Here is a 57671-nt window from a genome sequence, read left to right on the forward strand (position 1 = left end):
GCTAAAGCCGGTGACTTCCACGTTGGGTAAATGCGCGGTGGTCTGCTGCGCCAGCGCAACGCGTTCTTCCAGGCTGAACAGCGGTTTTTTGCCTGGGCTGGCGGCGATAGCCAGAATAATATGGTCAAACATCAGCGCTGCGCGGCTCAGAATATCCAGATGACCGAGGGTGAAAGGATCAAAGGTGCCGGGATAGATAGCTCTGGTACTCATTTTTTGTCTCCGCTACTCGACTGACCCAGCGCCCACAGCGCCGCGTACTTATTAAAAGTGTATTGCGCATTCACGACCGCCAGCAGCCAGCCCTGACTGCCGTCAAGGAAACCGGCGCGCAGCAGCAGCGTTTTGCAGAAAGCGCCCAGCGTATGGCTGAAAACAGAGAAAACGCCGCAGCGCTTACCCTGCCGGTGACGCTGCTGCGCCCAGGCTTCCGCATAGGCGAGCTGTTTACGCTGAAAGGCACAAAAATCGCGGCAGGTCAGATGTTGTAAATGTCCGGCCAGCGGCACAATCTGCGCCTGTCCCGTCTCCAGCGATTCATGCACCTGATGATTGTTATAACTATAGGCGCGCGGATAAAGACGCACCACGCGATCGGGATACCAGCCGCTATGACGCATAAAGCGCCCTAAAAATAGGTTCAGCCGTCCAAGACTGTAGACCTTATCCGGCTGCGGCGGCGTCTGAAGCACCTGTTCAATGGCGGCGCGCAGTTCCGGCGTGACACGCTCGTCCGCATCGATCATCAAAATCATTTCACCGCTGGCCCAGGTCTGCGCCAGCTGGCGCTGTCGACCATAGCCAGGCCATTGCCGGGAGTGAAAAACCTTCGCGCCATACTGTTGGGCCACAGCAAGCGTGGCGTCCTGGCTGCCGGAATCCAGCAGGATAATTTCATCGGCCCAGCTCACTGAAGCCAGGCAATCCGGCAACAGCGCCGCTTCGTTTTTAACGATCATTACCACTGACAGGCGTTGGCGTGCGGTCATTTAATGATTCCGTGGCGGCAGATAGGGTTCAAGCAGCTGGAGCAGACGCTGTAGCGCGCCCTGGTTCTGATGCAAGACCTCAACGGCGTGGCGGCCATGATAACGTCGATAGTCATCATCAATCAGCAGGTTGCCCACTTCATGCACCAGCGTGGCGGTATCGGTTACCGTAATCAGACCATCAGCCTGCTTCAGTTTGCCGCAAATATCTTTAAAATTAAAAGTATGCGGGCCCATCAGCACTGGAATGGCATGCGCCGCCGGCTCCAGCGGATTGTGGCCGCCGCGCTCTACCAGGCTGCCGCCCACAAAGGCCAGATCGGCAATGCCGTACAGCAGCATCAGCTCGCCCATCGTATCGCCGATAACCACCTGAGTGCTGCTGGAGGGAATTTCGCCGCTGCTGCGCAGCGTGTAGCTGAAGCCGCTTTTCTGCGTCATTTCCCGTGCGGTATCGAAGCGTTCAGGATGGCGCGGCACCAGAATCAATAACAGATCGGGGAAGTGCGCCAGCAGGCGACGGTGCGCGTCCAGTACGATAGCCTCTTCACCTTCATGGGTGCTGGTGGCGATCCACACCGGACGGCGCGGCGCCCATTGACGGCGTAGCGTAACCGCGCGCGCCGCCAGTTCGGGCGTAACGGAAATATCAAATTTCAGGCTACCGGTAATCGCCAGCTGAGACCGCTTCAGGCCCAGCTCGACAAAACGCGCGCCGTCTTCTTCATTTTGCGCCGCAATCAGCGTAATACGCTGCAGCAGCTGGCGCATAAATTTCCCCAGCTTTTTATAGCCCTTCGCTGAACGGGCCGACAGGCGCGCATTAGCGATAACCAGCGGCACCTGACGCTCATGCAGCGCTTTAATAAAGTTGGGCCACAGTTCGGTCTCCATAATGATGACCAGCCTGGGATCGACGGTATTAAGAAAGCGGTGGATCGCATCGGGCAAATCGTAAGGCAGGTAGACGTGATGCACATCTTTACCAAAAGCGGACTGAGCGCGCTCCGATCCGGTGGGCGTCATGGTGGTAACGGTGATGGGCAGCGTTGGATAACGATGACGCAGCGCCCGCACCAGCGGTACGGCAGCCAGCGTTTCACCGACCGAGACCGAATGCAGCAGAATGCCGCCGGGGCTCACTTTGCCTTCACAAAAGCCGTAGCGCTCCGCCCAGCGTTTACGATAGGCAGGCGCTTTGCGACCGCGCAGCCAAAGGCGCAGCCAGATCAGAGGCTGTATGAGGTAAAGCAGGGCGGTGTAAATCGTTGTCATACCGATCTTTACGACACTGATGCGTCAAACTTAAGCAAAATATGCGGAATGCGGCATGTTAGCAGATAACTTGCCGCTACTCATCTATCTTCGCCGCGCCGGAGAGTAGCTGCAGGTAAAGAGAATGCAATTCTGTGCCCAGCCGCTGCGGCGTATAAGGTTCTATTCTGGCGCGTGCCGCGTCGCCCATCGCTGGATCCTGCGTTTTTGCAGGAATGGCCTGTACGGCTTCATGTAATGCCTTGATATTCAGCGCATCGCAAACAAATCCCTGCTGGCCCTGAATAATAAATTCCGCGCCGCCGCAGCCGGTGCTGGTGATTACCGGCAGGCCACAGGCCATCGCTTCCAGAATAACGTTCGGGAAAGGATCGTACAGCGTCGGCAGAATTAAGCCGTCAGCAGCATGATAAAACGGCTGTACATCCTGCTGCACGCCGACAAAACGTAGACGATCCAGGCAGTTTAGCTGATTCGCCAGCTGTTGATAACGTGACTGGTGTTTATCCTGACCGACGACGATCAGATAGCGATCGCTATTAGCGATCGCCTGAATAGCCGCCTTCAGGCCTTTACGTTCAAAACCGGAGCCCACATAGATCAGCGCGACGGCCTGCTGTGGTATCGCCAGCTGCTGTCGGGTAGCGTAACGCGTGGCTTCGGTCGCCGGTTGAAAACGCTGTGAGTCGATGGCGTTATAAATAACGGTAATCCGATCTTCGGGCAGGTTAAAACAGCGGATAATATCTTGCTTCACCATCTCGGAATTGCAGATAACCTTCTTCAGCGCGGCGGAGTGGAACATCTCTTCTTCCGCCCGCAGCACGTAGCGATGATAAGGGCTAAGCGATGCGCTCAGCCGCTGCAGCGGTGAAACAATACGCGCGCGCTGCTCCAGCCAGACGCGATGTACGCCGTCGCCGGCACGGAAAATATCACAGCCGGCAATGCGTTCATGGCTCTGAACAATATCAAACTTCTCGCGCTGCCAGCAGGCACGCGCCGCCGATGCAAAGCCTCGCTCTCTGGATATGCGTCCCAGTTTGGGCGGATTACAAATATGCAGATGCCAGTCAGGTTTGGGCGTGCCTTGCCAGCTGCGGGTAATAATATTCAGATCGAGCTGCTTGCTATTTAACGCTTCCAGCGCCCGCGCGATAAAGCGTTCGGCACCGCCGTCGGGCCGGTATTTTTGGCGCACGATCGCCAGCCGTATTTTACGCATCCAGATAGCTCCTCGCCGCAGCAACCACATCTTCAACCGGAATGGCGCTTAAATAGCGCTGCTCGGTTTTCGTATCAATCGAGTCCGGCGTTGGCAGCGAACCGTAATCACCCGCCCAGATAACCCGATTGTTAGCGCCCCACGGTCGCCACTGCTGCAGCTTGGTTGGGCCGAATAAGGCGACGCAGGGCGTTTGCAGCGCCGCCGCCATATGCATAGGAGCGGAATCGACGCCGATAAACAGCCGGGCGTGATCGATAAGCGCTGCCAGCTGGGTCAGGCTGAGCTGTCCGGCAATCGTCGTCACCTGTGGATTCTGGCACAGGGAAAGAATATGCGCGATCATCGCCATTTCTTTCCGGTCGGGTGCCGCGGTTAATACAATATGCAGGCCGGGCTGATTTAACTGGTCAATTAACGCCGCGACCTTCTCATCTTCCCAGCATTTAAACGTCCAGCGCGAGGTCGGCTGGATGACGATGTAAGGGCCGTTAACGCCTTGCTCATGCAGCTGCCGCTGCGCCGCCAGCCACTCTTCATCAGCATAGTACATAGAGACGGGAACGCCGTCCGTTGCTATATCCAGCGGCGATAGCGCCAGCAGGTTTTGTTCTACCGTGTGCAGCTGGCTGAAGTTTTGCGTTGATACCAAATGATTATGGCAATAGTGCCAAAAGCGGTTATTACGCTTGTTGTAAGCAAAGCCAATGCGAACCGGTGCGCCAGAAAGACGCGTAATTAACGCGCTGCGCCATTGATCGGCCAGATTGATCACCACATCGTAATGGCTGTCCCGAATCGCGTTTACCAGCTTCAGCTCTTGTTTAGCCTGGTGCCAGACGCCCTGTTTCTTCCAGTTACGATCTATCAAATGCAGCTTACGGATTGCCGGATGCGCCTGCAGCATCGGGCGCGTTTCCTGATAAAGCAGCACATCGATCGCGGCGTTGGGATAACGCTGACGCAGCGCATTGATAACCGGGGTGGTCAGAAGCATATCGCCATGATGACGTAGCTTAATCACCAGAATATTGCGGGGAATAAAAGATGCAGGGATCTGACTTGCCATACAAAACCTGTCTCAGAATGAAGTGAGCCGATCTTAGGGCAAAGTCGCCGGGGGAGAAAGCGCAGCCTGCAGCATTCTCCCCGACGTTGCCCGCTTAGTGTTTACGCCAGCGGTAAATGCGGCTCAGCCAGAGCAGTAGCTGATACCACTGTTTCAGACCACGTGCATTACGCAACATTCTTCGGTGGGTTTGGGTTGAAAATATATCCGCAATAATGGCCTGACGCGCATCGGCGTCCGGCTCCCGGCGTACTGAATGACAGACGCTAAGCGCTTCATGGGTTATCTGATAATGAAACTGCGGATAGATTTTTACCTTGCCACGATAGCGCTGATTGATCTCTTCCAGCATACGCGCAATCTTCAGATAGTGACGCTGATACTCCACGTTACGCTGCCCGGTACGCTTGCGGTTGCTGATCGACCGATCGTGTACATAATAGCGATACAGAGCGGTATCGGTATAACGTACCCGGCGGGCATTGAGCATAAATTCCGTGGTCCAGGGAATATCCTGATGATGTAGCCCTGGCTCAAATAGCAGCCCATGCGATTTAATCAGCGATAAGCGATAGATCCCCATCCAGACGACATGCAGATAGCGCCGGGTCGCCAGCGCTTTATTCAACCAGGCTGCGCCGTCCAGTACGCCGGTTGAGGTTAATCGATCGAGCGGGATTAGCGTTCTGACGCGCTGGCTGCCGGAATAAAAGCATTCTGCGTTGCACTGGGCGACATCCAGATCGTCCTGTTCGGCCATCTCAACCAGCGTCTGATACATCGTTGGCGACAGGGTGTCATCGGCATCCGGAAAGGTAACATATTTACCGCGCGCCACCGCCAGGCCGGCGTTGCGCGCGCGTGAAACCCCGCCGTTTTCCTGGTTAATCACGCTGATATATTCATAACGAGCCGCATAGTCCGCAGCCCGCTCGGCGCTGCCGTCCGTCGAGCCGTCATTCACAATAATGACTTCGAGGTCGGTAAAGGTTTGCGCCAGCAGTGACGCCATAAAGGTGTCAAACATGTCGCCGGCGTTATACATCGGAATAATAACGCTCAGTAAAGGAGAGGCGGTTTTAGATTGTTGAGTCATGTTTAATGAGGCTTGGTTTGGCACAGCCGCTTCGGCTGGCGGGCAGCAATAAATGCGTAAATATCGTCAAGTTTGCGGCTATCGAGCGCGTAAAGCTGCTCTGCCGGATGATGGAACTGATACAGAGCGGCAAAAACAAACGAAGAAGGCGCAATATGATCGGGTCCAATTAGCAGGACATCGCCCAGGGGCCGCTGCTCTTCCACACAGCAGGGGCCATAAATCAATATTACCGGCACGCCGACGGCGTCAGCGATATAGACATTGCCGGAATCAGAAGCGATATAAAAATCCATCATGCTGATGGCATGCGGCAAACCTTCAAGCGGAATAGCGCCAATCAGGCTAATGATATTCTCGCGCTCGCCCACCACTTTATACAGCTCCTGCAGCCGATGCATTTCCGACGGCGCGCCAAAAACATAAAACAGGCAGGGCAGGTCAGCCAGCCGATCAAACAGGCGTTTCCATACCGAAGGAGGGATAGTTTTCGCCTGATTACCCGCAGAGATACTCAAACCGATTCTAATGCCGTCCTGACGCTGGAGCGTCGCGGGCACCGGGGCGAGAGGATAGAGCGGTTGCGTGGCGTGCTTTGAATAATGTTCTTTGGTCAGGGTGGGATCGGCCAGCTTAAGATAGTTTTCCAGCGTAAGCGTATTTTTCTCATGCTGCACCACGCTGTCAGCCGTCCAGTAGAACAGGCCCTGATACCATTTGCGGCGATAGTGCGATAAAAAACGTTTATTCGCCGCGTTACAGCAGGCCGCATAGAACAAATTAAGATTGTTGGGATGCAGCAGATAGACATTGTCGTATCGGTTCATTAACTGCAAAGCCAGACGAATTTTAGCCAACAGACCGCTTTTATGGTCTTCGATATACCAAATTTGCTGCAGCGTATCATCGTGCTGCGCCAGCGGCGCAACGGTACGGCTTAGCAGCGCGTCGCTATGTTGCAGGTGCGTCAGTAACGGCGTGATATTAACAAAGTCGCCAATTTTTGCCGTCTGGATCACCAGATTACGCCCTTCCTTTTTATGGAAAAGCTTCCTGATCCATTTAAGCGGCAGCAGTAAAATAAAAACGAGAATATAATTCACACCGTTTCCTCAGCGAGACTGGCAACGGGGCAACGCATAACCATCCCCTGCTAAAAATATTATTCCATTATTGCGCATCATAGTCAGTGCTCAATCAGCGCAAGATAGCGCAGGCAGATAGTCTCGATATGATAGGCCGAAAGATCGAGCTGCTGCAGATTAAACGGCCGATAATAAATATCCTTAATTCTTTCTGCCAGTGATTCGCTGGTCATTTCCGCCAGGCCACGTGCCAGTTCGCCTTGCAGGATGGACTCCGGGCCGCCAGGGCAACGGGTACTGACCACCGGGGTTTGACAAAGCAGCGCTTCAACCAGCACGTTGCCGAACCCTTCGCTATCAGAGCTGACGATCAGCATACGTGCATGATTTATCCATGCATAGGGATTATGGGTAAAGCCTTTGAAAATGACACGATCGGCAATGTCCAGCTGCTCCGCCAGCTGCTTTAGCTCGGCAATGCGTGCGGTATCACCCTGACCAATCAGTACCAGCGGCGCCTGCAAACCGCTATGCGCATAGGCCTGTAACAGGCGATCGTGGCGTTTTGTTGGATGAAAGCGCCCAACGTGCAGTAAATAATCCTGGCCTGCCAGCTCGCACGTTTCCTGCGCCTGCTGCAAGATCTGGTCGACATCGAAAGGGTTATAGATAACGGCTTCTTTCGCCGGCGTAATGCCGTAATGCTGCTTCAGGTCATCTATAACAAACTGAGAAACGCCGATAACGTTGCGATTTTGATAGACCCGGCGGGTTTTTTGAATTTTAAGCCAGCGGGAAAAGCCTTTACGTCGCGTCAGATAAGAGGCGGAGAATACGCCGTGCAGGCAATACCAGGTCTTAGCGGGATCGAGATGACGGCAGCGACTAACGATGCGGTCAGTTTTGTGTAAATGAGAAATCACTAAATCAAAGGCGCCGTTTTGCTGCTCTGCCTTTACGATCGCCCGATCCAACAGGCGAGCCCGCCGTCGCAGTTCAGTAATTTTACGCCATGGCTTACGGCAGCGATCCTGGATCACCTGATAGTCCAGCCCGGCCGGTAAGGGATAATCACATACGCTGCGTAAAGAAAAGAGCGAAACGTGATGTCCCAGTGACAGCAGGCCCTTAGCCAGAGTCAGCACAACTTTTTCTGCGCCGCCCCCCGGTAAGCCATCGATGACCATCAAAATACGCCTGGACAATTTTAGAAATCCTTATGTGTGCAGCAAAGACACTGGCAAAAGTGTAAGAGTTATTTTGTTATTAGTTAAGTTTCTGAACCCACAAGCTGGGCAATACATTGGTTAAAGCTTAATAAAACGCAGTCAACGCTTAATTAAGCGAAGCTTAGCCTGCCATCAGCGGCAAAAGAAGAAGAATTATCGTAATGAAATAATTTTGCTCTGGCTAATGGGGCTGCGTAACATGGCGGCTCAACCAGTGGAGCGTTGGAAGTAAGATGAATAAACCGGCTTTTCTTATCACAATTGATACTGAAGGCGACAATCTTTGGCGCAATCGACAGACCATAACCACCCGTAATACGCTTTTTTTACCGCGTTTTCAGGCGCTCTGTGAAAAATATGGCTTTAAGCCGACCTGGCTGACGAACTATGAGATGGCGAGCGATCCGGCCTATGTCGAATTTGCCAGCGATGTGATTCTGCGCGGTCACGGCGAGGTGGGGATGCATCTGCACGCCTGGAACAGTCCGCCGGAAACGCCGCTAACCGATGATGACTGGCGCTGGCAGCCCTACCTGATTGAATATCCGGATGATCTGCTGCGTGACAAAGTAAAGTTCATGACCGACCTGCTGGAAGACAAATTTCAAACCAAAATGCTCAGCCATCGCGCCGGACGTTGGGCGTTTGATAAGCGTTATGCCGCAGTTCTGCGCGAGCTGGGCTATCAGGTTGACTGCTCGGTCACGCCACGCGTTAGCTGGCGCAATTCGCCTGGCGCGCCGCAGGGGCAGGGCGGCACGGACTATAGTCATTTTCCGCAGCACGCTTATTTCCTGGATCCGCAGGATATTTCACGCAGCGGCAATTCAACGCTGCTGGAAGTGCCGATGAGCATTCAGTATAAGCATCCGGCGTTAATGAATAAGCTGAAGCAGGGTTACGATCGGCTACGCGGTAAAAAACGCGGCCCGTCGGTTAACTGGCTGCGTCCTTGCGGCGGGAATCTGACGGCAATGAAGCGAGTCGCGGAACTAAGCCTGGCGCAGGGCAATGATTACGTAGAGTTTATGCTGCACTCTTCAGAATTTATGCCGGACGGCAGCCCGACGTTTAAAACTGAAGCAGATATTGAGCGGCTGTATGAAGATTTGGACGCGCTGTTTAGCTGGCTACAGCAGCGTACGCAGGGCATGACGCTGGCAGAATATTATCAATACTTTCAGGCAAGGTTAAAATGATTCGGGAAATGACATATACCGGTGGAACGAGCCGCTCGCTGACAAAAAAACACTGGCGTGATGCCCTCTATTTTTTTGCGGTATCGGCCGTTTTATTAGCCGTCATGTTTACTTTCATTAGCGAAAAAACGGCAAAGGTTTCTTTTTACTGGGCCTTTTATTTTTCCCTGATTGGAATTATTGCCAATGGCCGTCAGATTAGTCGGCAACATTTGTGGTTTACGGGTTTATTGGCTTTGCTGGGATGCAGTAAAGTGGCCTGGTTTTACTGGCACTACCTTGGCCAGGCGGACTATAACCCCTTTAATGATTATCTGAACGCTGGTAAACGTTTGCTGATCGCAGCAGTGATTAGTTATTATCTGTTTAGTCAGCTTGCCCGGCAGCAGCAGCTCACCCGGCGTATGATTGAGTGGGGGCTGATCGTCGCCTTTACTGGCGCGACGGCGTATGGGCTTTATCAATACTTTAGTACTACACGTCGGGTAGAGTTTGCGCTCGATCGCGCTACGATCTCTGCTTATGGCTATGCTATGTTGGCGGCGGCCGTGCTATTTATGCTGGCGGCAAAAAAACATGCGAAGGGGCAGCTACTGCTCTGTCTGGGCATATTTATTGTTGCCTGGTTTGTTATTATCCAGACCGGCACACGTAATATGATCGCGGCGTTTCCGTTCATTATCTTTTTTGTTGGGCTATTTCAGTTCCGCCATTTAGGCTGGAAGGGCGCGGCGGGTATTATCATCGCTATCGCCGTGCTGGCTGCAGTCTGTTACAAACCGATGATCAAACCCAGAGCAGACATCGCGATTGCTGAATTTAACCATTATGGCAACGATCGCGGAAATGATAACGGCTCCCTTACCAGCCGGCTGGCCATGTGGAATATTGGTACGGCCTGCTTCGCCGCTAATCCGCTGGGCATGAATATGGAACAACGGACGGCGTGGTTTAAGGAATATGTTAAAGCAAAGCACCGCGATGCCAGCGCGTTAAACTTTGTATCCATTCATCTACATAATGAACTGATTGATAGCGCTACGTTACAGGGTATCCAGGGCGCGATCGTAATGGTGCTGTTTTATCTGGCGATGATTGTGTACGCGCTGCGAAAAAATAATGCACTGCTGCTTTCTGTGATGCTGGCCGTGGTCATCAGTGGCTTAACGGATGTCGTTTTTATTAGCCGCGAGCTAACGGTCTGCGTTTCGCTTTTACTGACTCTTAGCCTGCTGTGGCAGAGCATCAACGCTGCGCCCCGGAAGCCGCGTTAATTCTTACACGGGCGGCTAGCTTAGCCGCCTGACTTTAAGCATTTTTCTCTTATAGCTCATTCTGATTTTGCCATTAACTAAGAAGCTGCCCAGGTTCTGCTGACAGATGCGTTTTTTCACTTTATCCCATTCCCCCTGCTGTTTTAATACAGCGGCGTGCCGATTAATCACATCAATCCAGTGGCAGGTAATAAGCGGCTTAAAATTATCAGGCAGCACTTCATCCATATGGGCGGTAGCAGCCAATAAACAGGCAATTTTTTCCGGATTCATTACGGTTGAAAGGCTGGAAGCATGTTTCCGGTAAAGATAAAAACCCGCCTCAGAAAACAGGATTTTTTTACTCCGGGTCAGCAACTGCGGAAAAAGCCAGGCATCTTCGTAACAGATAAAAGACGGGAAGGGATTTTCCACTAACAGACCGCGACGGAAATACTGACCAATAAAATGGGCCTGAAAATCCCGATGGATCAGAAATCGCGTTATAGCATCGTCAATGGTTAAACGAACTGGCGTACGAAAATGCCACTCTGGTAGCTTGCTGGCGCTACCGCTACGTTGTTCAATAATTTTGCTGAGATAAATATCAGGGGCTTGTTTATCCAGTATCTGTAAATGATCGGCAATCGCGCGCGGAAGTAACCGGTCATCCCCGTCGAGCATCAAAATATAATCGCCCCTGGCTAACGAAACAGCATGATTCCTAACCTTACCAATATTACGCAGCTGGGTTTGCTGGTGGCGAACATGAGGGTAAGTAGCGGCAAAGCGTTCAATAATGGCTTGCGAGTCATCTGATGAGGCATCATTAATGATAACGATCTCACAGCGTGAACCGGCATCGGCCAGGGAGGCGATAACGCTTTCCAGCGTTTCCTCAAGCCAGAGCGCGCAGTTATGCGCGGTGATAATAACGCTCAGGCGGTACGGCGTAGTCATAGCGGACTTGCGCTCAGCAGAGGCTGCAGCGCAGCGTTGACGCTGTCAGGCGTTATGGCCGCCATCTCATTGCCTTCAGGCGCACGCAGAGCCTGTTGGTTCAGCCCATAGCCGCCAATCAGGCCGGGATCCGTCGGGCCGTACAGCGTAATATTAGGGCGATCGAGCGCGGCGGTGAGATGGCTCAGGCCGGTATCCACCGAAACGATGGCTTTTGCGCCCGCCAGCGTTTGCGCCACCTGCTCCAGCGTCAGCTTCGGCAGGACTTCAACGTGGCCAAAACCGGCGGCCAGACGCTGCGCCCGTTGATGCTCGTGCTCCGCGCCCCAGGGCAGTTTAATATGCAAACCGGTCGGCTCAATTAAGGCAATCAGCTCACGCCAGTGGCTTTCCGGCCAGTGTTTATTATCACGCGTGGTGGCATGCAGAAATACTAGGTAGCGCCCCGCGTCTGCAGGCGGGTGGGCAAGAAAATGGGAGGCAATGGCGTAATCGCCCTGCGTTTGCGGTTTCTTATAGCCAAGACTTTTGGCAAACAGTTCACGGGTGCGTTCTACGGCATGTTGACGCTTATCTATTTCGTGGCGTTTGTCATACCACCAGCTGGCGAAAGGCTCACGCGCGCTGCGGCTGTCCTGGCCATGCCTGACGCCTTTCGCCAGCCGGGTAACCAGCGCCGCACTTTTAATCAGACCCTGAGCATCAATAACCACATCATATTCGCGCGCCTGCAGCGCCCGTTTAAACGCGACGCGCTCTTCTCGCTGCTGGCTGCCGAACCAGTGTTTGCGCCAGCGGCGAATCGCTACCGGTAGCACGCGGTCCACCGCCGGGTGCCAGCCAGGAATTTGGGCAAAGTTTTCTTCAACCACCCAGTCAAAGCGAATATCAGGTATTTCCCGCATGGCATCGGTCAGCGCCGGTAGCGTATGGAGTACGTCCCCCATTGAAGAAGTTTTAACAATCAGTACTTTCATGCACGCTCCTGCTGGCTTAATAAAGCCATGAGTTCTTCCATAACGCGAGCGGGCTGAATATCAATCAGGCTTTGATGATAGCCCTGTTCCGCCTCGCCTTTACGCACCTTATGATAGCCGGTAATCAGGCGAATCACGCGGGCCTGCTGCGATAGCGGTGGAGTAAAGTCAGGGCTGCTGGGCCCGTACAGCGCCACCAGCGGGCGATTCAGCGCGGCGGCGATATGCATCAGTCCGGAATCATTGCTGACCACCGCATGGCAGTGCGCCAGCAGAATCACCGCCTGTTCCAGTTTGGTTTCACCGGCCAGGTTATGACAATAGTGACGTCCGGCTTCATCCAGCGTTTGCCGGATCTGCTCGCCGGTTTCCCGATCCTTCGCCGAGCCAAACAGCACGACCTGATAGCCGGCAGCGATAAGCTGCTGCGCCAGCGTGGCATAGTGATAGTGCGGCCAGCGCTTGGCTGGGCCAAATTCCGCGCCTGGGCAGAAACCAATTATCGGCCTGTCGGCGGTCAGAGCAAACAGCGCTGCGGTTTCGATTTTTTCCTGCTCTTCCACCTGCAGGCGCGGCCACAGTAAAGGCTGCGGCAGATCGCGGGCGCTTTTAATCCGCGATGCGTCATAGGCCAGAGCGACATAGCGCTCCACCATCAACGGAAAAGCGGGCTTATCCAGAACGCGCAGATCGTTTAACAGACCGTAGCGCATTTCGCCGCGCCAGCCCACGCGCTGCGCAATACCGGCAAAAAAAGGCACCAGCGCTGATTTAAATGAGCCGGGCAACACGTAGGCACGCTGATATTTTTTATGTCGCAGCGCTTTACCAAGACGATAGCGCTCGCCCAGCGCCAGCGCGCCGTGGCCCAGCGGCATCGCCAGTGCGTCGTTGACTTCCGGCATGCGCGACAGTAACGGACGGCACCAGGCGGGCGCCATCACGTCAATTTCGGCATCAGGATGCTCGGCCTTCAGCGTGCGATAGAGACTTTGCGACATCATCATATCGCCGACCCAGGAAGGGCCGATTACCAGTATTTTCATGCCGGGTGCGCCTTCCTTATGCGTCGCGGTTCAGCCAGGCCATATAATCAGTCACGCCTTCGGCTACGGTTTTAAACGGCTTGTCATAGCCCGCCGCCCGCAGATTAGTGAGATCCGCTTTGGTATAAGCCTGATAGCGCCCTTTAAGTTTTTCCGGGAAAGGGATGTATTCGATAGCGCCTTTCTGATGGTACGCCAGCGCGGCATCCGCCACGGCCTGGAAAGATTCGGCGCGGCCAGTTCCGCAGTTAAAAATGCCGGAAACGCCTTTTTTCCAGAACCACAGATTAACCGCAGCCACATCGCTGACGTGAATAAAGTCACGCTTGAAGTTATCGCTGCCTTCGAACAGTTTGGGATTTTCGCCGTTGTTCAGCTGCGTATTGAGATGGAAGGCGACGCTTGCCATGCTGCCTTTATGGCCTTCACGCGGTCCGTAAACGTTAAAGTAGCGGAAGCCGCACACCTGAGAATCCGCTTCCGGCAGGATTTGGCGTACGTAGTGATCGAACAGCATTTTCGAGTAGCCGTAAACGTTCAGCGGCTGTTCGTACGGACGTTCTTCGATAAAGTTGTCGTTGCGTCCGCCGTAGGTGGCCGCAGAAGAGGCGTAAAGGAAAGGAATTTCACGCTCCAGGCAGAAGTGCAACAGCTCTTTGGAGTACTGATAGTTATTATCCATCATGTACTTGCCGTCCCACTCGGTGGTTGAAGAACAGGCACCTTCATGGAAAACCGCTTCAATATTACCCAGATCATCACCGGCCATCACGCTGGCGATGAAATCCTCTTTATCCATGTAGTCAGTAATATCCAGATCGACCAGATTAACGAACTTGGTGCCGTCTTTCAGATTATCCACTACCAGAATATCGGTAATACCTTCGTCATTGAGCGCTTTAACAATATTGCTGCCGATCATACCGGCGCCGCCAGTCACAATAATCATGTGCTTAACCTTAAACAGTGAGGCGGAACGGGGAGTTCCACACCTAAATAACTATCATCATAACATTTCATCGGCATACAGGCAGCCAGAGGAGTCCGTAACGAAATGTAACCCCGGCATCAGGCGTGATATATGCTGCAAAATTAACATTCTGTTGCGTCAAATATCGTTTGCTTAGCAAGCGTTCAGTATGATGTGCCGACTATAAGCCGGTAATGGAGAATAAAAATGCCTGCAGATTTTTATCGTCAAATTAAGCAACAGCTGGCAGTAACGCAACAGGAAGGTTTGTTTAAGCAGGAGCGGATTATTACTTCGGCGCAGCAGGCCGATATTCGCCTTGCAGCGGGTCAGGAGGTGGTTAACTTTTGCGCGAATAACTATCTTGGACTGGCCAATCATCCGGCATTAATTCTGGCGGCCCAGAAGGGAATGGACAGCCACGGTTTTGGCATGGCCTCGGTGCGCTTTATCTGTGGAACGCAGGATATTCACAAGCAGCTGGAACAGCGGCTGGCTGAATTTCTCGGTATGGAAGACGCTATTCTCTATTCCTCCTGTTTCGATGCCAACGGCGGGCTGTTTGAAACCCTGCTGGGAGCGGAAGATGCGGTGATTTCCGATGCGCTGAATCACGCTTCGATTATCGACGGCGTACGTCTGTGCAAGGCGCGCCGCTATCGTTATGCCAACAACGATATGGCAGAACTGCGTGCCCGGCTTGAAGAGGCGCGGGCGGCGGGTGCGCGCCATATTCTTATCGCTACCGATGGCGTATTTTCTATGGACGGCGTCATCGCCAATCTGCGCGGCATTTGCGATCTCGCCGATGAGTTTGATGCGCTGGTGATGGTGGATGATTCGCACGCGGTGGGCTTTGTGGGCGCGGGCGGTCGCGGTACACATGAATACTGCGAGGTGATGGGACGCGTCGATATTATTACCGGCACGTTGGGCAAAGCGCTCGGTGGCGCCTCCGGTGGCTATACGGCGGCAAAAAAAGAGGTAGTGGAGTGGCTGCGTCAACGCTCGCGGCCCTATCTGTTCTCTAACTCTTTGGCGCCGACGATTGTCAGTGCATCGCTGCGGGTGCTGGATATGCTGAGCGAAGGCGACGGGTTGCGGCAGCGGCTGTGGGATAACGCCCGTTACTTTCGCCAGGCGCTAACCGATGCGGGCTTTACTCTGGCCGGCGCCGATCACGCCATTATTCCGGTGATGCTGGGCGAGGCGAAGGTGGCGCAGGAGTTTGCTCGTTTGCTGCAGGACGAGGGCATCTATGTGACCGGCTTTTTCTATCCGGTGGTGCCGCAGGGGCAGGCGCGTATCCGTACGCAAATTTCGGCCGGGCATACGCACCAGCAGCTTGAGCGTGCGGTGGATGCCTTTACGCGCATTGGTAAACAGCTTGGCGTTATCGCCTGAGGGGAACGGTTATGAAAGCACTGGCAAAACTAAAGGCGACGGAAGGGATCTGGATGGTAACGGATGCACCGATTCCTGAACCCGGCCACAACGATCTGCTGATTAAAATCCGTAAAACCGCCATCTGCGGCACCGATATTCATATTTATAACTGGGATGAATGGTCGCAAAAAACCATTCCGGTGCCGATGATTGTCGGTCATGAATATGTGGGCGAAGTGGTTGCGGTGGGGCAGGAGGTCAAAGGCTTCGCCGTTGGCGATCGCGTATCGGGAGAAGGGCATATCACCTGCGGCCACTGCCGCAACTGTCGTGCCGGACGTACGCACCTCTGCCGCAATACCGTTGGCGTTGGCGTTAACCGTCAGGGCTGTTTCGCTGAATATCTGGTGATCCCGGCGTTTAACGCCTTTAAGATCCCCGATAATATCTCCGATGAGCTGGCGGCGATATTCGATCCCTTCGGCAACGCGGTACATACCGCTCTTTCCTTTGATTTAGTCGGCGAGGACGTGCTGATTACCGGGGCCGGGCCGATTGGGATTATGGCGGCGGCGGTCTGTAAACATGTCGGCGCGCGCCACGTAGTGATCACCGATGTGAATGAGTATCGCCTGGGGCTGGCGCGTCAGATGGGAGTAACGCGCGCGGTTAATGTAAGCCGTGAATCGCTGACGCAGGTAATGGGCGAGCTGGGCATGACCGAGGGCTTCGATGTCGGGCTGGAGATGTCCGGTGCGCCGCCCGCGTTCCGCACTATGCTGGAGGCGATGAATCATGGCGGGCGTATCGCGCTGTTGGGTATTCCGCCGTCAGATATGGCGATCGACTGGAATCAGGTAATTTTTAAAGGATTATTTATTAAAGGGATCTATGGCCGGGAGATGTTTGAAACCTGGTATAAAATGGCCGCGCTGATCCAGTCTGGCCTCGACCTGAAACCGATTATTACCCATCGCTATAGCATTGATGAGTTCCAGCAGGGATTTGATGAAATGCGCTCCGGTCGCTCAGGCAAAGTGGTGCTGAGCTGGGATTGATGTTTACCGGCTGCCCGCGTCAGGCCGGGGCGGGCAGCCGCACGCTTACTGTTTCTTTTCAGCATCGGTCAGGTAGCGCACCTTGCGCGTATAGTCCTGACCTTTAAACAGCAGCGGTGTATCAGCGGACTGGAGATATTTCTGCCATTCGCTCAGTGGAAAACCACCGTGTGCGCCAATCACCTCTTTCGGGATCGCCGCTTCCTGACCACCGATACGTTTGGAAACCGGCCAGTTTACCCAGTCACCCAGATTAACCGTTTTAAAATCAAGCATATCTAATAGCAGCGCCAGCGGGAGCTGATCCGTTGGCGGTTGCGTATCATCCATCAGGTGCCATGTATCATTGAAAAGCGCTTGCCATAAGGGGCAGAGCCGCTGCCAGCTTTTGCGTGTAGCCACCAAAAAAGCGCTGTTAACGTGATCAACCAGATAAGGCCGGATACTATTGCGGTAATACGCGGGCTTATTTCCCGCTGATGCGCCTTCCAGCTTTGCCGCCATCTTTCCCTGACGAAAGCTGGAATAAATATGACCATCTTTCGGACGAATATCCGGCATCTTTAATAGATTTAAATCAGAATCAATCATTAAAATTGCATCAGTAGCCGCATACAGAGGAGCCTGTATTTTAATTAAACGGCTGCGGTAGATTTGCTTATAGCGGTAGCTCCCTTCACGCTGCGGCACATCCAGCGTGACCACGCGCGCTTTCGGCGGCAAATTGCGGAAAAGCGCGACGGGCTGGTCGCTGACGATCACGATTTCTTCGGCCTGTTTGGCATAGCGCGAAGCGAACAGCGCGCTCAGCTCTGCCTCCTCGATAAAGTCGGCGCCGGTACAGGGGATCACAATGGAGGTGACGGATACCTCGCCCTGCACATCCGCCTGCGTATAGGGAATATTATGGCGCGACTGGATATAACGGTATTGAGGATTCAAAAAGTTAAGCATGAGAAGAAGGTTCCTTTGCCACGCTTTGTAGCAGGGCTTCGACGCCCGCCACATAATTTTCAATAGCGTAGTGAGCTTTAACGTTGGCATTAGCCTGTGAAATCAGCTGCTGGCGTAGAGCATTATTCTGACAGAGCGCCTGCATATGTGCGCAGAGACGCGCGGTATCGCCATATTCAAACAGCAGCCCGGTCTGCCCATCATCAACCAGCTCAGCGGTGCCCACGACGTTCGAGCCGATCACCGCAGTGTTGACCAGCATCGCCTCCAGCACCACGCGCGGCAGGCCCTCGCTTTTAGACGCCAGCACAAAAACATCCATGGCCGCCAGATAATCAAGCGCGTTATTACGAAAACCGGTAAACGTCACGCGATCGGCGATGCCTTCCCGCGCAGCCAGCTGCTGCAGGCTGTTCAGCTCCGGGCCAGCGCCGACTACGACCATATGCCAGTTAACCTGCGGGCAGGCTTGTTGAAAGGCGCTCAGCGCCTGCAGGGTATGATGCGTCGCCTTACGGGCGATCAATGAGCCGATGCTGCCGAATAAGAAACGGTCTTCCGGCAGGCCAAGCCGGGCGCGCACGGTCGCACGGTCGGGCAGCGGCTGGTGAATATCAATGGCGTTGGAGACCGTAAAGCAGCGTGAAGCCTCAACGCCGCTGGAGCGCAGCGTTTGGCAGACGCCGTGAGAAACGGCAATCACCGCGTTGACCCGCTGATTGATCATCCGAACCAGCCGCGGCGTCAGCAGCGGTTCGATACGACAATGCTGCACCAGGCCAACGGTCATATCGGCTACCGCCAGGTAACCTTCGACGTTAGTGCTGGGCTGGTTATTCATATACAGCGTATCGTAAGCGCCCTGAAGCAGCAGCTCACGTAGCCTGCGGGCGTTGGGCTCAACGCGCCAGCGGCGATCGATAATATCTGCCGCCCGCTTTTTCAGCGAGCGGCTGAAAAACAGCAGTGAGCGCAGCAGCTCTTTTTGCAGCTTGGCCGAGGCGGGCTGTTTGCGCTGCGGAATAAAGATGACCGGAATGCCAATGGCATTCAGCACTGACTCAATGGTTTCACCTTCACCGCGCTGATAATTATAATAAAAACAGCAGGTAATATCGAAACGATCGCGATCGATGCGCTTCAGCAGCTCCAGCATACTGTTCGTGCCGCCGCCCCATTCTCTGCCGTTATCCAGCAACAGGATTTTTTGTCGAGCTTGCGTCATCGCGCCATATCCTTTCGCTCACGGATAAAGAAATTATCAGGGCGGCATTATAGAGATTTACTGCCCTCCTGACGATGGACAATATGTCAAAACAGACTGCCGATCTTTTCCACCAGCGGGCTTTGTTCAACGCTCTCTGTAATCACGTTCAGCGCGCGCGTTGCCGGCACCGGCGTTAGCGGCTGCGGCGGACGGCAGAGCGCGACGCCACGGAACGGATTACGCGGCTTCGGCGCGGCTTTAGGCGGCACAGGCACAGGCACAGGCGCAACATGGTCTGACTGCGGTTCATTCAACAGCTGGCTGGGACGCACCAGCGTCACGTCTGCAGGCAGGCCAGGCAGCATCTGCTGCAGGACGCGTACGGTAGTGGGATGTGGATGACCAATAGCGATCGCTGAACCGTTGCGCTGCGCCAGACGCACCGCGCGATTAAACTGCTTACGGATCTCCGCTTCGTTCTGATTATCATCAAGAAACACGCGGCGCTTAATCACTTTTACGCGCGTGCCGGCGGCGGCACGCGTGGCCTGACTGTTGCCGATGGTCATGCTGTCGAGAAAGTAGAAGCTATAGTGATCCAGCACCTGCATGACTTTTTGCATTCCCGGCAGGCTGGAGGTCATTTTACTGCCCATATGATTATTCAAGCCCACGGCGTAAGGCACGTTATTCACCGCGTTCTGAATAATGCGGGCGATTTCTTCAGTGCTCATTTCCGGCTGTAGCGTATCCCGCTCCAGCGGCTGCTTGCTGAGCGGCGCCATCGGCAGGTGGATCAGCACTTCGTGCCCGTGCTGGTGGGCTTTGGTCGCCATTTCACGCGCGTGCGGGGCGGTGGGCAGTACCGCTACCGAAATGGCATTCGGCATCTGCAGCACCTGATTTTCCTGCTGTGGCCGATAGCCAAAATCATCAATCACGATAGCCAGCTTACCGGCGCTCGCTGAACAGGCGAACAGCAGGCCGCTTAGCGCCACGGCCATTTTTTTCACTGAAAACAACACTTATCTTCCTAACCACGGGAGTGGATTGACCGCCTGTCCCTGACGACGAATTTCAAAATAGAGTGATGGCTTGCCGCGGCCGCCGCTGGTGCCGACCAGCGCTATCGGCTGTCCGGCCTTCACCTGAGCGCCGGTAGCGACCAACGCGCTCTGGTTATAGCCGTACAGGCTCATGTCGCCTTTACCGTGTTCGACCACCACGACCAGCCCGTAGCCTTGCAGCCAGTCGGCCATCAGCACGCGTCCGTCGGCGATAGCTTTGACTTCGGTGCCTTCCGGCGCGCCGATCACCAGCCCTTTCCAGCGCAGCTCACCCTGGAGCGCTTCACCGAAGCGATGTTCGATGCGGCCACGTACCGGCCAGAATGCCTGACCGTCGGGACGGCCCAGGCCACCGGTACGCGACATCAACGAGCGCTCGCTTTCGGTGGGTTTATAGGTGGAACCTTTGGCTTTTGCCTGCGCCTGGCGTTTACGCACCTGTTCCGCCTCACGCGCCTCACGTTCGGCGCGCGCTTTTGCTTCGCGCTCGGCACGGGCAATTTTATCCTGCAGGCGGCTTTCGTTCTGGCGCATCTCTACCAGGTCAGCCTGATCTTTTTCCAGCGCGCTTTCCAGCGTAGTGAGCGTTTTTTTCCGCGCGGCACGCGCCTGTTCCAGCCGGACCTGTTGCGTTTGCTGTTCGCTTAGCAATGATGTTTGCTGGTTCTGTTTGTTCAGCAAATCCGCTTTTTGCGTAGCCAGGTCATGACGCGTTTTCTGCAGTTCATCAATGCTTTTTTGCCGCGCTTCGTTGAGATAGCCGAAGTAAGAAAGGATGCGTTCGCTGCGCTGGTTCTCTTCGCCGCTGAGCAGAAGCTGCAGGCCGCTATGCTTACCCTGACGAAAAGCCGCATCAAGCTGCTGCGCCAGCAGATTTTCCTGCTGCGTCTGCCGCTTTTGCAGTTGGGCAATAGAATGGTTTAGCGCGTCGATCTCTTTATTCAGACGGGTCAGCAACTGCTGAGTTTGCCGCAGTTTACGGCTGGCTTCGGCAATGATTTTTTCCTGACTTTGTAACTGATCCAACAGCTTGCTGCGTTGCTCTTTTTGTAAGCGAACGCTTTTTTCCTTTTCAGCAATGTCCTGCTGAATAGATTTAAGCTGGGATTTATTGTCATCCGCGGCGCTGGCGTGCAGCGGCAACAGCAACATGCCAGCACATAACAGGCTGACGGAGAGCGCGGACAGGCTGCTGCGTAACGGCGCGTAACCGGCCATAAAGTTACCTGGAGTCCATGAATGTAAAACTGATGCTTTTTCCCTCATAAGGAGTTGATTATTCCATGATGAATAGCCGCTTGCCAGCGATGGGCAACGCTTTTGCGTTTCTGTTCGTTTCAAACCTGTTTTCACCGCGCGGCAGGCGGCAGAAGACGCAATACGCTTTATTAAAAGGACATTAGCGGATAATTGCCGCCTCTGCCGCGCCTTTTTAGCGTCAGGTTTCGGTATTGTTTGCGCCACAGCAAAATTTTTCCGCTTTATACGGCAGAAAACGACACTCTCACCGCTTCGCGACTGTACATGCGAGGTGGCGCAGGTATACTCAGAAACCTGTTTTTCGCTTATTAACCCTGTCGGGAGTTGTTACCCCTCATGCAAGAAATTATGCAATTCGCAAGCAATCACCCCATTCTTTGTCTGGCATGGGTCGTATTGCTGGTTTTGGTGATCGTGGCCACGTTTAAGGGCATGTTTTCCAAAGTTAAAAGCATCAGCCGCGGCGAAGCGACTCGCCTGATTAATAAAGAAGATGCGGTTGTTGTGGATACCCGCTCCCGCGACGAGTTTCGTAAAGGTCATATTTCCGGTGCGCATAATATTCTGGCGGCGGATATTAAAAAGGGCGCTTTCGGCGAATTGGAAAAGTATAAAGCTCAGCCCATAATTGTAGTTTGTGCGACGGGTAATTCCGCTTTTGAAGCTGCAGCTCAGCTCAGCGCAGCGGGTTTCGAGCAGGTAAGCGTACTGAAAGATGGTATCGCTGGCTGGAGCAGTGAAAATCTGCCGCTGGTGCGCGGCAAATAACCTTAAAAGGTGCTGAAAATGGCTAACGTAGAGATTTATACCAAAGCAACCTGCCCTTACTGCCATCGGGCAAAAGCGCTGCTGACGCAGAAAGGCGTCGTTTTCCAGGAAATCCCGATTGACGGCGATGCGGATAAGCGCGAAGAAATGATTAAACGCAGCGGCCGAACCACCGTACCGCAAATTTTTATCGATGCACAACACATCGGCGGTTGTGACGATCTTTATGCGCTGGACAGCCGCGAAGGTCTTGATCCTTTGCTGAAATAATGGCTTAACTGGCGCCACGATGGATTTTTTTAACTTACAGGACTCAATAATAATGTCAGAACAAAACACCAGCGAAATGTCATTCCAGATCCAGCGCATCTATACGAAAGACGTTTCCTTCGAAGCGCCTAACGCGCCGCAGGTTTTCCAGAAAGAGTGGGAGCCGGAGGTAAAACTGGATCTGGATACCGCATCCAGCCAGCTGGCTGAAGGTATCTATGAAGTGGTGCTGCGCGTAACGGTAACGGCATCCGTAGGGACGGAAACCGCGTTCCTGTGTGAAGTACAGCAGGCGGGTATCTTTACTATTTCCGGCATCGAAGGCACCCAGATGGCACATTGCCTTGGCGCTTACTGCCCGAATATTCTGTTCCCGTACGCCCGTGAGTGCATTACCAGTCTGGTTTCACGCGGCACCTTCCCGCAGCTTAACCTTGCGCCGGTTAACTTCGATGCGCTGTTTATGAACTATCTGCAGCAGCAAGAAGGCGGCGAACCTCGTCAGGATGCCTGATGAATAAGCGTAACGCAGCAGTTACCGTGCTCGGTGCCGGATCTTACGGCACCGCACTGGCCATTACCTTAGCCCGCAACGGCCACCAGGTGCTGTTGTGGGGTCATAATCCTCAACATTTATCCCAGCTGGAAGCCGATCGCTGCAACGTGGCTTTTCTGCCAGACGTGCCTTTTCCCGCCACCCTTTCTACCGAGCCAGACCTTGCCCAGGCGGTTGGTGCCAGCCGCGACCTGCTGATTGTGGTGCCAAGCCATGTTTTTGGCGAAGTGCTGCAGCAGATTAAGCCGCATTTGCGTGCCGACTCTCGTATTGTTTGGGCCACCAAGGGGCTGGAGCGCGAGACCGGACGTTTATTGCAGGATGTGGCACGCGACATCGTTGGCGATACGTTGCCGTTGGCGGTGATCTCCGGCCCAACCTTCGCTAAAGAGCTGGCGGCGGGTTTACCTACCGCTATTGCGCTGGCCGCGACCGATCCACAGTTTGCTGACGATCTGCAACAGCTGCTGCACTGCGGTAAAAGCTTCCGCGTGTATAACAACCCTGACTTTATCGGCGTGCAGCTGGGCGGCGCGGTGAAAAACGTGATCGCCATCGGCGCCGGCATCTCCGACGGCATCGGCTTTGGGGCGAACGCGCGTACCGCATTGATTACCCGCGGCCTGGCGGAGATGAGCCGACTTGGCGCGGCGCTGGGCGCCGATCCCACCACCTTTATGGGCATGGCGGGGCTGGGCGATTTGGTGCTGACCTGTACTGATAACCAGTCACGTAATCGCCGTTTCGGCATCTTGCTGGGTCAGGGCGTGGATGTGGAAAGCGCTCAGGTACAAATAGGTCAGGTAGTAGAAGGCTATCGCAACACCAAAGAGGTGCGCGCGCTGGCGGCACGCTATGGCGTTGAAATGCCGATAACCGAGCAAATTTATCAGGTATTGTATTGCGAAAAATCAGCGCGCGAGGCAGCATTGAATTTGCTGGGGCGTACCCGCAAGGATGAAAACAGCAGTCGCTGAGGCGGGAGGCCCGGCTGAATACCTGTGGCGTTACGGGCGAACCGGACGCTATTTTTTTATCGGGAGAGAGCAATGTCGGATGAAGAGTTACAACTGGTCTGGAATAACATTAAAGCGGAAGGGCGTGCCCTTGCGGATTGTGAACCCATGTTGGCCAGCTTTTTTCATGCGACATTGCTTAAGCATGAGAACCTCGATAGCGCGCTAAGTTATATGCTGGCCAATAAGCTGGCTAACGCCATTATGCCCGCCATCGCCATTCGTGAGATTGTCGAAGAGGCGTATCGCCAGGATCCTTCGATGATTGCCGCTGCGGCGCGCGATATTCTGGCCGTACGCCAGCGCGATCCGGCGATAGATAAATATTCTACGCCGCTGCTCTATCTGAAAGGCTTCCATGCGCTGCAGGCTTATCGTATCGGCCACTGGCTGTGGAACGAAGGCCGTCGTGCGCTGGCGGTCTATCTGCAAAACGAAATCTCAGTCTCTTTTGCCGTGGATATTCATCCGGCTGCGCGCATCGGCTGCGGCATTATGCTCGACCATGCGACCGGCATCGTGATTGGTGAAACGGCGGTAGTTGAGAACGATGTTTCTATCCTGCAGTCGGTTACCCTTGGCGGGACGGGTAAAACCAGCGGCGATCGCCATCCTAAAATTCGTGAAGGCGTAATGATCGGCGCCGGCGCGAAAATTCTTGGCAATATTGAGGTGGGACGCGGCGCGAAAATTGGTGCCGGTTCGGTGGTACTGCAGCCGGTGCCGCCGCATACTACCGCTGCGGGTGTGCCGGCGCGTATCGTTGGCAAACCGGCCAGTGATAAGCCATCTATGGATATGGATCAGCACTTTAACGGCACGATCCCAGGCTTTGAGTTCGGCGACGGCATCTGACGTCGCCCTTTATCGGCGTCAGCTTTTTAGCAGGGCGCCAAGATATTCCATCTGCCGCCAGGCTTCATACACCACCACTGAAACCGCATTTGACAGATTCATGCTGCGGCTTTGCGCCAGCATGGGAATACGGATTTTCTGCTGTGGCGGCAGCGCGTCCAGAATCGTGGCGGGCAATCCCCGGCTTTCAGGACCAAACATCAGATAATCACCCGCCTGATAGCTGACCGCGCTGTGAGCCGGCGTACCTTTGGTAGTGAGCGCAAACAGGCGCTCAGGCTGTTCGCTGGCGCAGAAAGCCTCGAAGCTGGCGTGACGTTTAATCGCGGTAAATTCATGATAATCAAGCCCGGCGCGGCGCAGACGTTTGTCATCCCAGGCAAAGCCAAGCGGCTCAATCAGATGCAGCTGGAAGCCGGTATTCGCGCACAGGCGAATGATGTTGCCGGTATTAGGTGGAATTTCAGGTTCAAATAAGACGATGTTCAGCATAAGGCCCCCGATAACGAGGGCCGAAGCATAACAAATTAGCGCACAGAGTACAGCGGCAGCCAGATAGTCAGACGCAGACCGCCAAGCGGACTGTCATCCGCTTTTACCCAGCCGCGATGCTGCTGGATTGCCGTCTCGACAATCGCCAGCCCCAGACCGGTGCCGCCGGATTCTCTGTCGCGCGCCTCATCGGTGCGATAGAAGGGACGGAATATCTGTTCACGATCTTCCTCGCTGACGCCGGGGCCATCATCATCCACATGAACCGTGATGCCCTGGTTATCTACGGAGAAGCTCACAGAAATATGTGAGTCAGAGTAGCGCAGCGCATTGCGCACAATATTTTCCAGCGCGCTTTCCAGAGCGTGAGGGTTGCCATACAGCGGCCACGGGCCTGGTGGGTACGGCACCTCCAGCTTTTTACCCATCTGCTCCGCTTCAAATTTGGCATCTTCCAGTACGCCATTCCATAAATGGTTTGCCTTCATCGCTTCGCTGACTAACGCATTTTTATGCTGCGTGCGCGACAGCACCAGTAAATCATTAATCATGCCGTCAAGACGCTGCGCCTCCAGCTCGATGCGTCCTAACTCTTTGCCTTCCCCATAACGGCGACGCATCAGGGCGGTTGCCAGCTGCAGGCGCGTTAACGGCGTACGCAGCTCGTGAGAAATGTCAGAGAGCAGACGCTGCTGCGCGGTCATCATACGTTCCAGCGCGCTGACCATCTGATTAAAGCTTGACCCAGCGGCAAGAAATTCTTGCGGTCCCGCTTCCAGTTCCGGATGCTGACGCAGGTTGCCACTCGCCACCTCATCCGCCGCATGTTTTAACTTACGCGCCGGCTTCGCCAGGCTCCAGGCCAGCCACAGCAGCAGCGGCGAGCTGATCAGCATGGTGACGATCAGCAGCAACAGCGGGCGGTCAAACAACAGGTTAATAAAATCCAGCTGAGAGCTGCTGGCCGGGCGCATCAGATAGAGCTGGTAATTATCTTCGCCATCACGTACGGCAAAAGGCCCTACCAGCTCGACGCGGCCATATTTCTTTTTCTGGGGATGATCGGCATTGTCAGATTGCCCGATAAAGTTACGGATAATCTGCATTTCGTTATGCTGAGCGCCAATAACGCGGCCTTCGCTGGTAACCAGCAGCAGACGCTGTCCGGGCGGCGCCCATTTGTCGATAGCGCGAAACAGCCGACGCCACCACATTAAATCATTTGGCGGGTCCTGCATTAGCTCCGCCTCAACGTGCTGCTCAATCATGGTGCCCTGTCGCTGCTCGTTTTCCAGCAGCGACGTTAGCTGTCGCGAATCAAGCTTGGGAAGCATTAGCACCAGCATCAGAACCAACGCCAGCGTTAACCAGAAGATGGCAAAAATGCGGGTGGTCAGGCTGCTTATCATGACGCAGAGACCATCAAATATCCACGGCCACGCAGCGTTTTAAACCAGGGATGACCATCGCGGCGCTCAGGCAGTTTACGCCGCAGATTGGAGATGTGCATATCAATAGCGCGGTCGAATGGCGTCAGGCGTTTACCCAGAACTTCCTGGCTTAAATGCTCGCGTGATACCACCTGGCCAAGATGCTGAGCCAGCAAATAGAGTAGGGTGAATTCGGTACCGGTAAGGTCCAGCGTAACGTTATCAAAGCTGGCTTCCTGACGTCCTGGATTCAGGCGCAGACAGTCAACTTCCAGCGTTGGGGAACTGTTGTCATGCTGTTGCTGCTGTTCGCTCCAGCTGGAACGACGCAAAATAGCCCGGATGCGTGCAACCAGCTCGCGATCGTTGAAAGGCTTCGGTAGATAATCATCCGCGCCCAGTTCAAGGCCTAAAACGCGGTCCAGCTCGCTGCCGCGTGCGGTCAACATAATTACCGGGGTTTGGTACTGCTGACGCAGCTCTTTTAAGGTATCGATGCCATTCTTTCTGGGCATCATCACATCAAGTAATAACAGGTCAATGGAGTCGTCAAGCAGGCTAAGTGCCTGTTCCCCATCTGAGGCGACAACGATATTAAACCCTTCCATTTCAAGCAATTCTTTAAGCAGCGAAGTTAATTCGCGGTCATCATCAACCAACAGGATTTTATTCATTTACTTAAGCCCTCCGCAGGCAAAATAGCGTGATCGCCTACCCCATTCCATCGCTTTACGTAGTTTTACACCCCCTGACGCTAGTTTGCAGCTATCTCTGTAGTCTGAACCTCGTTGAATCAAATGATGCAAACGAATATGGGAGTAAACGATGCGCAAAGTAACCGCCGTCGTCTTTGCTTCAGCCTCGGTGGTGTTTAGTTACTCCAGCGCATGGGCAGCAGACGTTACGACGATTGACGGGATGCATCCGCCAGGTGAGTTGATGACTGGCAGCATAGCGCAAAATTCTCAAAGCCATATGTTTGACGGCATTAAGCTTTCGGAACAACAGCGTCAGCAGATGCGGGATCTGATGCAGCAAACGCAACATGAGCGTCCTCCCGTAAACGTGAACGATTTAGAAACTCTGCATAATCTGGTGATTGCAGAAAAGTTTAATGAAACAGCTGTAAAGGCCCAGGCAGAAAAGTTAGCACAGGAGCAGGTTGCGCGGCAGGTCGAGATGGCCCGGATTCGCAACCAGATGTATCACCTGCTAACGCCGCAGCAACAGGCTGTTTTGCAACAGAAGCATGAGCAACGGATGAATGAGTTGCACAGGCTGACGAATCTGCAGCAGCTTCCACCGCTGCATGAAGCGAGTATCACCGGCAGTAACCAGTAATGGCAGTAACCAGTAACAGTAGTAACCCGTAACATAGTATCCCTGTTTTCCTTGCCATAGACACCATCCCTGTCTTCCCCCACATGATGTGGGGGTTTTTTTTGCCCGCTATTTACCACCGCACCTGGCTAAAACAGACGATTAACAACCTGTCAGGGCTGAGCCGGTTGCAAACTTTTCGGGTACGGACAGAATCCGGACAATTCCTGTCAGTTCGCAAAAATTTCTTCTGTCTGCTCAACGAGCCGTTTCAGCCTGCCAGAGCTGCCGTTGCAAACATCTTTAATGTCGGTGACTTCCCTATTTTTCTAAGAAATTTCTCAAGTATTATAAATTTTAAAATTTTATTTTTCTATGGTAATTACAAACCAGAGGGCTTTTTGAAAATTAGCTCCAGAGCAGTCTGGTGTAGCGGGTTTTAATTATCACCAGTCTGTTTTATATAAATTATAAAGTTTAAAATTATGGTTTTTATGTTGCATTATTATGTCCATTTTACCTTTATGAATTTTATAATTTTGTATTAGAAAGATAATTGATCGTTTTGGGATGAAGTTATTAGCGGTTTTACAGCGGTCGGCTTGATTATGAGTTGTAAAGAGCCTTATATTTACCGGAATTGTTACGCCAGCGGGTTCTGTGCCGGTTTTAAATTTGTTAAATCCTGCTATTTTAAAGTTAATTTGTTTAATATTTTTTATCTGTAGAGATCGTAAAAGTATAATTGATAAGTCAATTAAGGGAAGCTTGATGGGCGAAGGAAAGTTAAGGAAGATTTTAGTTATTCGTATTGATTTTCTCGGCGATATGGTTTGCACCACGCCATTACTGCACGCTTTACGGACCCGTTGGCCACAAGCGGAAATTCATGTCCTCGCGAATAAGTATAATGCTCCCGTGCTCGATAATAATAATGATGTTAACAAAATCCATTATTATGTTTATTCAAAAAATCTGCAAAAAAATCTCAGGCCTGGCTTTTTTAACTCTCTTATAGAGAGATTCAGGCTGATTATTAAATTGCGGAAGCTTAAGTTTGATTTACTTATCATACCCAATGGAGGAATGAACAAGAATTCAATTAGCTTTGCTAAGCAGCTAAATGTCCCGGATTGTCGCTGGCATAATGCTGATACCGAATTTGACGATCGGATTAAAAATCATGTTGCTACCAGAACGGTGGAGCATGAAGCTTTCTCCGGTTTTAAGCTTTTGCCTGAGCTGGCGAAGCCCGATCTTGACCAGTTACGCCTTTGCATTTACCCACGTACGGATCTTATCTCGGCCTGGAGAGAGCGATTTAACGGTAAATCAAAGCCCAGAGTAGGTTTTTTTGTCTCGAATAATAGCGCTGACCGCCGCTGGGCATGGGATAAATGGCAAGAGCTGACAGAAAAGCTGGCAGAAGCTTATGAAATAATTATTTTTCATTCTCCACAGGAAATATTTCCTTTGAGCTGGAGGGATGGTGTTGGTGTGCAACGGATATTAACGCCGACTATTCCTGATCTTTTAGCAGCAATGACTCAGCTTAATCTGGTTGTTGCTGCTGACAGCGCACCGGTACATTTTTCCTCTGCGTTGCAGATCCCGGTAGTTGCTTTATTTGAGCCCCGCCCAGAAAAATATCTCCGCTGGTATCCTGTAGGCGTAAGGAACATTATCCTTCATGAAGGGAAACGGGTGAATGATATTTCAGTGCAGTCAGTTTTTTCAGCAGTGAAAGAATTGTTAAGCGGAAACCATTTTAACGTTAGCTGCCCGGATAACACTCAACAAAGCCAGCAGGCTGAAATAGCGGATTGTATCGCTTAATATTCAAAAATGGATGGAATGTTAATTGTATGCGATTTCTTGCAATGAAATATTGTACAGATTGCGGTGCGAAGCGGAGCCTGTTAGATCGCTTAACTGCTACAGATGATGAGCTTTGTGACAGATGTTACTTTCAATATATGGAGTCGCTGCGTAGCGGTATGGCTGCCGAAGATCATGATAAAGAGGAGCGTTTTTAAAGATGGCATTCTCAGCCTGTTTCAGACTGCACCACAATGCGTTTTAACGGCTGAAATATTCTGCTTTCCTTTAGTCATTAATCGACGAAGAATTATTTACAATAATAATCGGATTTGATGATAAATATTTTGCAGATTTCAACCTTAGCTGCGGCCAGGATGAACGCGTTATCTTTACGTGCATCCTGCCCCTTTTTGCGATACTGCTCTTATACTTACTTTTATTTTTTGCGGGGTGAGAATGGTAGCTTCCTATGCGCGGCTGGTTAACCGGGCGGCGCTGGCAGCAACGGTGCTGGCAGTCCTGCTGTTATTGCTCAAAATATTCGCCTGGTGGTATACCGGATCGGTTAGCGTACTGGCGGCTCTGGTGGACTCGCTGGTAGATACTGCCGCCTCTTTGACTAATCTTTTGGTGGTACGCTATTCGTTGCAGCCTGCGGATGCGGAACATACGTTTGGCCATGGCAAAGCGGAGTCGCTGGCGGCGCTGGCGCAAAGCATGTTTATTTCCGGCTCCGCCCTGTTTCTGATTCTGACCGGCATTCAGCATTTAGCCACTCCGGGCGTGCTGCATGCGCCGCTGGTGGGCATGGTCGTTACGTTTGTTGCTTTGGTTTCGACGCTGCTGTTGGTCACTTTTCAACGCTGGGTGGTGCGTAAAACGCAAAGCCAGGCGATTCGTGCCGATATGTTGCATTATCAGTCTGATGTGTTGATGAACGGCGCAATTTTACTGGCGTTAGCGCTTAGCTGGCATGGCTTTACGCATGCTGATGCGCTATTTGCGCTAGGTATTGGCTTATGGATTCTGTTTAGCGCGTTGCGTATGGGCTATGATGCCGTACAGTCCTTACTTGACCGCGCGTTGCCCGATGAGGAGCGGCAACAGATAGTTAACATCATCACCACCTGGCCCGGCGTGCAGGGCGCGCACGATTTGCGTACCCGACAATCCGGTCCAACCCGCTTTATTCAGGTCCATCTTGAAATAGAAGATAATTTGCCATTAATCCAGGCGCATCGCCTGGCGGAACAGGTTGAGCAAGCGCTTTTAAAGCAGTTTCCTGGGTCTGATATTATCATCCATCAGGATCCCTGTTCTGTTGCCCGCACCGAGCCGCAGGGTTTTTTATAGGCAGAAGTGTGAAATAATATCAGTCTGGCTTTTGAGCGAGGCGGAAGGCCACATTGTGTGTAAGATTTTACCCGAAACTAGTCTGACCTGAATCAATTCAGCAGCAGAGGTTTGATATACTATTTGCCATTATGAGTCGGTAAGATCGGACACTGAGCGGGCGTCGAACCTTGCCGGCGTAACGAATTCATCATTAAGTATTGAGTCCAGAGGTAGCCATGATCAAGAAAATCGGTGTACTGACAAGCGGCGGCGACGCCCCAGGGATGAACGCAGCTATTCGCGGTGTAGTCCGCTCCGCCCTGAGTGAAGGACTGGAAGTTTGTGGCGTTTATGATGGCTATCTCGGCTTGTATGAAGACCGCATGATCAACCTCGACCGCTACAGCGTTTCTGACATGATTAACCGCGGCGGCACCTTTTTGGGCTCTGCGCGTTTTCCTGAGTTCCGTAATGAGGAAACGCGTCAGGTAGCGATTGAGAATATGAAAAAGCGCAATATCGATGCGCTGGTGGTGATTGGCGGTGACGGTTCCTATATGGGTGCGAAACGCCTGACTGAAATGGGCTTCCCGTGTATCGGTCTGCCGGGCACCATTGATAATGACGTTGCCGGTACCGACTATACCATTGGTTATTTCACCGCTCTGGAAACGGTGGTTGAGGCGATTGACCGCCTGCGTGATACCTCTTCTTCGCATCAGCGTATTTCTATCGTCGAGGTGATGGGGCGCTATTGTGGCGATCTGACGCTGGCAGCGGCGATTGCGGGCGGATGTGAATTTATCGTACTGCCGGAAATCCCTTATACCCGCGAAGAGCTGGTACAGGAAATTAAAGCCGGTATCGAGAAAGGTAAAAAGCACGCCATCGTGGCTATTACGGAGCACATCTGTGATATTGATGAGCTGGCGAAATATATTGAAACTGAAACCAAACGTGAAACGCGCGCAACCGTACTGGGCCATATTCAGCGCGGCGGTGCGCCGGTCGCCTATGACCGTATTCTGGCTTCACGTATGGGCGCCTATGCGATTGAACTGCTGCTGCAGGGCTACGGTGGACGCTGCGTTGGTATCCAGAATGAGAAGATGGTACACCACGATATTATCGATGCCATCGAGAACATGAAGCGCCCCTTCAAGCGCGACTGGCTGGAAACCGCGAAAAAACTTTATTAATTATTTCAGGGCGCTGTACACACAGCGCCTTTTTACCCCCCCACTTATATTCCATAAAGTAATAACCTCCTATTTTTAATTCTTTAAATCGCCGTAAGCTTTATGTCACGCTTCCGTTAATAACTTCCGGGAGGGCGTACGATGAATAAGTGGAGTGTAGGGCTGGCCGTTTTACTGGCATCAACCAGCGTACTGGCAAAAAATATTGAGCTACTGAACGTTTCTTACGATCCGACGCGGGAGCTGTACGAACAATATAACAAAGCGTTCAGCGCCCATTACAAGCAGGAAACCGGCGACAATATTATTATTCGCCAGTCGCATGGCGGCTCCGGCAAGCAGGCAACCTCGGTAATCAACGGCATTCGAGCCGATGTGGTTACGCTGGCGCTGGCTTCCGATATTGATGCGATTGCCGAACGCGGCCGAATTCATAAAGACTGGATAAAACGCCTGCCAAATAATTCTGCACCTTATACTTCCACCATCGTTTTCCTGGTGCGTAAAGGCAATCCCAAACAGATCCACGACTGGCCCGATCTGCTTAAGCCTGGCGTTGCGGTAATTACCCCGAATCCTAAAACCTCCGGCGGCGCGCGCTGGAACTATCTGGCCGCCTGGGGTTACGCCCTGGATCAGAATAACGGCAATCAGGAAAAGGCGCTGGAGTTTGTCAAAGCGCTGTATAAAAACGTAGAGGTACAGGATTCCGGCGCTCGCGGCGCAACCAATACCTTTGTTGAACGCGGTATTGGCGATGTGCTGATCGCCTGGGAAAACGAAGCTTATCTGGCGGTAAACAAGCTGGGTAAAGATCAGTTTGAAATTGTTACGCCCAGCGAGTCTATCCTTGCCGAGCCGACCGTATCCGTTGTCGATCGCGTGGTTGATGACCGTGAAACGCGCAAAGCGGCTAACGACTACCTGAATTATCTCTATTCGCCGGAAGGGCAGGCCATTGCCGCGCAAAACTACTATCGTCCTCGTGATGCCGGGGTGGCGATGAAATATGCCAACGCCTTTACGCCGCTGAAACTGTTCACCATTGATAACAAGTTTGGCGGCTGGACGCAGGCACAAAAAACGCACTTTGCTGAGGGCGGCACTTACGACCAGGTGATGAAACGCTAGCGCGCTTTTTCCTGATGATTTAGCGTGACAATTCTCGTTAAGGCAACGAGGATTAACAGCGGTCATCAGGAGGATTCGCCATGCCGCTGCCTGCACGCATTCTGAAAATCGTTACGGTTGTTATCGCCTTTCTGCTTATCGCGCTGGCTTTCGCAGCGTGGCATTTCCATCATAACGGCAACGCGCTGTGGCAGATTATCAGCCAGCAGTGCGTGCCGGGTCAGCAACAAAACAACGATCCCAGCCCCTGCCAGCGCGTTAATATCGCTGAAGGTTATGTCACGCTGAAAGACCGTAACGGCCCGTTGCAGTATTTATTAATGCCTGTTGCCCGCATCAGCGGTATCGAAAGCCCGGCGCTACGGGATCCCGCTACGGCCAACTTTTTTGCGCTGGCCTGGCAACAGCGTTATTTGCTGACGATGCGTCACGGCGCCGTCGTTCCCGATAGCGCGATCTCATTAGCCATTAATTCTGAGTATGGCCGCACGCAGAACCAGCTGCATATTCATCTTTCCTGTCTGAGTCCCGCGGTGCGCCAGCAGCTGGATCGGTTAACGCCGCAGCTGAATTCGCACTGGCAGCCGAAAACTTTGCATCAGCATCGCTGGCTGATTCGTACGTTGACGTCGGCTGAACTGACGCAGCAGAGCAGTTTTATTCGTTTGATGCAGGAAGTGCCGCAGGCGCAGCAGGAGATGGGAAAATATGGCCTGGCGCTGGCAACCTTATCTGATGGCCGGCTGGCATTGATGGCGATTGAGCGTGACTGGCTGAGAATGAACCGGGCTTCGGCAGAGGAGTTGCAGGATCATCGCTGTACGATTCTGCATTAGGAGGCAACAGAAAACGGGCGGCGGTGCCGCCCGTTAAACATCAGGCTTTCGCTGCGGCAGCGGCCTTGACGATGACGGCAAATGCGTCAGCTTTCAGTGAAGCGCCGCCAACCAGCGCGCCGTCGATGTCCGGCTGAGCAAAAAGCTCAGCGGCATTTTTATCGTTAACGGAACCGCCGTACTGGATGATAACCTGCTCGGCTACTTTCGCATCTTTCCTGGCGATATGTTCACGAATGAACTTATGTACCGCCTGCGCCTGCGCCGGAGTAGCTGATTTGCCGGTACCAATCGCCCAGATTGGCTCATAGGCAATGACCGCGCCGTTAAAGGCCGCTGCGCCCTGGCTTTCCAGCACCGCATCAATTTGACGCGCGCACACTTCTTCCGTTTTACCCGCTTCGTTCTCTGCTTCGGTTTCACCGATGCACAGTACCGGAATCAGTCCCGCTTCTTTCAGCACGGCGAATTTTTTCGCAATAAACTCATCGCTTTCTTTGTGATAAGTACGGCGTTCCGAATGGCCGATAATGATATAGCGAGCGCCAATATCTTTCAGCATTTCGGCAGAAACCTCACCGGTAAATGCGCCGGAAAGGTTAACATCAACGTTCTGGGCACCCAGTACGATCTGGCTGTCGGCCAGCGCCTGCTGCGCCTGATCCAGATACATCACTGGCGGGGCAATGGCAACGCCACAGCCCTGAACGGCATTCAGTTCTTTACGCAGGCCATCGATCAGATCGCTGACCATTTTTTTGTTGCCGTTCAGCTTCCAGTTACCCATAACTAATGGATGTCGCATCATATCCTCCACGTGTAACGCAATACCAGTAAAGTACACTGCCCGGCGGGCAGCGATGTCTGCCAGACAGTATAGAGATGTTAACCCTGAATGGCTTTGCTTTTCGTCATTTTTGGCACCGCCCTTAGGGCTCTGTGAGCGAGAGTTTAATCGGCTCTACGGCAAAGGTCAGCCCCTTGTCGCCGTTGTCCGCGACGACGAAGCGTAACGCACCTTCGGTCTGCGCATAATAGCGTGCGCCTTTACCCTTGCTCAGCAGCTCATTCAGCCGTTTGCGGCTATCTTCTACCGAACGCGTCGGCGAGAAAAAACGCATCAGCGCCGTCATGTACGCCTGCGCTTTTTCCTGCGCCGCTTTTTCATCAGGGCCGGGGATCGGCAGCCAGGTAATCTGCAGCGTTTTTATCTTTCCGGTACCCGGCTCCAGCGCCGTGGAAGCGTAGAGCGTTTCGCTGATCTTACTGGCCGCACGCGTTAGCGGACTTTTATCCAGCCGGCTATCGATCGCCCGGTATTCGCTGAGCGGCAAATCAGGATTTGCCGTATTATATTTTTCCCGAAACTGCGCAATACTCATATCAAACGTTGGTGCGCCTGGCAGCAAATAAGGCGCTGTGGGTAAAGACTCACTGCGCGGCGATACCTCATCGGCGTACGCTGCGGTGCCTGTCAGCAGCGCCAACAATATCGGGATGGGCGTCAGCAAAGAGCCTGGCGCTTTCTTCATTTTTTCTGCCCCGTCCAGTAAACTCAGCCCAGATTAGAACGGTTTTTACCCGCCAAAGTCAAAAACTGCGGCAACCCTTTTTAGTTTTCCTCGGGACGAAAGCATGACGCTACAGCAATGGTGTTTTTCTTATCGTGGTCGTCTGGGGCGGCGTGACTTCTGGATTTGGCAGATAGTCTGGCTGTTGACCATGACCGCACTTTTCACGCTGGCGGGAAACAATCTGCTGGATACCCAGATGGCGGCGTTCTGCGTGGTCTGTTTACTGTGGCCAGCCAGCGCGGTGCTGGTGAAACGCCTGCACGATCGTAACAAACGCGGCTACTGGGCGCTGTTGCTGGTGGTCGCCTGGATGCTGCTGGCGGGAAACTGGGGCGCATTAGGCTCTGGCTGGCATACAGGCCTGGGGCGTTTTTTGCCGACTTTTATTCTTATCGGGATGCTATTCGAATTAGGTCTGCTGAGCGGTTCGGCAGGCGAAAACCGCTATGGCCGGGCCACGCAGCCGGTCAGTTATTTTCGCAGGCGCGGCGCGGAAAAAAGCTCTCACCAGTAATGTTCGCTAGTGATATGACCCGGTTTACGCCGCAGATGTTTGTTCATCGTTCGCGTCTCTTTTAACAGCTGCTGGGTATCGCGCACCATTTGCGGATTACCGCATAGCATAATATGGCTGCTGTCGGTATCCATCGGCAGCCCCACCGATTGCTCCAGCTCACCATTTGCAATTAGCGCCGGGACGCGACCGGTTAACGAGCCGGAGCTCTCCTCGCGGCTGACCACCGTCTGGATACGCAGCTTGCCGTTATAGCGCTGCTCCAGCTGCTGCATTAGCGGCAGATAGCTTAAGTCAGCGGCGTAGCGCGCGGCATGAACCAGCACCAGATTGCGAAAACGCTCCAGGCCTTCACCCTGCTGCAAAATCGAAAGGTAAGGGCCGATAGCGGTGCCGGTTGCCAGCATCCACAAAGTTTGGCAATCGGGGATCTCTTCCAGCACAAAAAAACCGGCGGCCTCTTTTGTTACCATCACTGGATCGCCGGGCTGTAAAGCGTGTAGCCTTGGGCTTAACTTACCTTCCGGGACATTCACCAGGTAAAATTCTAAAGAGGGATTGGCGGGCGCATTAACATAGGAATAGGCGCGCTGTACGCGTTCGCCGTCTATCTCCAACGCCAGCTTGGCAAACTGGCCAGCGCTAAATGGCGTGACGGGAGCATTAACCTTGATGCTGAACAAACTGTCCGTCCAGTGTGTAACCTCCGTAACGCTGCCGTTAACCCATTCAGCCATGTCTTTTCCTCTTTCCAGTTAGCTCTGCGTTTATCTTCGCCACTCAGGGCCGCTTTTTCCAGCCTGCCTGCGTCAGAAAAGCTCTGAGCGACAAAAGGAGGTATCAGTTTGTGCGGCCGTATAGTTAGTTTTACAAAGAAGGGCAATTTCTGCTGACAGAATGGCAAAAAAACTTATCCCCGCCCGATTCCTTTCTTTACGCAAACTGTTATTTTTGCCGCCATCAACCCTGAAATCTCCGCTGATTTGCTGCATAACGGCCGAACTGTGGGCCTTTATCCGGTAACTTTCCGCTAAGTGACTATGAAAAAAATAGAAAACGGACATCTGTTGCTGATGCTGATTGTATTAGTAGCGGTAGGGCAAATGGCGCAAACCATTTATGTCCCGGCGATGGCTGATATTGCTGCATCGTTTAACGTACGCGATGGTGTAATGCAGCGCGTCATGGCCGCCTACCTGATGACATACGGCGGTTCACAGCTTATTTACGGGCCGCTCTCCGATAGCGTGGGGCGTAAACCGGTGATACTGGCGGGGATGGCTATCTTTATGCTGGGTGCGCTTGGCGCGCTGGTTGCGCCTTCTGTCGGCTGGCTGATAGCGGCCAGCGCGCTGCAGGGTTTAGGCACCGGCGTAGCGGGCGTAATGGCGCGTACTATGCCGCGCGATCTGTATGCCGGAAGCGCGCTGCGTCAGGCAAACAGCCTGTTGAATATGGGCATTCTGGTCAGCCCGCTGGTAGCGCCGATGATCGGCGCGATGCTGACGCATCTGTTTGGCTGGCATGCCTGCTTTGCTTTCCTGCTGCTGCTGTGCCTGCTGGTAACTGGCGCAATGGCATGCTGGCTGCCGGAAACTCGCCCGCCGGTAAACGAGATGCGTCCGCTGTTTTCACGTTATCGTCCCCTACTGAGCGATCGTATCTTTGTACGCTATCTGATTATGCTGATCGGCGCGCTGGCGGGAATTGCCGTGTATGAGGCTAGCTGTGGCATTCTGATGGGCGGCGTGCTGGGACTGGATGCGATGACGGTCAGCATTCTGTTTATTCTGCCGATCCCGGCGGCCTTTTTTGGCGCCTGGTTTGCTGGACGTGACGAGAAAAGCTTTCATACGCTGATGTGGTATGCGGTCAACAGCTGCCTGCTGGCTGGCGTTCTGATGTGGCTGCCTGCCTGGTTTGGCATCATGAATATCTGGACGCTGCTGGTGCCGGCATCGCTGTTTTTCTTTGGTGCGGGGATGATGTTTCCGCTGGCGACATCCGGCGCGATGGAGCCCTACGCCTGGCTGGCAGGCACTGCCGGCGCGCTCATCGGCGGGCTGCAGAACCTGGGCTCCGGGCTGGTTGCCTGGCTGTCGGCGATGCTGCCGCAAAACGGCCAGTTTAGTTTGGGCATGCTGATGTGCGCGACCGCCGTTTTAATGCTGCTATGCTGGTGGCCGCTGTCAAAAGGCCCCGAACCGCAGGCCATTTGATGCTTACAGGATCCACTGATGCAGCGCCGTATCCTTGCGGTCGAGATAGTGAATCGACTGAATACGGCGGATGGTCCGCGATTTACCCCGGATCAGCAGCGTTTCACTGGTTGCGATATTTCCCTGGCGCGTAATACCTTTCAGCAGGTCGCCACTGGTAATGCCGGTGGCGGCGAAAATCACATTGTCATTGCGCGCCATCATGCCTAACGTCAGTACCTGATGAGCGCTGATGCCCATCTCTTTGCAGCGTGCCAGCTCCTGCTCACCCAGACGACGGTTCTCTTCACTTTCGCCTTTCACCTCATGACGAGGCAGCAGACGACCCTGCATATCACCATCCAGCGCGCGGATTACCGCTGCTGACACCACGCCTTCCGGCGCGCCGCCGATGCCGTACAGCACATCGACTTCGCTATCGGGCATACAGGTCAGGATGGAGGCGCGACGTCGCCGTCAGGGATCGCAAAGATGCGCACGCCCAGCTGCTGCATTTGTTTAATCACGCCATCATGACGCGGCTTCGCCAGAATGGTCACCGTCAGTTCGCCGAGCGTTTTACCTAACGCCGCGGCGATATTTTTCAGGTTAGTTTCCAGCGGCAGATTAAGATCGATATGGCCTTTAGCGGCAGGGCCGACAATCAGCTTTTCCATATACATATCCGGCGCATGCAGGAAAGTGCCCCGGTCGCCGACCGCCAGTACCGCCAGCGCATTCGCCTGACCCATTGCGGTCATGCGCGTGCCTTCAATCGGATCGACGGCAATATCAACGGCATCGCCGTTGCCGGTGCCGACTTTCTCACCGATATAGAGCATCGGGGCCTCATCGATTTCACCTTCACCGATAACAATCTGACCGTCGATGTTTACGTTGTTAAGCATGATGCGCATGGCATTGACTGCCGCGCCATCAGCCTGATTTTTGTCGCCGCGACCTAACCATTTATAACCTGCCAGAGCGGCAGCTTCGGTAACGCGGGAAAATTCAATGGCGAGTTCTCGTTTCATGAGCAGCCTCTGAAAAAACGAAGGAGGCGGAAGTGTATCACAGCAGGGAGGGGAACAAGGCCCGTACCGGCTGGCGGTACGGGCCTGCAGCATTATTCGTCGTGTTCTTCCCATGCCTGAGCGCGGGCTACGGCTTTTCGCCAGCCGGCGTAGCGATAGTTACGCTCGGTGGTTTCAATGCTCGGACGGAATTCACGCTCAATGACCGCTTTAGCGCGTACCTCCTCCAGATCTTTCCAGAAGCCAACCGCCAGGCCAGCAAGGTAAGCGGCGCCCAGCGCGGTAACTTCACGCACTTCCGGCCGCTCTACGCGGGTGCCGAGAATATCGGACTGGAACTGCATCAGGAAGTTGTTAGCGACCGCGCCGCCGTCAACACGCAGCGACTGCAGGCGCGTATTGGCATCGTTCTGCATCGCTTCCAGCACGTCGCGCGTCTGGTAAGCGATAGATTCCAGCGTAGCGCGGATAATGTGGTTGGCGTTTGCGCCGCGCGTCAGGCCGAACAGCGCACCGCGCGCATACGGATCCCAGTAAGGCGCGCCCAGACCGGTAAAGGCGGGAACCATATAGACGCCGTTTGAGTCTTTTACTTTCATGGCGAAATATTCTGAGTCAGCAGAATCACTGATTAGCTTCATTTCATCGCGCAGCCACTGAATCGCTGCGCCACCGATAAACACAGCGCCTTCCAGCGCGTAGTTAACTTCGCCGCGTGGGCCGCAGGCGATGGTGGTTAACAGGCCATGCGTAGAGGTTACCGCTTCGGTGCCGGTATTCATCAGCATAAAGCAGCCGGTGCCGTAGGTATTTTTCGCCATACCCGGCAGCACACACAGCTGACCATACAGCGCCGCCTGCTGGTCGCCAGCGATACCGGCGATAGGAATACGCGTGCCGCCTTTACCGCCAATATTGGTTTGGCCATAAACTTCAGACGAGGATTTCACTTCTGGCAGCATTTCACGTGGAATATCAAGGATGTCCAGCATCCGCTGATCCCATTCCAGCTTATGAATGTTGTACATCATGGTGCGCGAGGCGTTGGTATGGTCGGTAATATGTACCCGCCCCTGCGTCATTTTCCAGATGAGCCAGGTATCTACGGTTCCGAACAGCAGCTCGCCGCGTTTTGCACGCTCGCGGGCGCCTTCGACATGATCGAGGATCCATTTTACTTTGGTGCCTGAGAAATAAGGATTAATCACCAGACCGGTGGTGTGCTGGATATACTCTTCCAGCCCCTCTTTTTTCAGCTTTTCGCAGTAGTCGGCAGTACGCGGATCCTGCCAGACAATCGCGTTATAAATCGGCTTGCCGGTTTCTTTATCCCAGACAATCGCCGTTTCGCGCTGGTTAGTAATGCCGATGGCGGCAATCTGATCGGAGCGAATATCCGCATGCGCCAGCACTTCAACCAGCGTGGAGCTTTGTGAAGCCCAGATGTCCATCGGATCGTGTTCAACCCAGCCTGCTTTCGGATAGATTTGGGTAAATTCGCGTTGAGAGACGGCCACGATATTGGCGTCATGGTCGAGGACCACGGCGCGGGAACTGGTAGTGCCCTGATCGAGCGCGACAATATATTTTTTATCTGTAGTCATAATCAATTCCTGATGTGCAAAGATTGAACACTGTTACGCTTTATGCTGCTCAGCGCGTGTGACCGGCTTTCCCGCTTTGGTATCCTGCGTGATGTTAAGATTGCAGGGCAGATGACGGCAGATCAGTGAGCGATATCCCCATGCGCCCAGGCAGGCGCCCACCAGCGGGCCAAAAATCGGCACGAGGAAATAGGGAATATCACGGCCGCCGGTAAAGGCGACGTTGCCCCAGCCTGCCAGCCAGGCGAAAATTTTCGGGCCGAAGTCACGCGCCGGATTCAGCGCGAAGCCGGTCAGCGGACCCATTGCACCGCCGATAACGGCGACCAGCAGGCCAATCAGCAACGGCGCCAGCGGACCACGCGGTACGCCGTTGCCGTCATCGGTCAGCGCCATAATGACCGACATCAGGACGGCGGTGATCACCATCTCGACTAAAAACGCCTGACCGACGCTGATATGCGGATTAGGGTAGGTTGAGAAGATACCGGCCAGATCGAGGCTTTCTACGCTGCCGCGCATCAGCTGATGGCTGGCTTCATAATCGATAAACAGGTTGTAATAGAGCCCGTACACCAGCGCTGCGGCGCTAAATGCGCCGGCAATCTGCGCCACAATATAAGGCACGACTTTGCGCCCTTCAAAGTTGGCGAACAGACAAAGCGCGACGGTAACGGCAGGATTCAGATGCGCGCCTGACACGCCCGCTGTCATATAGACGGCCATGGAGACGGCGAGTCCCCAGATAATGCAGATTTCCCACTGACCGAAAGCGGCGCCGGCCAGCTTCATTGCGGCGACACAACCAGCGCCGAAGAAGATGATCATGCCGGTTCCAAGAAATTCGGCAATGCACTGACCTTTAAGTGTGCTAGTTGCTGTCTGACTCATAATGAGATTCCTGAAGGCGAGGTTAAATTTTATCAATCGTTGTTTTCATTCCATTGAACCGCCCGAACAATTGTAGGGCTGTTGTGAATTTATCGTTAACGCGCATAAACGAGAAATAGCGAACGTTAAAACTGTGTGGTCCATCAAAAAAATGCGCGTTTTCGCGTCTTTCGCTGTTCTTTAATAGCATTTTTGCCTCTGCTGGCCGCACGTTGCGCTCGTTTTATTAACAAATGCGCCATTATTGCGAATTAACCCGCCGCGCCGCTTTCGGCATATGCTGAAAATTGTTACATACTGCGCTTCACGACGGTTCGCCGCTGGACTTGGGCTGTGCGGCTACTTACAATCGGAGTGTTAGGGTCTTTTACGAATTTTTGTGATGTCTCGTCGTCTGCGGCTGGCATCATCTACGCCTTGCGATTAGGAGAAGTCATAGAATGTCATTTGAAGTATTCGAGAAACTGGAAGCGAAAGTACAGCAGGCGATTGATACCATCACGCTGCTGCAGATGGAAATCGAAGAGCTGAAAGAGCAGAACAACAGCCTGAAGCATGAGGTACAGCAGGCTTCGGGAAACAGCGAAACGCTGGTGCGTGAAAACCAGCATCTGAAAGAAGAACAGGTTCAGTGGCAGGAGCGCCTGCGGGCTTTGTTAGGTAAGATGGAAGAAGTCTAATCCGCACGGATGCTGCTTTCATCGAACATAAAAAAACGGGTGCTCAGGCACCCGTTTTTGCTGTCTGCCCTGGCGAGTACCCTGGGGCTGTAGCAGAACCCGCTATTCAATATCCAGCGGATCCTCCGACAATATAATACCGGTATTATCCGCATACAGATGGTCGCCGGAAAAGAAGGTGACGCCGCCGAAATTAACGCGAATATCGCTTTCGCCAATGCCTTCGCCCGCCGCGCCAACCGGAATAGCGGCGATAGCCTGGATACCAATATCCAGCTCTTCCAGATCGTCAACCTGGCGCACCGAGCCGTAAACCACGATGCCTTCCCATTCGTTCTGCACCGCCAGCTGAGCCAGCGCCGCATCAACCAATGCGCGCCGTACCGATCCGCCGCCATCTACCAGCAGCACACGACCCCGGCCATTTTCTTCCAGCAGGTCGTATAACAGGCCGTTATCCTCGAAACATTTCACCGTCGTGATTTGGCCGCCAAACGAGGTGCGACCTCCAAAATTGGAGAAGAGGGGCTCTACCACGTTTACATCTTCGTGATAGATGTCGCAGAGTTCGGAAGTATCGTATTTCATAGGATTTTCGTCTGTTTGCCACAGGAGCGGTAAGTATATCGCTTTATTTAAGTTGTTGGCAAAATCATCAACGGTGCAAAAGTTGCGATACATCAATCAAAGCAGCATCCCTATAGAAAACAGCACGTTCGCTAACAGCGCCGCTTTAACCGTCTTCTCCAGCATGGGACGCATCGCAATGGGTGACTTTTCTTGCAGAATATAATGGCCCTGCTGGCAGAAAAGCGGCGCAGACAACAGGAAAAGCCAGCCTCCCCAGCCGGGACGTTCCAGCCAGGCAAAGGTGGCAAAACAGAGCAGCGCGCCGCTCAGCAACAACGCATGATAGCGTCGGGCGTTATCGGTACCCAGCCGTACCGCCAGCGTTATCTTGCCGCATTGACGATCGGTTTCAATATCGCGCAGATTATTGATATTCAGTACCGCCGCCGCCAGCAGGCCGCAGGCCGTCGCGGGCAACAGCACCAGCGGTTTGATAAGGTGGCTTTGCAGGTAAAAGCTGCCGCAGACGGCCAGCCAGCCGAAAAATATCAGCACCGATAAATCGCCTAATCCCAGGTAACCATAGGGTTTTTTACCTACGGTGTAGGCAATCGCCGCTACGATCGCCAGTCCCCCCAGCAGCAGAAAACTGAATATATCGCCTGGCGTATTACAGGCATAGCTAATCAGTAAGATGCCGCAAACCAAAGCCATCCCGGTAGCGATGACAATCGCTACCCGCAGCTGCGCTAAGTTAATCATGCCTTTTTGAATGCCGCGCAGAGGGCCCAGACGCTCGCCGCCGTCGCTGCCTTTTACGGCATCGCCATAATCATTAGCCAGATTAGACAATACCTGCAGCAGACCGCTGGTCAAAAAGCAGAGCAGGGCGATGGTCAGGCTGAATGTTCCCTGCCACCAGGCCAGCGCGGAGCCGGTCAGAATAGAGGCGAACGCCAGCGGCAGGGTGCGTAAACGCAGGCTTTCCAGCCAGGCGCGGAAGTGAAAGAACGTTGACCGTTGAATATGTTCCATAAGCGAGACCGCAGCTGATTATAACCAAAAAAGGGTAGGCAGAGTCTATGGCGGCACGGACCCGGACATCTTAATCTTCGTCAACCTGGCGCGGTTTAGGCGTGGCTAAGCGGGAATAAAAAAAGGAGGCCGTAGCCTCCTTATTGATAATACATACCGGTTACAGAATGAAGCGGCTAAGATCTTCGTCGGCAACCAGCTGATCCAGGTGCTGCGAAACATACGCGGCATCAATGGTAATGCTGTCACCGTTGCGATCGCTGGCATCATAGGAAATATCTTCCATCAGACGTTCCAGCACCGTATGCAGACGACGCGCACCAATGTTCTCAGTGGTTTCGTTAACCTGCCATGCAGCTTCGGCGATACGGCGAATACCGTCATCGGTAAAGCTGATATTCACGCCTTCGGTCCCCATCAGCGCTTTATACTGCACGGTTACGGAAGCGCTTGGCTCGGTCAGAATACGTTCGAAATCATTCACGGTCAGCGGCTGCAGTTCAACGCGAATCGGCAGACGGCCCTGCAGTTCCGGGATCAGATCTGACGGGCTGGCAACCTGGAATGCGCCGGAAGCGATAAACAGGATATGGTCGGTTTTAACCATGCCGTGCTTGGTAGAGACGGTGCAGCCTTCTACTAATGGCAGCAGGTCACGCTGCACGCCTTCGCGAGAGACGTCCGGGCCTGAGGTTTCGCCACGCTTACAGATTTTATCGATCTCGTCGATAAAGACGATACCGTGTTGCTCAACCGCTTCGATCGCCTCTTCTTTCAGCTCTTCCGGATTAACCAGTTTGGCCGCTTCCTCTTCTACCAGCAGCTTCAACGCATCTTTGATTTTCAGCTTGCGCGGCTTCTGCTTTTGTCCGCCCAGATTCTGAAACATCGACTGTAGCTGACTGGTCATCTCTTCCATGCCTGGAGGCGCCATAATTTCCACGCCCATCGGCGCGGCGGCCAGATTGATTTCAATCTCTTTATCGTCCAGCTGGCCTTCACGCAGTTTTTTACGGAAGGACTGGCGCGCGGCGGATGGCTCGGCATTTTGCTCCGGCTGGCCCCAGTTATTTTTAGCCGGTGGGATCAGCGCGTCGAGAATGCGCTCTTCAGCCATCTCTTCTGCGCGATAGCGATTGCGTTCAATCGCCTGCATGCGGACCATTTTCATCGCCGCATCGGTCAAATCGCGGATAATGGAATCCACTTCTTTACCAACGTAGCCGACTTCAGTGAATTTAGTGGCTTCGACCTTGATAAAAGGCGCGTTAGCCAGCTTGGCCAGGCGACGGGCGATTTCGGTTTTACCTACGCCGGTCGGGCCAATCATCAGAATATTTTTCGGCGTAACTTCATGGCGCAGATCTTCGTCCAGCTGCATACGACGCCAGCGGTTGCGCAGGGCGATCGCCACAGCGCGCTTGGCGCTATCCTGGCCGATGATAAATCTGTTCAGTTCGCTGACAATCTCGCGCGGAGTCATTTCAGACATAGTTTCGATCCTTACGCTTTGGACGCTAATTCTTCAATAGTCAGATTGTGATTGGTGTAGATGCAAATATCACCTGCAATACCCAACGCTTTTTCGGTAATGTCGCGCGCGCTGAGCTCGGTATTTTCCAGCAGGGCGCGTGCTGCCGCCTGGGCGTACGGGCCGCCGGAGCCAATCGCGATCAGATCGTTTTCAGGTTGGATGACATCACCATTACCGGTAATAATCAGCGACGCGTTTTCATCCGCCACCGCCAGGAGCGCTTCCAGCTTGCGCAACATACGGTCGGTACGCCAGTCTTTAGCCAGCTCCACCGCGGCTTTAACCAAATGGCCCTGATGCATTTCCAGCTTACGCTCAAAAAGCTCAAACAGCGTAAAGGCATCGGCTGTGCCGCCGGCAAATCCCGCAATCACCTTATCATTGTAGAGACGACGCACTTTTTTGACGTTGCCTTTCATTACGGTATTACCGAGCGTAGCCTGACCATCACCGCCAATTACTACGTGGCCGTTGCGTCGTACGCTTACTATCGTTGTCACGGGCAGACCCCTTGTTACAGTGGAAAAAGAGCTTCGCGCAGCGTGGCGCGAAGCATAATGCAACAAGATATGGGGCAGGTTTGAAGGGTTTCAACCCCCAACGGCGAGAGGAATACAGCCTGAATGGCCGGAACCGCGCAGGCGTTTCAGCGTGCTGTCGGCGCTGGCACGGCTGTTATAAGGCCCAATAACCACGCGGTTCCAGCCGCCGCCGTTAGTGATACGGCTTTCAAAACCCTCAAAGGCCAGCTGGGCGCGGATTGATTCAGCCTGATCGCTACCTTTAAACGAGCCGCACTGCACCATCCAGCGCTGCGACTTCTCTTTTTCCACCGTTTTGGCTTTAGCCGTTTCCTGCTGTTTAACGCGGCTGTTCTCCTGGGATTTCGGCGCGCTTATCGGTTGCTGAGATCCATTTTGCGGCAGCATATGCGTTTGCTGAGTGGTTTGCTGCTGAGCGCGCTGCTGCTGAAGGCGTTGCTGCTGTTCAAGACGCTGCTGCTGAATGCGCTGCTGTTGTTCAGTGCGCTGCTGCTGTAACTGCTGTTGTTGCAGCTGCTGGCGCTGTAGCGTCTGCTGGCGCTGCAGCGGCGTTTGTTCATTCCACGGGACTTCGTTTAGCTGGGTCGGTGCCTGGCGCATATCGGCCTGCATTTGCTCCAGCAGCTGACGCTGCTCATCAGTAAGCTGAGTCTGCGACTGAACTTCGCCGCCGGAGGAGGGCTCTTTTGGCGCTGGCACGCTAAGCTGGCGGTTTTCCAGCTCTTTAATATATTTCCAGCGCTCTTCCGGCTTCGGCGGCAGCCCGTTGCCGCTGACCTTGTGATCCGGAATAACCGGCGTCTCTTCTTTTTTATGGTGAGCGATAAACCACAGCCCGCCCGCGAATGTTACCAGCACCGCTACCGCCAGCCCTGTCATGATTTTTGAAACGCCGGAGCTGCCGTTGCGTTTCTTGCTGCGGCTATTACTTTTCTTGCGACGCGTCCCTGTCGAACGCCCGCGGCCTACATAATCTTTTTGTGCCACTAATCGTTCCGCTAATTCAAAGAAGAAAATGCCTGCCGGATAAAAGGACGCTAAGTTAGCGCAACGCTTTAGCTATCCGGCTATCAGCCCGCCATGTTACTCAAGGGCTGGAAGTTTGACCAGCGGTGAGTCGTTTAAGAATCTGCTGAAACTGCCCGATCAACGGCATTTGAACGCTTAGCTGGCGTGCATTGTGCTTCCGCGTAGCTTGAGTTCAAACTCCAGCAGGCGCGAGCCGTTATTCACGATGCGGCCCTGTAGTTGCTCCAGCAATAGCAGCATCGCTTCCCGGCCCAGAGCGAAGCGCGGCTGCGCAATGGTGGTCAGCGGCGGATCGCTGTAACGTGAGAGCTCAATATCATCAAAGCCGACCAGAGAGATGTCCTGTGGAATGCGCAGGCCCATGCTTTTCGCCTGCGACATCGCGCCCAGCGCCATAATATCGTTATGGCAAAAGAGCGCCTGAGGAGGCTGCGGTAAAGCCATCAGCCGCTTAAACGCCGCGGCTCCGGCTTCAAAGGTAAAGTCGCCGCGCACAATATAGCGTGGTTCGATGGCCTGCCCATGTCGGCGTAGCGCCTGAATATAGCCCTGCAAACGATAGTGGCTGAGCGGCATCACTTCCGGGCCGGCGATGCAGGCGATGCGGCGATGTCCAAGCTGCCACAGATGATTGACCGCTTCGAAGGCGGCGGTCAGGTTATCGATATGTACCGTTGGCAATTCCAGATCGGGTGCGAATTCATTGGCCATCACCATTGGCGGTAAACTGCGCTGCTCTTCCACGCCGGTATCGAAAGGCACCTGGGAACCCAGCAGTACCATGCCGTCAATCTGGCGCGTCAGCATCAGGCTCAGAAAGGTTTTTTCCTGCTGATTCTGATGGGCGCAGTCGCCAATCAGCACCAGATAGCCTTCGGCGGCCGCCGTGACTTCGACGCCACGAATGATTTCACTGAAAAAGGGATCGCAGATGTCGGGAACGATAACCAGAATAGTACGTGATTCGCTGCGTTTGGCATTCCGCGCCAGAGCATGAGGAGAGTAGCCCACTTCCATCACCGCCTGCTCAACCTTCTGGCGGGTTGTCGCTGAGACCTTTTCAGGGTTCATCAGCGCGCGAGATACGGTGGCGGTTGAAACCCCCGCACGCTCAGCCACGTCCTTCATGGTCGCTGCCGTTGACTCCTGGTTCTGCTCCAACGCTTATCTCCTCACACCGGTCTGAATAGTAGAATGTCATATGTCGTCTGCTGCGCTCGTTGCGGTTAAAGCTGACGGCCATCACATTTCTAACAGATTGTATAAGGTGCCGTTACTTTAATTGCATAAAAACTGTGACTTAATCGAGGTTTTTTCGATCCAGCTCGCAAACCTTATCTGCGGGTAACGATTAGTTTTCTGTTGGGTCAATATCCAGCGTCCATTTCACCTTACGCGACAGCGGCAGGGTGGAAATTAACGGCAGGCTGGTTTTTAGCAGCTGCTGTAGCCGAACACGGGAAGGATGCTGCAGCAGCAGCTGCCAGCGATAGCGCCCGCCACGCTTAGCCTGCAGAGCAGGCACCGGCCCCATAATCCACAGCGGCTCATCGCGTAGCGGACTGGCTTCCAGCAGGTTTCGCAGCTGATGTAAAAATGCCGCCGCCTGCTGATTATCATGATCGTCAGCACGAAATAGTGCATGGCTGGTGAACGGTGGAAGCTGCATGCTCCGGCGCTCGCTTAAGTTCTGACTGGCAAACGCATCGTAGCCCTGATGCAATAAAATCTGCAGCAGCGGATGTTCAGGATGATGGGTTTGCAACAGCACTTCGCCCTGCTTACCGGCACGGCCGGCGCGGCCGGCAACCTGAACATAAAGTTGAGCAAAGCGTTCCGCGGCGCGGAAATCCGCCGAAAAGAGCGCGCCATCCACGTCCAGCAAAGATACCAGCGTCACATCGGGAAAATGGTGCCCTTTCGCCAACATTTGCGTACCAATCAGAATACGCGCGCCGCCGCGAAACACGTCGGCCAGATGCTGCTCCAGCGCGCCTTTACGGCTGGTGGTATCACGGTCAATACGCGACAGCGGAATGCCAGGAAATAAACTTGTGAGATTATGCTCCAGCTGTTCGGTGCCGAGGCCCACCGGCACCAAATGCGTTGAGCCGCACTGCGGGCACTGTCGCGGCACCGGACGCTGACTGTCGCAATGGTGGCAGCGCAGCTGGCGCTGTTGTTGATGTAGCGTGTAATAGCGATCGCAACGCTGGCATTCTGCAATCCAGCCGCAGTCATGGCATAACAGCGCCGGTGAGAAGCCACGGCGGTTCAGGAACAGCAGCACCTGGTTATCAGCCTGTAAATGCAGGCGCATACGCTGAATCAGCGCGGGCGACAGGCCTCCCTGCAGCTGGACGCCTTTTAAATCGATAAGCTGCTGCGTTGCCTGGCGTGCATTGCCGGCGCGTTTGCTCAGATTGAGCTGGCGATACTTTCCGCTCTGCACGTTATGCAGCGTTTCCAGCGCGGGCGTCGCGGAGCCCATCACGATCGGGATATTTTCCTCACGCGCCCGGAACACCGCCAGGTCGCGCGCATGATAACGCCAGCCTTCCTGCTGTTTATAAGAGCTGTCATGTTCTTCATCAATAATGATGACGCCTGGGCGGGCGAAAGGCGTAAACAGCGCGGAACGGGTGCCGATCACAATGGCATTATCGCCCTGGCGCGCGCGTAGCCAGACGGCCATGCGTTCGCTGTCGTTCAGGCCGGAGTGCAGCACGTCAATCGGGACGTTAAAACGCGCCCGGAAACGGGCGATAGTTTGCGGCGTCAGGCCGATTTCCGGCACCAGCACCAGCGCCTGACGACCACGACTCAGCACGTTTTCCAGCACGCTAAGATAGACTTCCGTTTTGCCAGAGCCGGTAATGCCGGCCAGCAGCCAGGGCGCGAATTGCTCATCTTCGCTGCGAATCGCCCCGACCGCTAACGCCTGTTCCGTATTCAGCCGCAGCCGCTCGCCGTTAACGGCGAAGCTGTCACGCCAGTCCTGGCGGGCAGGCAGATGTTCACGCAGGTCGCACAGGCCCTTAGCGCGCAGCGCCTGTAGCGCGGCGTCAGCCAGTTCATGCTGGGCAATTTCATGGCGATACAGCGGCTGCTGGCGTAAAGCGGCCAGCGCCTGCTGCTGCTTCGGCGCACGTTTCAGGCTTTCCGGCGCGGTTTCCCGCCCCAGCTCGGTAATAAACCATTGCCAGAGCGGGGTTTCCTGCGCAGGTTTTCCCTGGCGCAGCAGCACCGGCAGCGCATGGAACAGCACCTCGCCCAGCGGATAATGATAATACTCGGCGGCCCAGTGCAGAATGCGCCATAGCGAAGGGGGAAACAGCGATGCGCTGTCGAGCGTTTCCAGCACGCTTTTTAACTGTTCGGTTGGCAGATCGCTTTGCTCGCTGAAGCCAACTACGATACCGATCGCCTTGCGGTTACCAAAGGGCACGCGAACGCGCCCGCCAGGCACCGGATGAAGATGAGCGGGAAGTAGGTAATCAAACTGGCGTGCGAGCGGAACGGGCAGCGCGACCTGAGCAACGGGCATGACGTTATCCGTGAAAAGAGTTGAACGGCGTAGTGTACACTGTGTAGCCAGAAATGTGAGGATTCGATTGCATCGGGCGGTTATTTTCTGTATAGTTTGCCGCCTTTGATGCGGAATAAGGCATCAAAAATCACCAGAATGTTCAATCCACGTGTGGTGCCGGCGCAGGTTTTTTCCTGGCGCGGGAGAGCGACACGGCCTTTACTGAGGTTACCCCATGAAAGAAGGTATTCATCCTAAGTATGTTGAAATTACTGCAACTTGTTCTTGCGGTAATGTGATCCAAACCCGCTCAACCGTGGGTCACGATCTGAACCTGGACGTGTGCGGTAAATGCCACCCGTTCTACACCGGCAAACAGCGTGTTGTTGATACCGGTGGTCGTGTTGAGCGCTTCAACAAACGCTTCAGCATTCCGGGCAGCAAATAAGTTTCCCGGCAGACGCTACCGTTATTCGACGGAGCGGATGCAAGAAAAAACCCAGCTTCGGCTGGGTTTTTTTATGCACGAAAACAGCGTATCAGTATTCCCAGGTATCCGGATCCTTACCCAGTTCACGCATAATCTTTTTCGCCTCTTCCGGGATTTCATCGCTGCGCTCTTTGCGCAGGTCAACGTCGTCCGGCAGCGGCTGACCGGTAAACGCGTGCAGAAATGCTTCGCATAACAGCTCGCTGTTAGTGGCATGACGCAGATTGTTTACCTGGCGGTGCGTACGTTCATCTGTCAGGATTTTTAATACTTTCAGCGGAATAGACACGGTAATTTTTTTAACCTGCTCGCTCTTCTTACCATGCTCAGCATAAGGGCTGATATATTCGCCATTCCATTCAGCCATGAGTTACCTTAATTATTAAAAGTTAAATTGTCGAAAATCAGCCAATTATGCCCGATATTTCCACGCCTCACTAATCAAAGTCAGCATTTAATACGTAACTTTGCCGCTTTTACGTGGGTTGCGTTTGCAGTAGAAGGCAATTCACTGCAATTTTAGCGGTTATTGCGCATTTGCTCAATCTATACGCAAAGACATTTAGATGTCCAGATGTATTGACGTCCAGTAGCGTAATGCTATCCTGTTAGCCTTCTTTCAGGGCCTTTCAGGAACAGTAAGCACTATGACGCGTAAACAGGCAACCATCGCAGTGCGCAGCGGTTTGAATGATGATGAGCAGTATGGCTGCGTTGTCCCTCCGATTCACCTTTCCAGCACCTATAACTTCACTGATTTCAATCAGCCTCGCGCCCATGATTATTCGCGTCGCGGTAATCCTGGGCGTGACGTCGTGCAGCGGGCGCTGGCCGAACTGGAGGGCGGTGCCGGCGCGGTCATGACCAACACCGGTATGTCCGCTATTCATCTGGTATGTACGCTGTTCCTGAAGCCTGGCGATTTGTTAGTTGCGCCGCATGACTGCTACGGCGGCAGCTATCGTCTGTTTGACAGCCAAAGCAAACGCGGCGCATATCGCGTTAAATTTGTCGATCAGGGCGACACCGATGCGCTACAGGCGGCGCTGGCCGAACAGCCGAAACTGGTGCTGGTGGAAAGCCCCAGCAATCCGCTGCTGCGCGTGGTGGATATCGCCGCGATTTGTCAGGCAGCGCGTGCCGCTGGCGCGGTTAGCGTAGTGGATAACACCTTTTTAAGCCCGGCCCTGCAAAACCCGCTGGCGCTGGGGGCCGATCTGGTGGTGCATTCCTGTACTAAATACCTTAATGGCCACTCCGACGTTGTAGCCGGCGCGGTGATTGCTAAAGATGCGGCGGTGGCGACCGAACTGGCCTGGTGGGCGAATAATATTGGCGTTACCGGCTCTGCCTTTGACAGCTATCTGCTGCTGCGCGGGATGCGTACCCTGGGCCTGCGTATGGCGGCGGCCCAGCGTAATGCGTTGGCGATTGTGGAATATTTGCAGCAGCAGCCGCTGGTGAAAAAGCTGTATCATCCTTCTTTGCCGCAAAACCCAGGCCATCAGTATGCGGTACGTCAACAGCGCGGTTTTGGCGCAATGTTAAGTTTTGAGCTCGACGGCGACGAACAGCGCCTGCGCCGTTTCCTGAAAGCGCTGGAATTATTTACCCTGGCGGAATCGCTGGGTGGAGTAGAAAGTTTGATTTCCCATACCGCAACCATGACCCATGCCGGTATGTCGGCGGAAGCGCGTACGGCGGCGGGTATTTCCGATGCCTTACTGCGCGTGTCGGTTGGGATAGAAGATCACGAAGATTTAATCGCCGATCTGGATAATGCGTTCCGGGTGGCAGCCGAGGATTAAGAAATGAGTATTTCAGCCGCAGCGGGAGCGTCTTACAGCAGGCAGCTGCATAAATTTGGCGGCAGTAGCCTTGCCGATGTTAGCTGTTATCAGCGTGTCGCGGGCATTATGGCCGATTACAGTCAGCCGGGCGATTTAATGGTGGTCTCTGCCGCCGGCAGTACTACTAACCAGCTTATTAGCTGGCTGAAGCTCAGCCAGACCGATCGCTTATCGGCCCATCAGGTGCAGCAGAGCCTGCGTCGGTATCAGTCCGATCTGATTAACGGTCTGTTGTCGCCGGAGTTGGCTCAGCCGTTGCTGAGCCGCTTTATTCAGGATCTGGAGCGTCTGGCCGGGCTGCTGGATGAAAAAATTACCGACGCCGCGTATGCCGAGGTGGTCGGACACGGAGAGATCTGGTCGGCACGGCTGATGGCGGCGGTGTTGCAGCAGCGTGATTTGGCAGCGTGCTGGCTGGACGCCCGCGAATTTCTACGCGCCGAGCGCGCGGCGCAGCCGCAGGTTGACGAGGGGAAATCCTGGCCGCTGTTGCAGCAGCTAATAGCGCAGCACGCGCATCAGCGTCTGGTGGTAACCGGTTTTATCTGTCGCAATGACGCCGGCGAAACCGTTCTGTTGGGACGCAATGGTTCTGACTATTCCGCGACGCAAATCGGTGCGCTGGCGGGCGTAAGCCGCGTTACCATCTGGAGTGATGTCGCCGGGGTTTACAGCGCCGATCCGCGTAAAGTAAAAGATGCCTGTCTGCTGCCGCTGCTGCGGCTGGATGAAGCCAGCGAGCTGGCGCGTCTGGCGGCGCCGGTATTGCATGCCCGCACGCTGCAGCCGGTTTCCAACAGCGATATTGATTTACAGCTGCGCTGCAGCTACCAGCCGGAGCAGGGATCGACGCGAATTGAGCGCGTGCTGGCTTCCGGTACCGGCGCGCGTATCGTTACCAGCCATGATGATGTTTGCCTGATCGATATTGAAGTCTCTGCGCAGCACGATTTCGCCGCGCTGCATAAAGAGGTCGATCATCTGCTGAAACGTGCGCAGCTTCGTCCGCTGGCGATGGGCATTCATAGCGATCGTAACCTGCTGCAGCTCTGCTATACCTCCGAAGTGGTCAACAGCGTTTTTGAACTGTTGCAGAATGCTGGCCTGCCGGGCCATTTACAGCTGCGGGAAGGGCTGGCGCTGGTGGCGCTGGTCGGGGCAGGCGTAAGCCGCAACCCGCTGCACAGCCATCGTTTTTGGCAGCAGATCCACGATTATCCGGTAGAGTTTATCTGGCAGTCGGAAGATAAAATCAGCCTGGTGGCGGTGCTGCGCGTTGGCCCGACGGAACATTTAGTTCAGGGGCTTCATCAGTCGCTGTTCCGCGCGGAAAAACGTATCGGCCTGATGCTGTTTGGCAAAGGAAATATCGGTTCGCGCTGGCTGGAGCTGTTTGCCCGCGAACAGAAAAATCTGTCAGCGCGCACCGGTTTTGAATTTGTGCTGGCGGGGGTGGTGGACAGCCGCCGCAGCCTGCTGAGCTATGAAGGGCTGGATGCCAGCCGTGCGCTGGCCTTCTTTGAAGATGAAGCGGTTGCGCAGGATGAAGAGTCACTATTTCTGTGGATGCGGGCGCATCCTTATGATGATCTGGTGGTGCTGGATGTGACCGCCAGTGAAGCGCTGGCTGAACAATATCTGGATTTCGCCAGCCACGGTTTTCATGTGATTAGCGCTAATAAAGTTGCTGGCGCATCAGGCAGCTATCAGTGGCGACAGATCCGTGACGCGTTTGCGAAAACCGGACGCCACTGGCTGTATAACGCCACGGTAGGCGCGGGGCTGCCGGTCAACCATACGGTGCGCGATTTACGTGAAAGCGGCGACAGCATTCTGTCAATCAGCGGGATTTTCTCCGGCACGCTCTCCTGGCTGTTCCTGCAGTTTGACGGTACGGTGCCGTTTAGCGAACTGGTCGATCAGGCCTGGCAGCAGGGATTAACCGAGCCGGACCCGCGTGTTGATCTTTCCGGTCAGGATGTGATGCGCAAGCTGGTTATTCTGGCGCGTGAAGCGGGCTACGATATTGAACCGGATCAGGTTCGCGTCGAGTCGCTGGTGCCGGCAGGCTGTGAAAATGGCTCGGTTGATCACTTCTTCGAGAACAGCGACGCGCTCAACGAACAGATGCTACAGCGTCTGGAAGCGGCGCAGGAAATGGGGCTGGTATTGCGCTACGTCGCGCGTTTTGATGCTAACGGCAAGGCGCGCGTCGGCATTGAGGCGGTGCGTCCTGAGCATCCGCTGGCGGCGCTGCTGCCGTGCGATAACGTGTTTGCCATTGAAAGCCGCTGGTATCGTGATAACCCACTGGTTATTCGCGGGCCGGGGGCGGGGCGCGACGTAACCGCTGGCGCAATTCAGTCCGATATTAATCGGCTGGCGCAGCTGCTGTAGTGCTAAAACGGGTGGCCTGGGCCACCCTTCCTGATGCCGCTGACAAAGTTATTGTCTCGATGGCGTCGGCATAACGTAAATTTGCGCTGGGTGGCAGGTGATTTTTATCACAAGCAGGCGCTTAGCGATTAAGAGCAGTATGGCGCTGATTCTGCATCCGGCCAGTCATTGTTGGTTGCTGTATAACGATCGAAAAGGGCAAGGTTAATTATATTAATCATGCCGGGAAATTTCCTGTAACCGGTTAATCTTAAATAAGGTATTTCTGGATAGCTTTTTAATTTTAACGTCGGGTTAATTGATATTACCGTCAATGAAATTTTGCGTTTAACCGGTGAGCCTGCATTTATGGCAATTAAACTGATTGCTGGCAGGAATAAGATATTTTTAGCTTATCTGCAATAAAGTCATCGTCTGGATTTCCCTTTCGCCGTTGCGCTAATAAAAGCGGTTGTCATTTTTTCATGTTCCCCTGAAAGAAATTCAACATCCCTGCGCTGCTTTTTAATTGACAAATCGCCATACAGGTAGCATCTTATGGCGTTATAGACGTCTAAACGTATGGATGTTTATTGCTGTTTGCAGGCACCATCCTTTAAACGATTGATAAGGTAACCAGATATGAGTTTCTTTCACGCCAACCAGCGCGAAGCGTTGAACCAGAGCCTGGCAGAACTGAACGGGCGGATTAATGTTTCATTTGAGTTTTTTCCGCCGCGTACCAGTGAAATGGAAGAGACACTGTGGAGCTCTATCGATCGGCTCAGCAGCCTGAAGCCGAAGTTTGTCTCCGTTACCTACGGCGCTAATTCCGGTGAGCGCGATCGCACCCACAGCATTATTAAGGGCATAAAAGAGCGGACCGGTCTTGAAGCGGCGCCGCACCTGACCTGTATCGACGCTACGCGCGATGAGCTGCGTACTATTGCGCAGGATTACTGGAATAGCGGAATCCGTCATATCGTTGCCTTGCGCGGCGATCTGCCTGCGGGCGGCGGCAAGCCGGAAATGTATGCGACCGATCTGGTTGCGTTGCTGAAAGAGGTCGGCGATTTCGATATTTCCGTCGCCGCCTACCCGGAAGTGCATCCTGAAGCGAAAAGCGCGCAGGCGGATTTGATTAATCTGAAACGTAAAATCGATGCGGGGGCGAACCGGGCGATTACCCAGTTTTTCTTTGATGTCGAAAGTTACTTACGTTTTCGCGATCGCTGCGTGGCGACCGGTATCGATGTAGAGATCGTTCCGGGGATTTTACCGGTTTCTAACTTTAAACAGCTACAGCGCTTTGCCACGATGACTAATGTTCGCGTGCCGGCCTGGATGAACAGCATGTTTGCCGGGCTGGATGACGATCCGGAAACGCGCAAAATGGTTGGCGCAAATGTGGCGATGGATATGGTGAAAATTCTCAGCCGTGAAGGCGTAAAGGATTTCCATTTCTATACGCTGAACCGCGCTGAAATGAGCTATGCCATTTGCCACACGCTGGGCGTGCGTCCGACGGCGGCGCTGGTCGCCTGATAACCTGTTAACTGTCAAAAATAAAATTTAAAGGCGCATGCCCGAAAGGACATGCGCCTTTTGCTGCATCAATTAACCTGTGTTACGCATGCCCGCCGCTACGCCAGCAATGGTTACCATCAGCGCCTGCTCAACGCAGGGATCCGGCTCTTCTCCTTTGGCCTCCTGCGCACGCGAACGGTGCAGCAGTTCAGCCTGCAGAACGTTAAGCGGATCGGTATAGACGTTGCGTAGGGCAATCGATTCTGCGATCCACGGCTCATCGGCCATCAGGTGTGCATCGTTGGCGATGGTGAGCACCGCTTTAATATCTGCGGACAGCCGATCGCGCAGCTGTTTGCC

At 53.9% G+C, this 57671-nt stretch carries 55 protein-coding genes and 1 pseudogene (2 of these 56 only partly in view); 22 read left to right on the forward strand and 34 right to left on the reverse strand.

The features are described 5' to 3' along the window. The 8 genes from coaD to COO59_RS15590 form a co-directional block, all read right to left on the reverse strand. On the reverse strand, nt 1–213 hold the start of the coding sequence (gene coaD / locus COO59_RS15555) for a pantetheine-phosphate adenylyltransferase (protein ID WP_103060677.1). Its footprint begins 279 nt before the window's first position; the window shows 213 of its 492 coding nt (coding positions 1–213); it begins with the start codon at nt 211–213; its stop codon lies off the left edge, out of view. Further along, a complete protein-coding gene (locus COO59_RS15560) occupies nt 210–989 on the reverse strand; it encodes a glycosyltransferase family 2 protein (RefSeq protein ID WP_103060678.1) in 780 nt (259 codons plus the stop codon). The genes coaD and COO59_RS15560 overlap by 4 nt, the downstream gene beginning before the upstream one ends. Next, entirely contained in the window at nt 990–2264 is a 1275-nt protein-coding gene (waaA, locus tag COO59_RS15565) for a lipid IV(A) 3-deoxy-D-manno-octulosonic acid transferase (RefSeq protein ID WP_103060679.1), read from the reverse strand. Between the two features lie 76 nt (nt 2265–2340). Beyond that, nucleotides 2341–3489 (reverse strand): glycosyltransferase family 4 protein, encoded by a 1149-nt coding sequence (locus COO59_RS15570; RefSeq protein WP_103060680.1) that lies wholly within the window; start codon nt 3487–3489, stop codon nt 2341–2343. Continuing rightward, a complete protein-coding gene (rfaQ, locus tag COO59_RS15575) occupies nt 3482–4558 on the reverse strand; it encodes a putative lipopolysaccharide heptosyltransferase III (RefSeq protein WP_103060681.1) in 1077 nt (358 codons plus the stop codon). Before rfaQ ends, COO59_RS15570 begins: the two co-directional genes overlap by 8 nt. Before the next feature lie 94 nt (nt 4559–4652). Continuing rightward, nucleotides 4653–5654 carry a glycosyltransferase gene (locus tag COO59_RS15580; protein WP_103060682.1) on the reverse strand — a complete coding sequence of 334 codons (1002 nt, stop codon included), beginning with the start codon at nt 5652–5654 and terminating at the stop codon, nt 4653–4655. Between the two features lie 2 nt (nt 5655–5656). Next, a complete protein-coding gene (locus COO59_RS15585; protein WP_103060683.1) occupies nt 5657–6757 on the reverse strand; it encodes a glycosyltransferase family 9 protein in 1101 nt (366 codons plus the stop codon). A gap of 83 nt (nt 6758–6840) precedes the next feature. After that, nucleotides 6841–7926: a glycosyltransferase gene (locus COO59_RS15590; protein ID WP_103060684.1), complete on the reverse strand. Its 1086-nt coding sequence runs from the start codon at nt 7924–7926 to the stop codon at nt 6841–6843. Between the two features lie 275 nt (nt 7927–8201). Between COO59_RS15590 and COO59_RS15595 the strand changes: the two genes are divergently transcribed. Together COO59_RS15595 and COO59_RS15600 are read left to right on the forward strand one after the other, a co-directional pair. Next, on the forward strand, nt 8202–9167 hold the full coding sequence (locus tag COO59_RS15595; protein WP_103060685.1) for a polysaccharide deacetylase family protein: 966 nt from the start codon (nt 8202–8204) through the stop codon (nt 9165–9167). An 8-nt stretch (nt 9168–9175) separates the two neighbouring features. Then, on the forward strand, nt 9176–10441 hold the full coding sequence (locus COO59_RS15600; protein ID WP_165786527.1) for an O-antigen ligase family protein: 1266 nt from the start codon (nt 9176–9178) through the stop codon (nt 10439–10441). A gap of 15 nt (nt 10442–10456) precedes the next feature. Here the strand turns inward: COO59_RS15600 and COO59_RS15605 are convergent, their stop codons facing one another. The 4 genes from COO59_RS15605 to rfaD are packed head-to-tail and all read right to left on the reverse strand — an operon-like array spanning nt 10457 to nt 14352. Further along, nucleotides 10457–11380, reverse strand: coding sequence for a glycosyltransferase family 2 protein (locus COO59_RS15605; protein ID WP_103060687.1), 924 nt, complete (start codon nt 11378–11380; stop codon nt 10457–10459). Continuing rightward, complete coding sequence (rfaC, locus tag COO59_RS15610; RefSeq protein ID WP_103060688.1) at nt 11377–12357, reverse strand: lipopolysaccharide heptosyltransferase RfaC; 981 nt, start codon at nt 12355–12357, stop codon at nt 11377–11379. Before rfaC ends, COO59_RS15605 begins: the two co-directional genes overlap by 4 nt. Continuing rightward, entirely contained in the window at nt 12354–13403 is a 1050-nt protein-coding gene (rfaF, locus tag COO59_RS15615; RefSeq protein WP_103060689.1) for an ADP-heptose--LPS heptosyltransferase RfaF, read from the reverse strand. The genes rfaC and rfaF overlap by 4 nt, the downstream gene beginning before the upstream one ends. Before the next feature lie 16 nt (nt 13404–13419). Next, nucleotides 13420–14352, reverse strand: a complete 933-nt coding sequence (rfaD, locus tag COO59_RS15620; protein ID WP_103060690.1) for an ADP-glyceromanno-heptose 6-epimerase — start codon at nt 14350–14352, stop codon at nt 13420–13422. Nucleotides 14353–14580: 228 nt separating this feature from the next. Between rfaD and COO59_RS15625 the strand changes: the two genes are divergently transcribed. Together COO59_RS15625 and tdh are read left to right on the forward strand one after the other, a co-directional pair. Further along, the gene (locus tag COO59_RS15625; RefSeq protein ID WP_103060691.1) at nt 14581–15777 is read left to right on the forward strand and encodes a glycine C-acetyltransferase; all 1197 of its coding nucleotides are present in this window, start codon (nt 14581–14583) and stop codon (nt 15775–15777) included. Nucleotides 15778–15788: 11 nt separating this feature from the next. Then, nucleotides 15789–16817 carry an L-threonine 3-dehydrogenase gene (tdh, locus tag COO59_RS15630; protein WP_103060692.1) on the forward strand — a complete coding sequence of 343 codons (1029 nt, stop codon included), beginning with the start codon at nt 15789–15791 and terminating at the stop codon, nt 16815–16817. A 45-nt stretch (nt 16818–16862) separates the two neighbouring features. Here tdh and COO59_RS15635 read toward each other — a convergent pair whose 3' ends face one another. The 4 genes from COO59_RS15635 to envC form a co-directional block, all read right to left on the reverse strand. Then, nucleotides 16863–17771, reverse strand: a complete 909-nt coding sequence (locus tag COO59_RS15635) for a hypothetical protein (RefSeq protein ID WP_103060693.1) — start codon at nt 17769–17771, stop codon at nt 16863–16865. Next, nucleotides 17764–18996, reverse strand: coding sequence for a glycosyltransferase (locus COO59_RS15640; protein WP_103060694.1), 1233 nt, complete (start codon nt 18994–18996; stop codon nt 17764–17766). Before COO59_RS15640 ends, COO59_RS15635 begins: the two co-directional genes overlap by 8 nt. 86 nt (nt 18997–19082) lie before the next feature. Beyond that, nucleotides 19083–19982 (reverse strand): divergent polysaccharide deacetylase family protein, encoded by a 900-nt coding sequence (locus tag COO59_RS15645; protein ID WP_103060741.1) that lies wholly within the window; start codon nt 19980–19982, stop codon nt 19083–19085. Nucleotides 19983–20003: 21 nt separating this feature from the next. After that, nucleotides 20004–21311 carry a murein hydrolase activator EnvC gene (gene envC, locus COO59_RS15650; RefSeq protein WP_103060695.1) on the reverse strand — a complete coding sequence of 436 codons (1308 nt, stop codon included), beginning with the start codon at nt 21309–21311 and terminating at the stop codon, nt 20004–20006. Between the two features lie 330 nt (nt 21312–21641). Here envC and COO59_RS15655 point away from each other — a divergent pair, with 330 nt between their 5' ends. The 5 genes from COO59_RS15655 to cysE all read left to right on the forward strand — a co-directional run bounded on the left by COO59_RS15655 (nt 21642) and on the right by cysE (nt 24770). Continuing rightward, the gene (locus COO59_RS15655) at nt 21642–22073 is read left to right on the forward strand and encodes a rhodanese-like domain-containing protein (RefSeq protein ID WP_103060696.1); all 432 of its coding nucleotides are present in this window, start codon (nt 21642–21644) and stop codon (nt 22071–22073) included. Nucleotides 22074–22091: 18 nt separating this feature from the next. Next, entirely contained in the window at nt 22092–22343 is a 252-nt protein-coding gene (grxC, locus tag COO59_RS15660; protein WP_085069326.1) for a glutaredoxin 3, read from the forward strand. 52 nt (nt 22344–22395) lie between these two features. Continuing rightward, on the forward strand, nt 22396–22857 hold the full coding sequence (gene secB / locus COO59_RS15665; protein WP_103060742.1) for a protein-export chaperone SecB: 462 nt from the start codon (nt 22396–22398) through the stop codon (nt 22855–22857). After that, the gene (gene gpsA / locus COO59_RS15670; protein WP_103060697.1) at nt 22857–23876 is read left to right on the forward strand and encodes an NAD(P)H-dependent glycerol-3-phosphate dehydrogenase; all 1020 of its coding nucleotides are present in this window, start codon (nt 22857–22859) and stop codon (nt 23874–23876) included. The genes secB and gpsA overlap by 1 nt, the downstream gene beginning before the upstream one ends. Before the next feature lie 72 nt (nt 23877–23948). After that, nucleotides 23949–24770 (forward strand): serine O-acetyltransferase, encoded by an 822-nt coding sequence (gene cysE, locus COO59_RS15675; RefSeq protein ID WP_103060698.1) that lies wholly within the window; start codon nt 23949–23951, stop codon nt 24768–24770. Between the two features lie 18 nt (nt 24771–24788). On the opposite strand, the gene trmL is transcribed toward cysE, so the two are convergent. From trmL to cpxR, 3 genes are read right to left on the reverse strand one after another with little or no spacing between them, the layout of a single operon-like run. Continuing rightward, nucleotides 24789–25262 carry a tRNA (uridine(34)/cytosine(34)/5-carboxymethylaminomethyluridine(34)-2'-O)-methyltransferase TrmL gene (gene trmL / locus COO59_RS15680; protein WP_103060699.1) on the reverse strand — a complete coding sequence of 158 codons (474 nt, stop codon included), beginning with the start codon at nt 25260–25262 and terminating at the stop codon, nt 24789–24791. Nucleotides 25263–25297: 35 nt separating this feature from the next. After that, a complete protein-coding gene (cpxA, locus tag COO59_RS15685) occupies nt 25298–26671 on the reverse strand; it encodes an envelope stress sensor histidine kinase CpxA (RefSeq protein WP_103060700.1) in 1374 nt (457 codons plus the stop codon). Continuing rightward, the gene (cpxR, locus tag COO59_RS15690; protein ID WP_103060701.1) at nt 26668–27366 is read right to left on the reverse strand and encodes an envelope stress response regulator transcription factor CpxR; all 699 of its coding nucleotides are present in this window, start codon (nt 27364–27366) and stop codon (nt 26668–26670) included. Before cpxR ends, cpxA begins: the two co-directional genes overlap by 4 nt. A gap of 151 nt (nt 27367–27517) precedes the next feature. On the opposite strand from cpxR, the gene cpxP reads away from it, so the two are divergent. The 6 genes from cpxP (at nt 27518) to COO59_RS15720 (ending at nt 34334) form a co-directional block, all read left to right on the forward strand. Next, nucleotides 27518–28033, forward strand: a complete 516-nt coding sequence (gene cpxP, locus COO59_RS15695) for a cell-envelope stress modulator CpxP (RefSeq protein ID WP_103060702.1) — start codon at nt 27518–27520, stop codon at nt 28031–28033. Nucleotides 28034–28783: 750 nt separating this feature from the next. Then, nucleotides 28784–29848 carry a glycosyltransferase family 9 protein gene (locus tag COO59_RS15700; RefSeq protein ID WP_103060703.1) on the forward strand — a complete coding sequence of 355 codons (1065 nt, stop codon included), beginning with the start codon at nt 28784–28786 and terminating at the stop codon, nt 29846–29848. 441 nt (nt 29849–30289) lie between these two features. Beyond that, entirely contained in the window at nt 30290–31186 is an 897-nt protein-coding gene (fieF, locus tag COO59_RS15705) for a CDF family cation-efflux transporter FieF (protein WP_103060704.1), read from the forward strand. A 218-nt stretch (nt 31187–31404) separates the two neighbouring features. After that, the gene (gene pfkA / locus COO59_RS15710) at nt 31405–32367 is read left to right on the forward strand and encodes a 6-phosphofructokinase (RefSeq protein ID WP_103060705.1); all 963 of its coding nucleotides are present in this window, start codon (nt 31405–31407) and stop codon (nt 32365–32367) included. Between the two features lie 141 nt (nt 32368–32508). After that, nucleotides 32509–33498: a sulfate ABC transporter substrate-binding protein gene (locus COO59_RS15715; protein ID WP_103060706.1), complete on the forward strand. Its 990-nt coding sequence runs from the start codon at nt 32509–32511 to the stop codon at nt 33496–33498. 80 nt (nt 33499–33578) lie between these two features. Further along, the gene (locus tag COO59_RS15720) at nt 33579–34334 is read left to right on the forward strand and encodes a CDP-diacylglycerol diphosphatase (protein ID WP_103060707.1); all 756 of its coding nucleotides are present in this window, start codon (nt 33579–33581) and stop codon (nt 34332–34334) included. Between the two features lie 40 nt (nt 34335–34374). On the opposite strand, the gene tpiA is transcribed toward COO59_RS15720, so the two are convergent. After that, entirely contained in the window at nt 34375–35139 is a 765-nt protein-coding gene (gene tpiA / locus COO59_RS15725) for a triose-phosphate isomerase (RefSeq protein ID WP_103060708.1), read from the reverse strand. A 124-nt stretch (nt 35140–35263) separates the two neighbouring features. Then, nucleotides 35264–35866, reverse strand: coding sequence for a DUF1454 family protein (locus tag COO59_RS15730; protein ID WP_103060709.1), 603 nt, complete (start codon nt 35864–35866; stop codon nt 35264–35266). Between the two features lie 103 nt (nt 35867–35969). On the opposite strand from COO59_RS15730, the gene COO59_RS15735 reads away from it, so the two are divergent. Then, complete coding sequence (locus COO59_RS15735; RefSeq protein ID WP_103060710.1) at nt 35970–36422, forward strand: DUF805 domain-containing protein; 453 nt, start codon at nt 35970–35972, stop codon at nt 36420–36422. Here COO59_RS15735 and fpr read toward each other — a convergent pair. Continuing rightward, on the reverse strand, nt 36413–37159 hold the full coding sequence (fpr, locus tag COO59_RS15740) for a ferredoxin--NADP(+) reductase (RefSeq protein WP_103060711.1): 747 nt from the start codon (nt 37157–37159) through the stop codon (nt 36413–36415). The two genes, COO59_RS15735 and fpr, sit on opposite strands and share 10 nt — an antisense overlap. 303 nt (nt 37160–37462) lie before the next feature. Between fpr and emrD the strand changes: the two genes are divergently transcribed. Further along, nucleotides 37463–38641, forward strand: coding sequence for a multidrug efflux MFS transporter EmrD (gene emrD / locus COO59_RS15745; RefSeq protein ID WP_103060712.1), 1179 nt, complete (start codon nt 37463–37465; stop codon nt 38639–38641). Nucleotides 38642–38644: 3 nt separating this feature from the next. On the opposite strand, the pseudogene glpX reads toward emrD, so the two are convergent. From glpX to COO59_RS15760, 3 genes and pseudogenes are all read right to left on the reverse strand, one after another. Continuing rightward, nucleotides 38645–39654 (reverse strand): annotated as a pseudogene (gene glpX, locus COO59_RS15750) (class II fructose-bisphosphatase). Between the two features lie 92 nt (nt 39655–39746). After that, nucleotides 39747–41261, reverse strand: a complete 1515-nt coding sequence (glpK, locus tag COO59_RS15755) for a glycerol kinase GlpK (RefSeq protein ID WP_103060743.1) — start codon at nt 41259–41261, stop codon at nt 39747–39749. A gap of 30 nt (nt 41262–41291) precedes the next feature. Beyond that, nucleotides 41292–42149 carry an MIP/aquaporin family protein gene (locus tag COO59_RS15760; protein WP_103060713.1) on the reverse strand — a complete coding sequence of 286 codons (858 nt, stop codon included), beginning with the start codon at nt 42147–42149 and terminating at the stop codon, nt 41292–41294. A gap of 440 nt (nt 42150–42589) precedes the next feature. Between COO59_RS15760 and zapB the strand changes: the two genes are divergently transcribed. Further along, a complete protein-coding gene (zapB, locus tag COO59_RS15765; RefSeq protein WP_103060714.1) occupies nt 42590–42829 on the forward strand; it encodes a cell division protein ZapB in 240 nt (79 codons plus the stop codon). A gap of 102 nt (nt 42830–42931) precedes the next feature. Here the strand turns inward: zapB and rraA are convergent, their stop codons facing one another. The 7 genes from rraA to priA form a co-directional block, all read right to left on the reverse strand. After that, on the reverse strand, nt 42932–43417 hold the full coding sequence (gene rraA / locus COO59_RS15770; protein ID WP_085072261.1) for a ribonuclease E activity regulator RraA: 486 nt from the start codon (nt 43415–43417) through the stop codon (nt 42932–42934). A 96-nt stretch (nt 43418–43513) separates the two neighbouring features. After that, entirely contained in the window at nt 43514–44434 is a 921-nt protein-coding gene (locus tag COO59_RS15775) for a 1,4-dihydroxy-2-naphthoate polyprenyltransferase (RefSeq protein WP_103060715.1), read from the reverse strand. 160 nt (nt 44435–44594) lie between these two features. Next, on the reverse strand, nt 44595–45926 hold the full coding sequence (hslU, locus tag COO59_RS15780; protein ID WP_103060716.1) for an HslU--HslV peptidase ATPase subunit: 1332 nt from the start codon (nt 45924–45926) through the stop codon (nt 44595–44597). 11 nt (nt 45927–45937) lie between these two features. Beyond that, complete coding sequence (hslV, locus tag COO59_RS15785) at nt 45938–46468, reverse strand: ATP-dependent protease subunit HslV (protein WP_103060717.1); 531 nt, start codon at nt 46466–46468, stop codon at nt 45938–45940. Nucleotides 46469–46558: 90 nt separating this feature from the next. After that, a complete protein-coding gene (gene ftsN / locus COO59_RS15790) occupies nt 46559–47497 on the reverse strand; it encodes a cell division protein FtsN (protein ID WP_103060718.1) in 939 nt (312 codons plus the stop codon). 177 nt (nt 47498–47674) lie between these two features. Continuing rightward, nucleotides 47675–48700 (reverse strand): DNA-binding transcriptional regulator CytR, encoded by a 1026-nt coding sequence (gene cytR, locus COO59_RS15795; protein WP_103060719.1) that lies wholly within the window; start codon nt 48698–48700, stop codon nt 47675–47677. A gap of 190 nt (nt 48701–48890) precedes the next feature. Then, on the reverse strand, nt 48891–51086 hold the full coding sequence (priA, locus tag COO59_RS15800) for a primosomal protein N' (protein WP_103060720.1): 2196 nt from the start codon (nt 51084–51086) through the stop codon (nt 48891–48893). A gap of 217 nt (nt 51087–51303) precedes the next feature. On the opposite strand from priA, the gene rpmE reads away from it, so the two are divergent. Beyond that, nucleotides 51304–51516, forward strand: coding sequence for a 50S ribosomal protein L31 (rpmE, locus tag COO59_RS15805; protein WP_103060721.1), 213 nt, complete (start codon nt 51304–51306; stop codon nt 51514–51516). 91 nt (nt 51517–51607) lie between these two features. Here the strand turns inward: rpmE and metJ are convergent, their stop codons facing one another. Beyond that, a complete protein-coding gene (gene metJ / locus COO59_RS15810; RefSeq protein ID WP_103060722.1) occupies nt 51608–51925 on the reverse strand; it encodes a met regulon transcriptional regulator MetJ in 318 nt (105 codons plus the stop codon). Between the two features lie 280 nt (nt 51926–52205). Here metJ and metB point away from each other — a divergent pair, with 280 nt between their 5' ends. The 3 genes from metB to metF all read left to right on the forward strand — a co-directional run bounded on the left by metB (nt 52206) and on the right by metF (nt 57329). Next, a complete protein-coding gene (metB, locus tag COO59_RS15815; RefSeq protein WP_103060723.1) occupies nt 52206–53366 on the forward strand; it encodes a cystathionine gamma-synthase in 1161 nt (386 codons plus the stop codon). Between the two features lie 3 nt (nt 53367–53369). Continuing rightward, entirely contained in the window at nt 53370–55805 is a 2436-nt protein-coding gene (locus COO59_RS15820; protein ID WP_103060724.1) for a bifunctional aspartate kinase/homoserine dehydrogenase II, read from the forward strand. A 621-nt stretch (nt 55806–56426) separates the two neighbouring features. Then, nucleotides 56427–57329 carry a methylenetetrahydrofolate reductase gene (metF, locus tag COO59_RS15825; protein ID WP_103060725.1) on the forward strand — a complete coding sequence of 301 codons (903 nt, stop codon included), beginning with the start codon at nt 56427–56429 and terminating at the stop codon, nt 57327–57329. Nucleotides 57330–57401: 72 nt separating this feature from the next. Here the strand turns inward: metF and ppc are convergent, their stop codons facing one another. After that, nucleotides 57402–57671, reverse strand: the end of a protein-coding gene (ppc, locus tag COO59_RS15830; RefSeq protein WP_103060726.1) for a phosphoenolpyruvate carboxylase. The gene runs 2382 nt beyond the window's last position; only the last 270 of its 2652 coding nucleotides appear in the window; the start codon falls outside the window, past its right edge; it ends in the stop codon at nt 57402–57404.

This window comes from Mixta theicola (assembly GCF_002895925.1).
Taxonomy (GTDB): domain Bacteria; phylum Pseudomonadota; class Gammaproteobacteria; order Enterobacterales; family Enterobacteriaceae; genus Mixta; species Mixta theicola.

Excerpts from the sequence above, each read along its gene's own strand:
- COO59_RS15560 (WP_103060678.1), bottom strand. The coding sequence starts at position 989 with ATGACCGCACGCCAACGCCTGTCAGTGGTAATGATCGTTAAAAACGAA.
- waaA (WP_103060679.1), bottom strand. The coding sequence starts at position 2,264 with ATGACAACGATTTACACCGCCCTGCTTTACCTCATACAGCCTCTGATC.
- COO59_RS15570 (WP_103060680.1), bottom strand. The coding sequence starts at position 3,489 with ATGCGTAAAATACGGCTGGCGATCGTGCGCCAAAAATACCGGCCCGAC.
- rfaQ (WP_103060681.1), bottom strand. The coding sequence starts at position 4,558 with ATGGCAAGTCAGATCCCTGCATCTTTTATTCCCCGCAATATTCTGGTG.
- COO59_RS15580 (WP_103060682.1), bottom strand. The coding sequence starts at position 5,654 with ATGACTCAACAATCTAAAACCGCCTCTCCTTTACTGAGCGTTATTATT.
- COO59_RS15590 (WP_103060684.1), bottom strand. The coding sequence starts at position 7,926 with ATGGTCATCGATGGCTTACCGGGGGGCGGCGCAGAAAAAGTTGTGCTG.
- COO59_RS15595 (WP_103060685.1), top strand. The coding sequence starts at position 8,202 with ATGAATAAACCGGCTTTTCTTATCACAATTGATACTGAAGGCGACAAT.
- COO59_RS15600 (WP_165786527.1), top strand. The coding sequence starts at position 9,176 with ATGACATATACCGGTGGAACGAGCCGCTCGCTGACAAAAAAACACTGG.
- COO59_RS15605 (WP_103060687.1), bottom strand. The coding sequence starts at position 11,380 with ATGACTACGCCGTACCGCCTGAGCGTTATTATCACCGCGCATAACTGC.
- rfaC (WP_103060688.1), bottom strand. The coding sequence starts at position 12,357 with ATGAAAGTACTGATTGTTAAAACTTCTTCAATGGGGGACGTACTCCAT.
- rfaF (WP_103060689.1), bottom strand. The coding sequence starts at position 13,403 with ATGAAAATACTGGTAATCGGCCCTTCCTGGGTCGGCGATATGATGATG.
- rfaD (WP_103060690.1), bottom strand. The coding sequence starts at position 14,352 with ATGATTATTGTGACTGGCGGCGCCGGTATGATCGGCAGCAATATTGTT.
- COO59_RS15625 (WP_103060691.1), top strand. The coding sequence starts at position 14,581 with ATGCCTGCAGATTTTTATCGTCAAATTAAGCAACAGCTGGCAGTAACG.
- tdh (WP_103060692.1), top strand. The coding sequence starts at position 15,789 with ATGAAAGCACTGGCAAAACTAAAGGCGACGGAAGGGATCTGGATGGTA.
- COO59_RS15635 (WP_103060693.1), bottom strand. The coding sequence starts at position 17,771 with ATGCTTAACTTTTTGAATCCTCAATACCGTTATATCCAGTCGCGCCAT.
- COO59_RS15640 (WP_103060694.1), bottom strand. The coding sequence starts at position 18,996 with ATGACGCAAGCTCGACAAAAAATCCTGTTGCTGGATAACGGCAGAGAA.
- COO59_RS15645 (WP_103060741.1), bottom strand. The coding sequence starts at position 19,982 with ATGGCCGTGGCGCTAAGCGGCCTGCTGTTCGCCTGTTCAGCGAGCGCC.
- envC (WP_103060695.1), bottom strand. The coding sequence starts at position 21,311 with ATGAGGGAAAAAGCATCAGTTTTACATTCATGGACTCCAGGTAACTTT.
- COO59_RS15655 (WP_103060696.1), top strand. The coding sequence starts at position 21,642 with ATGCAAGAAATTATGCAATTCGCAAGCAATCACCCCATTCTTTGTCTG.
- grxC (WP_085069326.1), top strand. The coding sequence starts at position 22,092 with ATGGCTAACGTAGAGATTTATACCAAAGCAACCTGCCCTTACTGCCAT.
- secB (WP_103060742.1), top strand. The coding sequence starts at position 22,396 with ATGTCAGAACAAAACACCAGCGAAATGTCATTCCAGATCCAGCGCATC.
- gpsA (WP_103060697.1), top strand. The coding sequence starts at position 22,857 with ATGAATAAGCGTAACGCAGCAGTTACCGTGCTCGGTGCCGGATCTTAC.
- cysE (WP_103060698.1), top strand. The coding sequence starts at position 23,949 with ATGTCGGATGAAGAGTTACAACTGGTCTGGAATAACATTAAAGCGGAA.
- trmL (WP_103060699.1), bottom strand. The coding sequence starts at position 25,262 with ATGCTGAACATCGTCTTATTTGAACCTGAAATTCCACCTAATACCGGC.
- cpxA (WP_103060700.1), bottom strand. The coding sequence starts at position 26,671 with ATGATAAGCAGCCTGACCACCCGCATTTTTGCCATCTTCTGGTTAACG.
- cpxR (WP_103060701.1), bottom strand. The coding sequence starts at position 27,366 with ATGAATAAAATCCTGTTGGTTGATGATGACCGCGAATTAACTTCGCTG.
- cpxP (WP_103060702.1), top strand. The coding sequence starts at position 27,518 with ATGCGCAAAGTAACCGCCGTCGTCTTTGCTTCAGCCTCGGTGGTGTTT.
- COO59_RS15700 (WP_103060703.1), top strand. The coding sequence starts at position 28,784 with ATGGGCGAAGGAAAGTTAAGGAAGATTTTAGTTATTCGTATTGATTTT.
- fieF (WP_103060704.1), top strand. The coding sequence starts at position 30,290 with ATGGTAGCTTCCTATGCGCGGCTGGTTAACCGGGCGGCGCTGGCAGCA.
- pfkA (WP_103060705.1), top strand. The coding sequence starts at position 31,405 with ATGATCAAGAAAATCGGTGTACTGACAAGCGGCGGCGACGCCCCAGGG.
- COO59_RS15715 (WP_103060706.1), top strand. The coding sequence starts at position 32,509 with ATGAATAAGTGGAGTGTAGGGCTGGCCGTTTTACTGGCATCAACCAGC.
- COO59_RS15720 (WP_103060707.1), top strand. The coding sequence starts at position 33,579 with ATGCCGCTGCCTGCACGCATTCTGAAAATCGTTACGGTTGTTATCGCC.
- tpiA (WP_103060708.1), bottom strand. The coding sequence starts at position 35,139 with ATGCGACATCCATTAGTTATGGGTAACTGGAAGCTGAACGGCAACAAA.
- COO59_RS15730 (WP_103060709.1), bottom strand. The coding sequence starts at position 35,866 with ATGAAGAAAGCGCCAGGCTCTTTGCTGACGCCCATCCCGATATTGTTG.
- COO59_RS15735 (WP_103060710.1), top strand. The coding sequence starts at position 35,970 with ATGACGCTACAGCAATGGTGTTTTTCTTATCGTGGTCGTCTGGGGCGG.
- fpr (WP_103060711.1), bottom strand. The coding sequence starts at position 37,159 with ATGGCTGAATGGGTTAACGGCAGCGTTACGGAGGTTACACACTGGACG.
- emrD (WP_103060712.1), top strand. The coding sequence starts at position 37,463 with ATGAAAAAAATAGAAAACGGACATCTGTTGCTGATGCTGATTGTATTA.
- COO59_RS15760 (WP_103060713.1), bottom strand. The coding sequence starts at position 42,149 with ATGAGTCAGACAGCAACTAGCACACTTAAAGGTCAGTGCATTGCCGAA.
- zapB (WP_103060714.1), top strand. The coding sequence starts at position 42,590 with ATGTCATTTGAAGTATTCGAGAAACTGGAAGCGAAAGTACAGCAGGCG.
- rraA (WP_085072261.1), bottom strand. The coding sequence starts at position 43,417 with ATGAAATACGATACTTCCGAACTCTGCGACATCTATCACGAAGATGTA.
- COO59_RS15775 (WP_103060715.1), bottom strand. The coding sequence starts at position 44,434 with ATGGAACATATTCAACGGTCAACGTTCTTTCACTTCCGCGCCTGGCTG.
- hslU (WP_103060716.1), bottom strand. The coding sequence starts at position 45,926 with ATGTCTGAAATGACTCCGCGCGAGATTGTCAGCGAACTGAACAGATTT.
- priA (WP_103060720.1), bottom strand. The coding sequence starts at position 51,086 with ATGCCCGTTGCTCAGGTCGCGCTGCCCGTTCCGCTCGCACGCCAGTTT.
- rpmE (WP_103060721.1), top strand. The coding sequence starts at position 51,304 with ATGAAAGAAGGTATTCATCCTAAGTATGTTGAAATTACTGCAACTTGT.
- metJ (WP_103060722.1), bottom strand. The coding sequence starts at position 51,925 with ATGGCTGAATGGAATGGCGAATATATCAGCCCTTATGCTGAGCATGGT.
- metB (WP_103060723.1), top strand. The coding sequence starts at position 52,206 with ATGACGCGTAAACAGGCAACCATCGCAGTGCGCAGCGGTTTGAATGAT.
- COO59_RS15820 (WP_103060724.1), top strand. The coding sequence starts at position 53,370 with ATGAGTATTTCAGCCGCAGCGGGAGCGTCTTACAGCAGGCAGCTGCAT.
- metF (WP_103060725.1), top strand. The coding sequence starts at position 56,427 with ATGAGTTTCTTTCACGCCAACCAGCGCGAAGCGTTGAACCAGAGCCTG.